Consider the following 57,671-nt stretch of genomic DNA (forward strand, 5'->3'; position numbering starts at 1 on the left):
AGGTATAAGACTGTCCGGCGATGGTATTCTTTGCTTTTAATTCAAAAGGCCCCGTTCCTGCTGTATCCTCCAGTGTACTGCCGTAAGGGTTGTTTCCGTTCTCAAACATTTTCGGCGACAGTAGGCCGAAGCTACTGGCGCTTAATTCCTGCAAAACAGCGTAATAAGGAGCATCATAGACAAAACGCACCGTACTTTCGTCCATCACCTGAACACTGGTAATCCGTGACACGGCACCATAATAGCCAAAATAGTCCCCGACAAACTCCTGCAATTTTTCTATATTCAGCTGAACTGTCTCTGCATTGAAGGGACTGCCGTCCGTAAAGCTTACGTCTTTTTTCAGGTGGAATGTCCATGTTGTTCCATCGTTCTGCCAGCTTTCAGCAAGACAAGGCTTCGCTTCTCCGTTTTCATAGCGTATCAGAGTTTCATAAACCAGAGGGGAATACCGGATAAAGCCTTGCCCGTCCATAATCCCGATGGGGTCGTAGCTTGCAAAAGCCACGGATTCACCAACCGTAATGCTCTTTTCCCTGTTTGCCTGTTTCTGACTTTGGCAGCCTGCGAAGCTAAACAACACCGCAAGCGACAATAAAATACTGACCATTCTTTTGTTCATTCTAATTCTCCTTAAATAAGTTTTGCATGAGTGTTCTGGAATGGGGGTGGGAGAAATCATTGGGGCCGGTGGTATTTTCGATCGTTTCTACAATCGTCCCACCCTGCATAACGGCCAGGGTAGCCGACATGAAAAAGGCGGCTTTCACATCATGCGTGATAAAAAGGTAAGAACAACCGATTTCCTTTTGGATGTTTTTGAGCAGTCGCAGAATTTTCAGCATTACCGTAGCGTCCAAGCCGGACACCGCCTCGTCCAGTAAAACGAATCTCGGCCGGATGGAAATGGCCCGGGCGATACAAACTCGTTTTTGCTGTCCCCCGGATAGTTCATGCGGATACTTGTCCAGTACAGAAGAGGACAGGCCTACTAATTCCAGCAGATATTTGACTTGACGCTCCATTTCCCGGCCCCCCGGATGCAGGTAATTCCGCATTGGTTCCAGCAGGCTTGCGCGAATCTTCCAACGGGGATTGAAACAGCCGGAATTGTCTTGAAAAACAGGCTGGATTTCTTGATAAAGCTCCTTTTTTCTGTATTGCCGGGCAAAAACGCTTTGCCCATTCCATGTAAGGCGGCCGGAATCCGGCCTTTCCAGTCCGAGAATCAGCCTTCCAAGCGTACTTTTTCCGCTGCCGCTTTCACCAACCAGGGATACGCTATCCCCATCACGCACCTGTAAAGACACGGATTTCAGTACACTTTCGTTGCGCCCCCGGACATCGGTTCCCCGGTAGCTTTTGCTGACGCGGTCAACGATTAGCATCGGCCTTCCTCCCATGTGAATCTGCTTGCTTCTATAAGCTGGCAGGTATATTCATGCTGAGGGTTTTCCAAGACACGTTTGACAGACCCGCTTTCCACAATTCGGCCTTGATACATAATTGCGATGTCTTCCGCCATTTTTTCCATCAGGTTCATATCGTGGGACACGAGCAGCATAGCGGGGCAATACTCGCGCATAACAAAAGATAAAAGATCCAGCACAGTTTCGCGGCTTTGGGTATCGAGAGCAGTTGTTGGCTCATCCGCGATAATCAAAATTGGATTCATGGAAATTGCTATTGCGGTCATGATCCTCTGGAGCATACCGCCGCTCAAGCTGCCGGGATAGCTGTTCATCATCCTGTCGGCATGAGAAAGACCTACCCGCTCAAGCATTTCAAGGCCCAGGCAGAGCGCGTCCCGTTTGCTGCATGGCAGGTGTGCGCGTATCGTTTCAGAAAAATGCGCGCTGATTTTCAGGCAGGGATCAAATGCAGCCATCGGATTTTGCATAATATATCCGATATCCTTTCCGTTAATTGCTCTGTGTTGGTCACCGGATAAATCCGTGAGTTCGCGCCCGCAAAACCGGATACTCCCGCTGAAAATTGAAGTCCTGTTTTCTAATAAACCCAATATCGCCTTGCAGATGGAACTTTTTCCACTTCCGCTTTCACCGGCCAAACCAAAAACTGCGCCCCGCCGTACAGAGAAGGTAATATCCTGTATTTTGGTTTCCTCTCCGGGATATGCAATATGTAAGCCTTTCACGCTAAGCACAATATCATTATTCATAGTCCGGCCCCTTTCGGTAAGGTGAAAGCTCAAAGCGCAGTCCTTCCCCCAAAAGGTTGAATGCGCAGACCGTAAACAGCACGCAAATTCCCGGATAGACAGCAAACTGTGGAGCTTGCAATAAAGTGCTTTTAGATTCAGCCAGCATCGCTCCCCACTCCGGTGTGCCAGGCGGCAATCCGATTCCTAAAAACGAAAAACCGGAAATCATCAGGATGGCGTCCCCGATTCCAATGGACAAAAGGACAATGAGGTTGGGCAAAATATTCGGCAGAATATGGTACAACATAATACCTGCGCTTGATGTGCCTCCTGTTTTCGCATACACCACATAACCTTTTCCAAGCTCTGTCTGTGCATAGCTCCGTAACATCCTCCCATACCACCCCCAATAGGAAAAAATGGAGATGAACAACAGATTGCTTATCCCATTTCCCATTACGCCCATAATCGCCAGAACAAGAACAGTAGGCGGCATTGCCATACTGATATCGCAGGACAGCAGAAAAAGACGATCCGCGACTCCTCCTTTATAAGCGGCAGTAAGACCGAGAGTAACGGCCAGTGGAACGACTGCGCCGATAATCAAGGCAGCCAGTCCGATGGAGTATCGAGTGCCATAGAGCAGCCTTGACAACACACATCGACCATAGGTGTCCGCGCCAAGCGGCATCTGAGTCGATGGCGCAGAAAAGCGGAGGGACATATCGATTTTTTCAGGGTCGTTTGGGGCCAGTATCCCAGCGAATGTCATCACAAAAACGATAAAAACCACCATAACAATACTGACCCCAAACCCAGGACTTTTTCTTTTAGCTCTCATCGGCAATCCCTCCGCAAACTCGGATTCAGCAGTGTACTGATGATCTCCGCTGAGAGATTACAAAGCACAAAAAACAGAGCCATTAAAACGATATAGCCGTTGATGACAGGAAAATCCCGGTTGAAGGCTGCAGTCAGCGCATATTGGCCGAGGCCCGGCGTGGAGAATATTGTTTCGACAATGGCTGTACCGGCAATCAAATAACCAATATTTTGGCCAAACATCGTTATGCAGGATGGCGCCGCATTGCGCAATAAATGCCGCACCATAATGTTTTTCTTGCTGATTCCCCTGGCTTTAGCATATTGGATGTATTCCTTTTCCCTGTTTTCCAGCAGAAGCGAACGCAAAATGCGGATTAAGGAACCGATCATCGGTAAGGCCAGAACAAATGCTGCAAAAATAATGCTAACAAGATTTCCGTGTCCGATCACGGGAAACAAGTGCAGCTTCATTCCAAAAAGCATCAGGAACAATAACCCCACAAAATAGCTGGGGATAGAAACACTGAGGAAAGACAATCCGCCGATGATTTTATCCGGTATTTTGCCTTCATCGTGCGAAGACAGAATGCCCAAAGGCACAGCCAATACAAGAATAAACACTGCTGCAGAACCAGCAATAAGCAGTGTTGTAGGTAAAGCCGTCTCCATCTCCTGCAATACGGGTTTTTTTGTAATGTAGGAACTGCCAAAATCCAGCCGCACTACCTGCCCCAACCATGACAGATACTGCTCTGGGACGGACCTGTGAAATCCCATTTCCTCACGATATTTCTCTATGCTTTGTTCACTGGCAGTCATGGAAATGTGCCGTGCATACGCTTCCGCAGGGTCGACCGGCGATATATTGGCAAGTAGGAAAGAAAGGAAAGAAATACAAAACAGTACAAGGAGAAGATAGCATGCTCTCTTGATAATAAATATTGCCGTAATATCACCTCTTCAAGATTGGGTTCAGCCAGCCCGGCAAATAAAAAATAAGTGCCGAACTTGACACTTATTTTACCAATACCGTATTCTGTTTCGCTGCTCCAATCAGGAGTTTTTATGCTCAAAAGCGCAAATCGCTGGGATTCATGCCATGTACCTTTCGGAAGGCTCTCGTAAAATGACTTACATTTAAATACCCCACCTCATAGGCAATCTGACTGATATTCATTTCCCTGTTTTCCAGTAAAGCCTTCGCGTTTGACATTTTCAAGCCCTGTGTAAATTCGTGAACGGTTTTCCCGAACAATTCCTTGAACCCCCGCTTCAGACGATATTCATTCAGGGCAACCATTCTTGCGAGCTCCGGTATGGTAGGCGGCTTCATATATTGCTCAGTGAGAATATCACGCGCATCAAACAGAGCGGCGCGGTCGGCCGAAAGATCAGTATTTTTTATGTTTTTCGTCAAGGGATCGATAACATATGCCTGCCATAATGAAGAGAGAATTAGTTTTGCTCCGCCCTCGTAAAAAGAGAGGCGCAAGGACGGATCAAGAGAATTATTTGCGAGCTGTCCGAAAAGATTGTATAACTGCACACCTGGAGTACGAGGCCTCATCAGGACATTGGCTAAATGCGATTTTTCGCCAAGCGGCTGAATCACACTCTCCTCCTTATAGGGCAGATTATTCCAAAAACGATTTTGTCCAAGCAAGGAAACGGCCAAAATTTCCTCCCCGGACGGAAACATCATCATGCCACGGCTGCTTTGCTTAATGTAGATTCCCATTTCGTTTTGCGAAAGCTGTGTATCAATAACCCCTGTCTCGTTGTATACAATCCGTCCCTTCAAACAGCAGGTCGTTTCAAATTTCGAATCGTAGTCCTCATAGTTCATCATCAAAGGCCGTTTCAATTTCATATGCATGATAGATAAGCCGATATCTTCATTTGGAAAAACATTGCGAATAAAGCCTTGGCCTATGTCCGCAGGGATGCGATATGTTTGCCCGCACTTTTCTTTAACGCATGAAAATCCAAACTGTTCCCGCAGGATTATGTCATAATCATCTATTTGTCGTAAAACCATTGCAGATTTCATGGCAGATTAACTTCTTTCAATAACACAGAATTTGTTAGTATTATCTAACTTAGAATATCATTTTGACCATCCTCAGTCAATCTTATCTTTGCCCTGCACTTGACTGGGAATTGATTTCACTTGTGTTTTTCAGGGGCTCTTGTCAGTGCTCCTCAGGGGTGTATATCCTGTTTTTTCTACAAGGTACTGTCCCTGATCAGATCGGATCCATTCTATAAACTTTTCCACGTTAGGATTCTTTGTTCCGGCAGTTACCGCATAAAACTCGGCGACATACGGATACGTTTCATTTGCGACATTCTCCCTTGTCGGAGCAACTCCGTTTACGGCTAATAGCTTAATTTTATTGTCATTTACCATTTCAGTGGCGAAAAATAAAAATGAGTAGCCGATAGCGTTATCGTAATTTTTATAGGATGAAACCCTTTGGACTATTTCACCCATGCCTGTTGCAACATTTTTTTGGGGAGGTGTTGTAAGAGGAATATCGCCCATAAATTTGATCAGCGCTGTTTGGCTGCCCGAATTTTCGGGGCGCTGAAAGGCTCTGATTTTGGTGTTTTGTCCGCCAAGGTCCCTCCAGTTTTTAATCTTCCCAGAATAAATTCCTTGAATGTCAGTTATGGAAAGAGCACTGACGGGATTTTGAGCGTTTACAAAGAACACAAACGCTTCACGGCCGATAGGAGTCAATTTCAATTCCACATTTGATTCTCTCGCCATTTGAAGCTGTTCCGCTGAAGGCCCAGCCACAAAGATGATGTCTGCTTCTCCTTCAATCAACCGCCCGTATGCATTGCGGGTGTTCGTACAGGCAACTATCTCATTGGCCATTTTAGCGAAAGCCACCCCATCTTTGCCCTTTTCATCATCAAGACCGTTAGACTCAGCGGTATTCTCTGCCGGATAAACAGCCTTTGCAAAGGCCGAGTACAGAGGATAAAGGGCGGTGGCCCCATCTATTCTGGGCGGATTGCCCGCTATTTTCAGCGACGATGGTTCAATTAACGGTACGGCCAGCGTGTCCTCCCGAAATGGATCATATAGCGATAGATCGACGCCTTGTTCATTGACTTCCTCAATGCTGTTGTCATATGCTTTATTGATTTCATACGCAGTAACGGTTAAAAGTACTGCGGAAACCGTCACCCCTAACGCGATTCGTCTTACTTTCGGCTTAAACAGTCCCCAAATCTGTATGATAACGAATAACCATATGACCACAGCACTAACGATAACCAATGCCTGGTAAAAAACATCTTTCCCGGTAAAGGCAACGATAAGCAGAACAATAAATCCGCCAAACAAAACTGTGGCAGAAGCGAGAACGCTAATTAATACTTTCCATGCTGAGTTCAAAAACACACCACCTGTTCAAAATACAAACGATGATCCGCCAAGTTTTTCATGACGAACGATTAATCATTATACTCATATCAATGATATATTATTTCATATCTTGAACGCTATCCACTGCCAGGAAAAGGAGAGGCCAAGCTCTCCTTTTCCCTATCACATCTTCATTCATTTAAGGCTTTCTAAATCGTCTTAAACACAAATTCATCTTTCTCATCAACATCCACCAGGATTTTAGCCCCGGCTAACGTATTCCCTTCCAGCAAAATCATGGCAATTCTATTCTGGATCCTCTGCTGAATCGCCCTTTTCAAAGGCCTTGCCCCATAAACCGGATCATAGCCTTCTTCAATCAATCTGTCGCGGGCCTTATCCGAAAGTTCCAGGTTAATGCCCCGTTCCCGCAGTCTGGCTTTGAGCTTTTCGAGCTGAATGTCAATAATCTGGGAAATGCTTTCTTTATCATGCGGGTCGAAAATGATGATTTCATCAACACGGTTAATAAATTCCGGACGAAAGTATTTGCTTAGCTCCGTATTCACAGTGCTGCGAAGCCGTTGAGGGTCCTTGATTGAGCCGCCCAATTCTCTGATGGCTGAGCTGGCAATATTGCTGGTCATAATGATGACTGAATTTTTGAAATTGACAACGCGTCCCTGTCCATCGGTCAGTCTGCCGTCATCAAGCAGCTGCAGAAGAATATTAAAGACTTCGTGATGAGCTTTTTCGATTTCATCCAGCAGGATGACACTATAGGGTTTACGGCGGACTGCTTCGGTCAGCTGGCCGCCCTCTTCATATCCGACATATCCGGGAGGGGCCCCGACCAGTCTGGATACCGCGTGTTTTTCCATATATTCGGACATATCTATTCGGATCAAAGCTTGCTCATCATCAAATAAGAATTCCGCCAGAGCTTTGGCCAGCTCTGTCTTCCCTACTCCGGTCGGACCAAGGAAGAGGAATGAGCCTAAAGGCCTGTTGGGATCATGAAGTCCTGTACGGGCCCGGCGGATGCCGTCTGAGACGGCTTTCACCGCCTGTTCCTGGCCAATCACCCTGCGATGCAGGTTTTCTTCCATCTGGAGCAGTTTGGCGGTTTCACTTTCCAAAAGCTTGGTCACTGGGATATTTGTCCACTTGGCAATGATTTCCGCAATGTCGCTGTCCGTAACCTCTTGCTTGAGCAATGGATTGTCTTTTTCATTCACTTGCTCCTGAATGGCGGTTAATTCTTTCTCCAGCTTCGGCAGAACACCGTATTGGAGTTCAGCCGCTCTGTTATAGTCATAACGAATCTGGGCCTGCTCCATTTCAAGTCGTATTCTGTCGATATCTTCTTTCAGTTTTTGAATTTTACCGATTTTCTCCCTTTCCCCGGAAAGCTTGACCTCGAGCAGATTGCGTTTTTCCTGGAGGTTGGCCAGTTCCTTTTCAATATTGTCCAGTCTCTCCTTGCTGGCCTGGTCTTTTTCTTTTTTGAGAGCCTCTTTTTCAATCTCCAGCTGCATCATCCGGCGCTTCAGGTCATCCAATTCCTGGGGTTCGCTGGTGATTTCCATGCGAAGCCTGGCAGCGGCCTCATCCATCAGGTCGATGGCTTTGTCCGGTAAAAACCGGTCACTGATATAGCGGTCGGAAAGCGTGCTGGCGGCAATAATCGCGCTGTCGGCAATTCTTACACCATGGTGAGTTTCGTATCTTTCCTTAAGCCCGCGAAGGATGGAGATCGTATCCTCGACACTGGGCGGTGATACGATTACTGTCTGAAAACGCCTCTCCAGGGCCGCGTCTTTTTCAATATGCTTACGGTATTCATCTAAAGTGGTTGCCCCGACCAGCCTCAGCTCTCCGCGGGCCAGCATAGGCTTCAGCATATTGCCGGCATCCATGGCCCCTTCGGCTGCCCCTGCTCCCACCACTGTATGCAGTTCATCAATGAACAAGATGACATTTTCCTTTTCCTGTACTTCTTTAAGCACCGCTTTAAGCCTTTCCTCAAACTCACCGCGGTATTTGGCCCCGGCGATCAAAGCGCCCATATCCAAGGAAATCACATCTTTGTTTTTGATCGATTCCGGAACATCGCCCCGGACAATTCTTTGAGCGAGGCCCTCCACAATAGCGGTTTTCCCTACTCCCGGTTCACCGATCAGAACAGGGTTGTTTTTGGTGCGGCGGGAGAGAATCTGAATGACCCTTCTGATCTCATCATCCCTGCCGATGACGGGATCAAGCTTGCCGCGCCGGGCCCAGGTGACCAGGTTGCGGCCGTACTGCTCCAAAGCGGCATACGTGCTTTCCGGGTTTTGACCGGTGACCCTCTGTGATCCCCTGATTTCTTTGAGGACACCCAGGAGAACCTCACGGGTAATTCCGGCTTTTTTAAGAATTTTTTCCGCGTCGCCCTGAGCCTTGGCTAAAATAGCTAAAAGAAGGTGTTCTGTGCTGACATATTCATCACCAAACGGTTCCATTTCATCATGGGCCGCCACAATGACTGTGCGTGTTCTTTGAGAATACATGATTTGCGCGGCGCTGCCGGTGATGCTGGGAAGCTTGTTTAGGCCGGCTTTTACCTCGGCGATAACAGACTGAGCAGAGATATTCAGCTTTTGCAGGATCTGCGGAACTACGCCTTCTTCCTGCTCCAGCAGGGCAAGGAGTAAGTGTTCAGGTTCAATCAGGCTGTTTTTTCTCTGCTCGGCCAGATTATTGGCCTGGATCATTGCCTCTTGTGATTTCTGGGTTAATCTGTTGGTATCAAACGCCATCGTAATTCCTCCTTTGCAAATCAAATCATCATTTCTTTTTTATTGATTGTGATACTTGGCATATAGTTCTCTCAACGCTTCGATTTCCCCTTCTGCCATTGTCTCAGGCAAAACTATGGCAATTTTAAGATATAAATCTCCATGGTTTTTGGGATCTTTGAGAATCGGCATTCCTTTACCCTTCAGCCTGATGCTTTTTCCGTTCTGAGTATTGGCGGGCAAATTGAATTTCACTTCACCATTAATCGTCTTTACTTTGATTTCTCCGCCCAGTACGGCTGTATAAAAATCAACCGGAACAGTCAGGCTCAAATCATCATTTTCTCTGATAAAGCTGGGATGCGGAGCAATCCGGATCTTTAGAAAAAGGTCTCCTCTTTGCCCTCCGTTGACGCCTTCCTTCCCCTGTCCTGCCAACCTGATTTTAGAGTTATCCCGGACGCCCGGAGGGACCTTGGCCTGAATCCTCCTGTTCGGACCGATATTGATCAGTCTGGTCGTGCCCTGAAAAGCTTCCTCCAATGAAATCTCTATCTCACCTTCCAGGTCGTTTCCTTTTCGTGAGCGGCGGCCCTGCTGTGCAGCCCCATAGGAGAAACCTTTTCCTCCCATACCGAAAATATTGGAGAAAAAGTCGGAATATCCCCCGTATTCTCCAAACAGGTCGGAAAAATCTTCCGGGGACATTGTTCTGCTGTACGTTCCGCTATTGGGAGCGGCCTGCCATGCTCCCCAGTCATAGCTGCCTCTGCCCCCCTGGTTCTGCCAGTGCTGGTAGTCCTGACGCAGCTCGTCGTACTTTTGCCGTTTGGCCGGATCACCTACAGCCTGATAAGCTTCATTGACTTCTTTGAATTTTTCTTCAGACTTCTTGTCTCCGGGATTTTTATCGGGATGATATTTTTTGGCCAGTTCTTTATACTTCTTTTTGATCTCTTTTATATCTGCTGTCGGAGCGACTCCTAAAACACTGTAATAATCTTTAAAATCCATAAAAATAACACCTCTTTTTAAGTAAAATCATTGTTAGATTAACCATTCATAGCAATAATAACCAACTGGCTGCCTCTATTATAAGACGAAAATTTTCAAAGGTCAATATTGGTCAAATAATATTTTGTTATTCACTGACATTAAGAGCGGTGCCGGTATTCGTGAATAAATTTCTTGGATTCAGATGAAGAAGCTCTCTTTCGTCAAAAACTTCATGGATTTATCTATATCGAAAAGTTCTTGACAATTTTTGAGTTTCTTTTTATATTTTAACTTTTTTGTAACCATTTTTAAGTCTTTTGTAAAGCTATTTGTAACAAAAATTGGTATCTTTATCTTAGGATGTCCTAATTTTTACTGAAGAAGGGGAATGATCGTGATGCTGAAAGAAAAAGAACAAAAACGGAATACATACATTCCCGGCTTGGATGGACTGCGGGCAATAGCTGTTTTGGCGGTGATTGCCTATCATTTGAACTTCAAATGGGCCTCGGGAGGGCTTTTGGGGGTCTGTTTGTTCTTTGTTTTATCAGGCTATCTGATTACCGATCTCCTGGTCAGCCAGTGGAATTTGTCGGCGCGGATCGATTTTAAGGATTTTTTCCAGCGGCGTGCTCGCCGGCTGCTGCCGGCCTTACTGGTCATGCTGGCAGGAACTGTGATTTGGACTGTCCTGCTGAATCCCGCCCGTTTAGATTCCCTCAAAGGGGATATTCTGGCCGCCGTTTTTTACCTGAATAATTGGTGGTTAATTTTTCACGATGTTTCCTACTTTGCCAGCTTCGGTCCTCCTTCCCCTCTGGGCCATTTGTGGTCTTTGGCTGTAGAAGGGCAATTCTACCTGGTTTGGCCGGTATTGTTAGGGCTGGGGCTGCGTTACCTGCCGCGCAGAGGCTGGCTGGTTGTCCTGACTTTGGCTGGGATTTTGGCTTCAGGTATAGCGATGGCCCTGCTTTATCAGCCCGGTACGGATCCCAGCCGGGTCTATTATGGTACGGATACAAGAGTTTCGGCCCTGCTGATCGGAGCAATACTGGCTCTTGCCCTGCCGCGGCAGAAATTATCCCTTACCCTGCCATCCAGAGACCGTTTGCTTCTGGATCTGGTTGGAGCAGCCGCGTTGATTGCTGTTCTGCTGATGATCTGGCAAACGAACGAATATGATTCTTTCCTTTATCGTGGCGGACTGCTGTTATTTTCCCTGATCTCAGCCGTCTTGATCGCCGTCCTCGCCCATCCTGCCGGCCGTCTGGCCAAACTGTTGGGGAAACAGCCCCTGCGGTGGCTTGGTGTTCGTTCTTACGCGATTTATTTATGGCATTATCCTGTTATTCTCTTAACAAGCCCTTCTGTAAATACCGGGGGGCTGGATATGATGCTGGTTTTGAAGCAATTGGCGGCCATAATCATTTTGGCTGAATTATCCTGGCAGCTGATTGAAAAGCCGGTCCGCTTTCGGGCTGAACAAAGGCAGCCCGGGAAATTTCCTGATCTGAAATACAGGCTGAGATCCTTGGGCCGCAGTATGCGCTTTGCCTTAGCGTTTTATTTTCTGGGGTTATCTGTTCTCACCATAGCAGGAGTAACGTGTTTAAAGACAAAGGACCTGGATACTGTCTTATCCATAATTGGTGTTTCTTCAGCCCCGGAAATCAAGACCGCAGAACAAATTGATTTTGCTTCTGCCTCATCGTCGATGGCTGTCCTCAATCTGCCGGCGGCAAAGCCTAAACCTGAGCCTGAAGCAGAGTCTGAGTCAAAACCCGAAGCGGCACAGCCTCCGGTCTCACCCCCAAAAACCGGCTCAGGCCAAGGTGTGATCATTATCGGCGATTCGGTAATAGCCGGTGCCAAATCCGCCCTGGAAGAACGCTTACCGGGCATTGAAATTGACGCCCAGATTGGACGCCAGATGGATGAAGCAGTAGGTTTAGTCAACAGGCTGAAAACACAAAGCTTATTAGGTGAACGGGTTATTATTGAGCTGGGGACCAACGGGCCGTTCAGCCAGGTGCAATTGAGAGACCTGCTGGATTCCTTGGGTCAGGTCAAGCAGATTATTCTGGTCAATACCCGTGTTCCGCGTCCCTGGCAAGATGAGGTCAATGAAACACTGGAACGAGCTGCCGTTTCCTATCCCGGGACTAAGCTTGTAGACTGGTATTTGGCGAGCACCGGTCATCATGAGTATTTTTACGAGGATGGTGTCCATCTTACTCCAAAAGGTATTGAAGTATATTGCCAGCTTTTGCAGAACGCCCTTACTCCCCTGTAAGTAATAATTGAAACAGAGGACTATCCTAAATCTCCCGAGTTGGTTTAAAATAAAAGAAGATATCAGCTTTGAATTACCGATGCGGAGTGATTGAATTGAACAGAAAAAAGATAAAAATCCTGGTCGTTGAAGATGAGGAATCGATCCGGCGTTTTATTACCCTTAACTTGAACGCGGCCGGCTATCTGGTGAGTGAAGCCGTTTCCGGAGAGGAGGCCCTCGACAAGCTTAAAATGCTTGATCCTGATATTGTCGTACTGGATATCATGCTGCCCGGTATCGACGGGTTTGAAGTTTGTCAGCATATTTGCGCCACTATGCCGGAAACCAGGGTCATTATGCTGACGGCCAGAGGACAGGATACGGATAAAATCCTGGGCTTGGAGCTCGGAGCAGACGATTATATTGTCAAACCGTTTAACCCTATAGAATTGACGGCCCGGATCAAAGCGGTTCTGCGGCGCAGGAACGGACCGAAAGAGACAAAGCAAGTCCTGAACTGCGGAAAATTGTGTTTGGATATCACGGCTAATAAATTATTCAAAGATGAACTTGAAATTGAATTAACACCCAATGAATTTGCCTTACTGAAATTTTTTATGGAAAACCAGGGAAAAGCCCTTAAACGGTATGAAATCTTAAATGCTGTCTGGGGTGAGAACTATTTCGGGGATACAAAAACCCTGGATGTCCATATCAGGCGGTTACGGGAAAAAATAGAGGATCACCCTTCCTATCCGGATTATATTAAAACCGTATGGGGTTCCGGATACAGATGGCAGCAGGAGTCTTAAATGAGAGGGATTAGAGCAAGACTGACCGTCAATTTCATGATCGTGATTATGATTACCGTAACAATCCTTGAGATCCTTCTTATTTATGCTGTCCGGCAAAATTACTATGCCAGCCTGAGGAGCAGCCTGACAAGCCAAATCAAAATCTCTGCGGACCTATATGCGAAGTATTTTTCAGATACGTCTCTCCAGGAAAACATTCTTTACAATGTGGACGCTTTTTGGAATCAAAGTAATGCCGAAGTGGAAATTGTCGATAAAGACGGCAAGATTGTTATGGATTCACTGGGGGTCATTCAACAGGATCTGGTGGCGGCTGATGATATCAGTGAAGCTTTGGAGGGAAGACTGGGCGAATGGATTGGAATGTTTAACGGTCAAAAGGTGATGAGTGTCGCCTATCCATTAAAATCCAATAATGAAATCGTAGGAGCATTACGCTTTATTGCCTCATTGAGTACTGTTGATCAGGATATCCAAAATACGGCGAAAATCTTTATCTCCATTGGCCTTCTGGTGATCTTCATTGCAGGCTTAATCAGCATTTTTTTAGCAAATACCATTATTGTGCCGCTAAAAGAAGTGACAAAAGCCGCTCAGGAAATTGCTGCGGGCAATTTTAAAGCAAGAAGCAGAAAAACCCATGAAGATGAAATCGGTAAGCTTTCCGATACCTTAAATTATATGGCTGATGAAATCGTGAAAAAAGAACAGTTAAAGAACGACTTTATTTCATCAGTTTCCCATGAGCTGCGAACCCCGCTCACTTCAATTATGGGTTGGGCGATTACTTTGCAAAATGAACAATTTCAACAAAAAGATATGCTCAAAGACGGCTTAAATATCATTGCCAAAGAAAGTGAACGCCTGACCCACATGGTTGAGGAATTATTGGATTTCTCCAAATTTGTTTCCGGTCGGATCAAGCTGCATAATGAGCCGATCCATATTGTTCATCTGATGGAACACATCCACAAACAATTGACCCCTCGCGCCGTGCGGGAAAATATTAATTTTTCTCTTTGCTGTCCGGAGGATCTGCCTTGTCTGGTTTCTGACATCAACCGTCTGAAACAACTGTTCATCAATATCCTGGATAATGCTTTCAATTTTACCCCTGCAGGCGGGAGCATTATGTTGAAAGCAGAGAACTTCGACAAAGAAATTCGCTTTACCATTTCGGACAGTGGTTGTGGAATAAGTACTGAGGAATTGCCTATGGTGAAAGAAAAGTTTTATAAGGGAAAAAGCTCCCGCTCCAAAAACGGCATTGGCCTGTCCATCTGTGAAGAAATCGTGGTTCTGATGAAGGGTCAATTAGAGATAAATAGTGAGCTTGATCAAGGAACAACTGTACGAATTACCTTACCCCAAGGGGAGGTTTTGAATGAGTAGGATTTTAAAGTTTTTGCTGATCACATTTTTGCTCTTTTTGCTTACCGGCTGTTCCGATCTTTCCTGGACAACAGCCGGTAAGATCATGCCTCCGGTTAATGAGGTCTGTCCTTTGGAAGGAAAGTGGGCGGTCCTTGAGGATCTGGACAACGGCAAACCCCTGCAAAAGGATGAGCAGCAAAAGATTGAGAATATCGCCCAATTTACCAGGGAATTCACTATGATTAAGGGTTCTTTATGGGAGCATCCCACTTATAAACTGAAAAAGGTCAATGCGGCGGATTATTTCAAGACAAAGTCCTTAAATTCAATCAACAGCCTGGTGCCGGTCCAAGAAGTTACCGTCATCACCGTCTCAACTTCCGATGGGAATTTTCTGGGGGAATTTATGAAAGTCAATGAGATCAAAATCATCGCTTTTGTGCAAAATCAGGCGTTTTTGATGGAGAAGATTTTGGATCAGGCGGATTCTTCTTTAGTTCCAATAAATCGTGATACTGTCCGGCTGAACAGTCGGGGTCAAACAGAAATTTCCGGTGTTTTGCTGGGACTGAGAACACCTCAAGACAAAGGTTTTACGTATCAAACACTATGGCTGGCAGCTGATAATAAGAAACTTCACCAGGTGTTGACTCTTGACAGTATCTTTTTTCCGCGCAACAGCGGCTTTTGGAAACTGGAAGCGGGCCAAAGTGAGACGACTCAAAATGAGGCTTTAAGCGCTTATGATGTTTCCAATAAACAAAAAGACCAAATTCAAACGGAGAATAGAATTGTGAACTATATCGGTAATGATTATGCTGTAATTGAAAGCAATGTTAAGGGGATCAGTCAATTACAGGTTTTACCGGTAGATAAGCTCTCCTCGCCGACAGGTCTTAAGGTCTCCGATTTTTTTGGCGACAGCGACTTAACCGCTTATCATAACGCCCGGGACAAGACACGCCGGGATATTCTTAAAAACGGGGTTGCCATAATCAACGAAAGCCATTTCGAGGAGAATTTCGGGCTGGCCCGTAAAAACGGACATTGGTATCTTCACGGGAGACTGAACTATCTGGATGGAATGCAACCCAAATTTTTAGATTTTAACGTAAATGTGATTCCCCCCAAAGAATTGATTTATTATGACACCTTGTGTTTAAACTGGCAAAGTATTAAAGACCGTATTCCCGACGCGGCAGATGCTTTCACTTCTCCGAGCCAGGATATTGCTCTTGTTTTGACCAAAAATACGCTCTATGTCTATGGTCTCAGTATGGGGCAGCTGGATAACGAACCTTTGATCAAAATCAAACTTCGGGAAGGGCAAACTGTGATTATGGCGGAATGGGCCACAGGCTCTTATGTTGACAATTGGGAAAAAGCCTTTCTTTCCAACGGGGCCCAGGTGTTTACCGGCGCAAACCCCGGATGACCTTTTCGGCTCCTCTCGGGGAAAAATTCATTCTTGATCATTGGTGACTTTCTTCATTTTTCTTTTTGCTCTGAATAAAGACACTGAATTATAGAGAATATCCTCACTGGAATCCCGATTCTTGTCCTGACTGCTTTCCCTTGCTCTGATCCGGTCTAAGACCTCTTCCTCATTGTGACACTCTCTCAGGCTGTGGTATTTCATCCTGATCCGCCCTGCCCCTCCTGTAATCCCGGCAAGCTCCAAGGGGTATTCCATTGAAGTTGAAGCCGGCACAAATCCCTTGATCATGATTTCAGTGCCCTGACTTTCCGTTGTGGTATATTCCCCATTCATTTTTAAAATATCGGCAAGTATCCTTCCGGCAAAATCGTTAGGGATGACAAGGTTAAATTCCATGATGGGTTCTAAGAGCAAAAGCTGATTATTCTCCAGGGCCTGTTGAATTGCCCTGATCGTTGCAATGCGAAAATCCCCGCCATGAGTATGCTCCAGGTGGTGTTTGCCGGCAATCAACCTGATCACCACATCCTGAACAGGCAAATGAGCAAGGGCTCCTCTTTTCAGGGCTTCCTCCACTGTCTTGCGGATCACTGTCTGGTACTGGAGAGGAAAATCATCCGGATTGACCAGAGACTGAAACTCATTGCCCCTGCCCCGTTCATTGGGAGATAGTTCAATCTCCACCTCCGCGTAATGTTTTTTCGGTTCGAAGTGACAGAACCCTTTGCTCTTGGCGGTTACTGTCTCATAATACATGACATAAGGTTTACCCAGTTTAATCTGCAAACCGAATCTTTCGGCAAAAATTTCTTCTAAGATTTCCATCTGGACGAGGCCCATCACTTTAATGGTGATTTCTTTCGCCGAACTGTCTATCTCAGCGGCCAGGACAGGATTTTCCGCTTCCAGTATTTCCAAGGCTTTGAGCAGGGCCGGATAATCCTCTTCCTGCTCCAATTCAATTTTAGTTAAAAGGATCGGTTTAAGCTCCGGGTTTTCGTTGGTGATTTCATTCTGGCCGATAACATCCCCGGCTTTTACGGTGCCCAGCCCGCTCAGGACTCCAAGATCACCAGCTTCCAAACGATCCGCGAGGATAAACTTAGGGCCGTTGTACAATCTGATCTGGTTAATTTTGCATACCTGATTTTCCTCCAGAATAACGGAGTCCTTAACCTGAATTTGTCCGGAAAGCACTTTGACATAAGCCAGGCGGCCCGCTTTGGGATCATGTCTGACCTTATATATCCTGGCCCGCAGGTCTTGCGCAGAGAGAGCCTCTCTGTCCGGCGGCTGAAATAAATCAACTGCGCAATCAAGCAGATTGACAACCCCGATACCTTTGGCAGCGGAGCCCAGCAAGACCGGATAAAGCTCTCTCTGTAAAAATAGTTTTTGAGCTGCCGCAAGCAATTCGTCCGCTGATACTTCTGTTCCGCTGAGGTACTTTTCCAGAATGGAATCATCCTTTTCGGCAAGGTGTTCCAAAATTGCGGAATCGCTCGTTTGTTGGAGCAGCAGGTCCTCGATCCCGGCCAAATCGCTTTCGCCATATTTAGCCTCCTGAACAAGAAGGGCATGGGGAGAGAGCCTTTGCCGGATTTCCGTGATCACTTTTTGATGATCTGAGCCGGTCCTGTCCATTTTATTCAGAAAGAAAATAACCGGAAGCTTTTTTTTACCGGCCAAATCCCAAATTTTTTCTGTGTTTTGCTGAATACCATCGACAGCTGAAATGAGAATGACCGCGATGTCCGCTACACTCAACGACATTTCCAACTCTGTGTAGAAATCTGTATGTCCGGGAGTATCCAGAATATTCAGCTTAATCCCCCGCCGGTGCACAAAAGCCTGTTCGGCAAAAACCGTTATCCCCCGCTTTTTTTCAATCTCTGTCCAATCTAAGCGCGAAGATCCTTTATTGACATCTCCGGCTTTCAGAAGAGTGCCGGTCTGAAACAAAATCTGTTCGGCCAGAGTGGTTTTTCCGGAATCAACATGAGCCGCTAAAGCAAGATTGATCATGTTCATGCTTCATCTCCATACGATTTTTTGGATATTTTATTGATGGTGCCTGTCTTTTCCAGGACAGCCATGCTCAAATTCAGGCAGAAATGAATGGCAACCACAACCCAGAACACCCCTGTCAGCCAGTAAGCGCAGCCCAGAACGAGACCAATCATCAATACCTGAATCAGGATATACGGTTTTGTGAGATAACGATAATGGGCCAACGCAAAAAGGACACTGGATAAAACCGGGCCGGTATAAGATTGGAGCACAACTCTGAACAATAATTCTTCAACGATTGCCCCAAAAAGAAAAACTGCCGCGAGTTCAGGATAAGAGAGGGATTCAAATAATCGTTCGTTGATTTCATCATTGAGCTTCTCTTGGGGAATCAGGACTGTAAAAATCAAGACTACGGTCAACAGCAAAAAAGTAAAGCCTGCTGTTTGAAGGATGGCGGAGAGAACTCCTTGGGAGGAAAACAGAACAAAATTTAACTTTGGCAAAGCCAGATATTTCAACAAAAGTAAGCCAACGATCAAAAGAATGACATTGGAAAGAAGAAGATTCAACAGTAAACCATTTCGGTTAATTCCTCGCATAATCAATCCTTCTCCAAATTTTCTGCCGCAATAATTTCCTGATGAATACAAAATTCATTTATCTATCCATATTGCATTTTCCCAGATTATTGCTTACTATAATATTGTGAATATCTTCTGGACAAAGAAGTCCTCGAATTGTTTTCGAGGGTTTTTTTAATTTAAAAAAGAGGTGGAAAATATGAAAAAAATTGAAGCTATTGTTCGTCCGGCAAAGCTGGAAGAAGTAAAAGAAGCTCTCGGAAAATTTGGTGTCAAGGGAATGACGGTTACCAGTGTTATCGGTTGTGGTCTTCAGCAAGGCAAGACAGAAGTTTATCGCGGCAGCACTTATACGATCAATCTGCTTCCCAAGGTTAAGCTGGAAATCATTGTCCCTGACGATTTGGTTGATAAAGTCATTGATATTATTGTGAAAAATGCTAAAACCGGTGAAATCGGCGATGGGAAAATTTTTGTCTACGATGTCCTGAACGCTGTGAGGATTCGTACGGAGGAATCCGGAGAAGACGCAGTCTAACGGTTATCAGAATAGCGTATCTGCTCCTGCCCGCACATATGAACATGATGTTTTTCCAGGATATCGATTATTTTATAATTGATATCCTCTTTTATTTGCAGATATTGTTCACCATCAGTGGTCAAAGTAAAGTAATTGATCAATACCTGTAACCCTATATTGGAAATCTCGTTAAAGGTGACGACAATGTTATCCTGATGAATCTGTATAGAACCGTGAAGAACTTCTTTAATCTCCGCGATAACTTGAACGATCTTTTCGCCCGGAGTGTCATAAAATAAATTCAATTTGAGCTGAACCTGCTTTTTGCCCATTTTGGATTGATTGATAATTGACGAATTGGCCAGGTTGGAATTCGGAATCGTAACAAGAGCCTGATCTGCTCTTCTTATTTTTGTACTCCGAAAGTTAATATCTTCAACGGTCCCTTCGATTCCGCCGTCAACAATCCAATCTCCGATTGTAAATGGTTTATCAAGGATGATCACGACTCCTCCAAAAATATTGGCAACGGCATCTTTGGCGGCCAGGGCAAAGGCCAATCCGCCCAGCCCCAGTCCGGCAATAAGTCCGTTGACATTGTAGCCCCATTCCTGAATGATGATGAGAAAGGCAAAAGCCCAGGTAATAAATTTTAAAATTTTCGAGACGAAGGGAATCAGCATCTTGTCAACGTTCAATTGCAGTTTCGAGGATAAACCGGCAAAGATAAACGAAGATTGGGACTCCAGATTATTCAGCCCCCAGGCAATCGTCAGTATGAGCAAGGAACGCAGAATCTGATCCAAGATTTGTTCAAAACCGGCGGAATAATCAAAATAAGGAAGTGCTTTTATGGCCAGATAGAGGACGAAAAAGATGAGGAATGCTAAAGCAGGGCTTCTAAATGCCAGAAGGATATGAAAGAAATCTTTATGGTTTTGTTTAATATTTTTCACCATTTTAATCTCCCTGTTGCTTATTATGGAGGTATCAGTTCCTGGCAGCCATTTGATAAAACAAAAATCAGCATAATGAATTGAAAGTAATCATGATTTGTGTGTGAATTTCCAATTATGGTTTTCATTGAATGTTTCAGCAACAATTACCTGAGTAGAAAAGAAATAATGGCAAATAATAAGTACGACTCCAAACAATAAATGTTAAAAAAGGAGGGAAAAAAAATGGCAGACAGAAGTAGTAACAAGCCCGTAGTGTCTGGTGCAAATTCAGCTTTAGAACAGCTGAAGTATGAAGTAGCCAATGAATTAGGCGCTACATTGGGACCAGACCGTTCCGCACGTGAAAACGGTTCTGTTGGCGGCGAAATGACCAAACGTTTGGTTTCTTTTGCAGAACAGAATTTGAAATCCAAACAGATCTAACCGGTTGACAAAATACAATCCGGCACTGGGTGTTCCAAATAACTTGGAATACCCAGTGTTATTTTATTCTTCCGATAAATAGCCTTTTTGAACACAACTTGCCAAAAGCTTTTGAACCAAAGACCATATTTCCTCTGAGCCATCTTTAATATGCCCGTTTTTTTCATAAACCTGAGGGCTTTTTATCTCAAACTTTTTCCAGGTATGTCCTTCCGTTGTACAATTCAGCATGATTGGCTGCAATCTGTCTATAGAATTGGCATATTTGGATTCATTTGTTATCCTGCTGTCAAATTCCAACCATAAGCTTTGATATTCCTCAGCCTGGTCGGATGGCAATAAAGAAAATATTTTTTCCGCAGCCTTCCTTTCTCTTATGGACTTATCTTTGTTGCCTTCAATATCATAGACATGCACATCACCGGCATAAATTTCCACAATGTCATGAATTAAAAGCATTTTTATGACTTTGAAAATATCCAAATCTTTATCATTGGCATATTCCCTAAGGATAAGGGCCATAACTGCCAGGTGCCACGAATGCTCGGCATCATTTTCTTCTCTGGAATTATCGCTGATTCTGGATTGACGGATAACGTTTTTGAGCTTATCTATTTCAAAAATAAACCTGACTTGCTGCGCAATTCTGTTTTTATCCATTTCTTCTTACCTTTCTTGCCTGGACAATGTTTTTAGCTGGGAAAAAGTATAGATGCCCAGAGCAAACCAAATCAAACCGAATGTCACCGTCTCAACCGCCCTGAATTCTTCATGGTAGAAGAATACGCCAATGAACAAGCTCAATGTCGGGGTCAGGTATTGAATAAACCCCATTGTGATTAAAGGGACCTTCTTGGCGCCATAAGCGAAAAGCATCAGCGGAATGGCCGTAATGACTCCGGTGCCCCAGAGGAAAAGCAATTCGGAATAGGTTAAACCGCCGTAAACCTTAACTCCATGAAAATGAAGAATAAGCAAATAACAAACCGCTGCCGGAAAAACAATCATTGTTTCCAGAGTCAGGCCTGTAACGACATCAAATTGCACTCTCTTTTTCAATAAACTATAAATACTGAAAGTAAAGGCCAGAACAAGAGAAATAACAGGCAGCTTGCCATACGAAACCGTGGAGACGACCACACCTGTCAACGCGAAAAATAAAGCTGTGGCCTGCTGAACGTTCATCTTTTCTTTCAAGACAATCCGCCCAAGAAGAATGGTCAGTAAGGGATTAATATAATAACCCAGGCTTGCCTCAATGATATGATCGGTATTGACTGCATAAATGTAGGTAAACCAATTTAAGGTGATCATCAATCCGCTTAAAAAAATGATGCCCTTTTTTTCATTTCTCAAAACATCCCGGAAATAGTTTAGACGTTTTTGTCCAACAAGAATCAGAAAGACAAAAACAAAAGAGCAGATTATTCTGTTGGCAAGAATCTGATCGGGAGAAATTCCGGTTAGCTGTTTCCAGTATACAGGCAATGATCCCCAAAGAATGACGGCCAGGAAAACTTGACCGATTCCATCAGCGAAGATATTTTTCCGCCCGGTCATATGGTCCCCGCTCAGGATTTTCCGGCTTTCGCCCAGCTGTCTCTAAGCCCCAAAGTCCGGTTGAAAACAAGCTGATCGGCCTGATGGTCTTTATTGTCCGCGCAAAAATAGCCTTGCCTTAAAAACTGGAATGTCATTCCCGGTTTAGCATCTGTTATGCTTGGTTCAACCTTGCACCCCGCAAGAACAACTTTGGACTGAGGATTGATTTGGGACAGAAAGTCATTGTCCTTAGCTTCATCTTCCCCAGTGGATGCTTCCAAATCTTCACCCTTCAGCAGATAGTCATATAATCTGATTTCAGCATCTTTGGCATGGGCACAGGAAACCCAGTGCAGGGTTCCTTTCACTTTTCTGCCGCTGGTCAATCCCCCGCTCTTGCTTTCCGGGTCATAGGTACAGTGGATTTCCAGGATTTCTCCGGAATCCCCTTTGACCAGGCCTGTACATTTGATGATATAGGCGTGTTTGAGCCTTACTTCCCGGTCCGGAGCCAGGCGGAAAAACTTGCCGGGAGGGTTCTCCATAAAATCTTCCCGTTCGATATAGATTTCCCTGGCAAAAGGAACAATCCGTGTTCCGGCCTGGGAGTCTTCCGGGTTATTCTCCGCTTCCAGGTATTCAACCCGGTCTTCAGGATAATTGGTAATTACGACCTTAACCGGATTTAAAACGGCCATTACCCGGGGGGCTTTCGTATTCAAATCTTCCCGCAGGCAATGTTCCAGCATCGAAATGTCAACAAGACTGTTGGCCCGGGCAACTCCGATCCGTTCACAAAAATCCCGGATAGCTTCCGGAGTATAGCCCCGCCGCCGTAAACCGGAGATGGTAGGCATCCTTGGATCATCCCAGGAATCAACGGTCCCTGTTTCAACAAGCTGACGCAAAACCCTTTTGCTCATCACCGTATTGGTCAGATTTAACCTGGCAAACTCATACTGACGGGGCTTTTGTTTGGATTCAATTAATTCCTTGATCAGCCAGTCATAAAGGGGACGGTGATCTTCAAATTCCATGGTGCAGATGGAATACGAGATATTTTCCAAGGCATCGGATAAAGGATGGGCAAAATCATACATGGGGTAAATACACCACTTGTCACCTGTCCGATGGTGTTCTTCATGCATGATCCGGTAAAGAATAGGATCTCTTAAGTTAAGATTTGGCGAAGCCATATCAATTTTAGCCCGTAAAACTTTAGCTCCGTTGGGATATTTGCCTTCCTTCATTTCCTCAAAAAGTGCCAGGTTCTCTTCCACTGTTCTGTCACGAAACGGACTGTTCTTGCCGGGGTGAGTAAGTGTGCCCCGGTATGCTCTGGTCTCTTCCGCCGAAAGGTCACAAACAAACGCCTTACCCTTTTTGATCAGCTTGAGGGCAAATTCATATAGCTTTTCAAAGTAATCGGAAGCATAATACACCCTGTCTTCCCAGTCAAAGCCCAGCCATTTGACATCTTCCTTAATGGAATCGACATATTCTGTTTCTTCTTTACTGGGGTTGGTGTCATCAAAGCGCAGGTTGCATAAGCCGTTAAATTCTTTAGCTAAACCAAAATTGAGGCATATGGACTTGGCATGGCCAATATGTAAATAGCCGTTGGGTTCAGGCGGAAATCTGGTATGGACTTCCTTACCCGGATGATTCTCCCTGTCTTCAATAATGATATTGCGTATAAAGTTGGAATTTGCAGTTGAAAACGAAGTATTAATACTCAATACCCCCCTAAAATGATCTCTGAACTATCATTATAATCTATCTTAAAATGAAATCATAATCATTTTATAGAATAAATCGTAACCAGAATATAATGTTTTCAGATTAAATGATTCAATTGAATAATTAATAAGTATACTCTATTCCCGCCTATTAATAAACAAAGCAGCCGTCTGGTTTCTGACCGCCTATTGCCGCCGTATTTTTTGCCAGCGGCATACCACGCTTTCAAGCATATCGAGAACAATAAACAACACGGTGCCCAAGGCGCCCATCACAATGATCCCTGCAAACATTTCATCCTGGGCGGAGCGGCTCCAGGCATCCATAATGAAATATCCCAAACCCTGACTGGTGGCGAAAGATTCGGCAAAAAAGAGAACTGCTATCGCTGTCCCCATACTTACCCGCAACGCGGTCAGAACATCAGGCAAGGATGCCGGGATCAGGACATGGCGGTAGATCTGAAACCTGTTCCCGCCAAGCGACCGGAGAGAATCGATCATTTCGAAGGGGACTTTTTTTACCGCGTCTCTGGTTGTCACAAGAATCTGAAAGAACACAATGAAGGTAATTAAAAATACTTTAGAGATATCCCCCAGACCCAGAAAAAATAAAATCAACGGTAAAAAAACAATTTTGGGGACAGGATAGATCAGATAGACTACCGGCGCCAGTATTTTATCAAGTTTTGCTTCAAAACCCATGATTAATCCTAAAGGAAAGCCGATCAATAATGATAATACTGTTGAGAGAATAACGCGGAATGCGCTCACCTGCAAATGGCTCCCTAAATCACGGCCCAGTAAGCGGAGCGTCGCGGCAAAAGCCTCCTGGGGCGGAGGAAGCATCGGGGAGTGAACTAGCAAGGCCAATACATGCCAGAAGAGAATGATTCCTGCCCCGGCTAAGATGTATCCTCTGGCCCGGACCAGTATTTTTGAGGTCATGATTCAGCTCCCCCTTCCAGAAGAGCCCTGATTTGATTCGTTGTTTTAAAAAAATCTTCCGTATTCCGGTAAGTTCTTGAACCCATTCCGAGATTGGCGATTTCATTCAGGATAAAGGTGGGCTGCTTGTTTGCCAGAACAATGATCCGGTTCCCTAAGAAAACGGCCTCCTCAATACTGTGGGTAACCAAAACAGTCGTGATATCCCCTTTTTTCCAGATATCCAATAATAAATTCTGGAGCCTTTCCCTGGTCAGAGCATCTAAAGAAGAAAGGGGTTCATCCATCAGCAGTAAATCCGGCCTAAGGGTTAGAATTCTGGCGAGGGCAACCCTTTGTCTCTGCCCGCCGCTTAACTGGGAGGGATAATGTTTTCGATACTGCGCCAGTCCCATTTCAGCCAGAATGCGCTCGATCGTTTCTCTGGCGGCAGGAAGAGCTTCATGCCTGATTTTCAGTCCTAATCTGATATTCTCTTCAACATTTAACCACGGGAATAGACCGTATTCCTGCAAAATAAATCCGGTCTGACGGCGGGGCCCGGCGACGTCAGCACCTTCAATCATTACCCGGCCTGCGGTGGGCCTTAACAGGCCGGCCAGCAGGTAAAGCAAAGTGCTTTTACCGCATCCCGAGGGGCCAATCAGAACAACGCTCTCTCCCCTGTTAATCCTGAGGTCAAATTGATCCAGGACACGAATTCTTTTTTTGTCTTGTTGATAGTCCAATGTACAATCGGCAATTTCGATCACTACTTATACCTACTCTGCCTTGTCTTTAACTTTTTTCAATAAATTCATCCGTAACTAAATCTTCATAAGAATATTTCTGGCTCAATAAGCCCTTCCCTACCATCCAGTCCATCACACTGTCATAATTTTCTCGAATCGGCAGCTGTAAAGCGGAGAACTTCGGTATCGCATAACTTTCCTGCAAAGGCTCCGGAACATTTGCCTTTTCAACGACTAAAGAACGATACTGTTCAGGGTTGGCTGTGAGCATTTGGCCCGCTTCGCCGTATATCTGCAAAAGCTGCTTGATTTCACTGGATTTGTCATTGAGACTGTCCGTTCTGAATAAAACGACGGTTTGAGAGATATTTTTGTATGTATCGTCTCGAATTAACCTGGCCCCTTGCTGCTCGGCTAAGGCAGCAAGCGGATCCGGCAGACAGGCCGCCTTAATCTGATCGGTCAGAAGCAAGTCCTTACGAACAGGCAGCTTAGGAATGGACAGCTTTTTGATTTGATCTTCAGTTAAGCCGGCATCGGCCAGCATCTGATCAGTGGCATAATCAATAATAGAATTTTCGGATACACCGATTTCCACCCCGGCTAAGTCTTTCAGATCCCGGTAATTGGACTTTGGAGAAGCAAGGAGGGCAAATCTTCCTTCTTGAGGGACCGCTCCGAGTCCGATTGATACCACCTTGATCTCTGTACCGCCTTTTTTTAGAAGGCCGACCGCAACAAGATCCGCAATCTCTCCGTCAATCTGGCCTGCCTGCAGGGCCGTATCCCTTTCCTGGGCACTGGCAAAAGGGATCAATTCAACATTAATCTGATCTTTTTGAAATAAATTTTCCTTTTCCGCAACATAGAAAGGTAAATAATCCTCAATTGGCATTACCCCGATCTTGACGGTTTGAGCTTGCTTCGGAGTGCTGCAGCCGGTTATTGCTGCAAAGGTCAGTGACAAAAAAAGCATCAGGAATAACGGCAGTTTCTTCATTGTAAGACTCCTTAATTAAAATATCTGTCAACTAATAATATTAGGATAATCAGGGAAATTAATCAATTCATATTAATCTGATTGCTTTGCAGATACTCGAGGATTTTGTCCTTTTCATCCTGCTCGGCATGAGAGGTTGACAGGATAGATCCATTTTTTATCCCATTCCATTTCAGATATAGACTTTGATTAAAGGTTTCTTTAATAATAGGATCTTCATAATAAAGATTAATCACAATGAAATAGGGGTCTAAATTCAGCGGCTTATTTTCTTTCTGCGGGCTTTCGGGGTTTTCCAGAAAAATCGTCAAAGTTGCCGAAGCATCCTGAGGGATATCATTAACCAGCTCATTTTTTTCCACCGAAAATGGTTCCCCTTTCAGATCATGAGGAAGGACAACCGACTTGCTTAAAAGTTTTGTTGCAGGATGTTTGCCGACATTGGTCAGCTTTGTATTAAATTCCAGCTTCTCCAGAAGAACGACTTGCGGAGATTCTTTGAAGGTAAAATACGGCCTGTTGGCTTCCCTTTGCTCTTTCCAGGCCGTTACCGTAATGTAAACGGTGATCAAAGCCGTAACTGCCAGAATAGCCGTTGCTATTGTTCCTATGATATTTGCGTAATTGGAAAAATTTTTATTTTCTTTTGTCATCTTTTCCTCCAAAAAATTTTTTATCATGGTCATTATTTGCAGGAAGGTTTTGAACTAAACCAGAAGTATTTGGTAAATTAATTATGGTTATACTAATAGGAGTGTTGAGGATGAATTTTGAATTCAGCAAATCTTTTTTTTCTAAACGCCACACAATCTTTAGCACAAAAGGAGTTGTTGCTACATCACAATATCTTGCCGCGCAAACAGGATTGGAGATGCTTAAAAAGGGCGGGAATGCTGTTGATGCGGCTATTGCCGCCGCTGCCTGCCTTGTCGTGACCGAACCTGTTTCCAACGGATTGGGCGGTGATGCTTTTGCTTTGGTTTGGTCAAAAGGGAAACTCCATGGATTAAACTCCAGCGGCCCTGCTCCAATGAATCTCCATCCTCAAAAGATCTTCGGATTGTCAGCCGGTACAATCCCGGCTTATGGCTGGCTTCCTGTTACCGTCCCGGGAATACCGGCTGCTTGGAATGAGCTTTCCCGTAAATTTGGCAGGCTGCCCTTTAATAAATTACTGGAGCCTGCCGCAATTTATGCAGAGGAAGGCTATCCGGTATCCCCCGTTGTCAGTAATTCCTGGGAGAAAATCGCCGCAAAATACAAGGCGGAATTGAAAGGCCCTTTATTTAAGGAATGGTTTAAAACCTTCACAAATAACGGTCAGCCTCCCCGGGCCGGAGAAATTTGGAGATCCCCTGAAATGGCCTGTTCCCTCCGCCAAATCGGTGAAACTTCAGCCGCGTCTTTCTACCATGGTGAGCTGGCTGAACGCCTGATTGATTTTTCCAGGAGTACCGGAGGTTATTTGCAGGCGGCCGATCTTCAACAATACTCGCCCCAATGGGTTGATCCTATTTGTACAGACTATAAAGGTTATACCATATGGGAACTGCCTCCGAACGGTCATGGCTTGATTGTCCTCTTAGCCCTGAATATCCTTAAAGGCTTTGATCTGGATTCATTATCTGAAGCTCAGGTTTACCATACGCAAGTTGAAGCCTTGAAGTTAGCTTTTGCTGATGCTCTGGAATTTGTCTCTGATCCGGAAAATATGCAGGCATCGGTCCCGGTCCTATTATCAAATACTTATGCCGCCAAAAGAAGAAACCTGATCGGCAGCACCGCCAGGGACCCTTTTCCGGGTGATCCGTACAGCGGAGGCACAGTATATTTAGCCACAGCAGATTCAGACGGAATGATGGTTTCCTTGATTCAAAGCAATTACCAGGGATTCGGCTCCGGTCTGGTGGTCCCAGGTACCGGAATTTCCCTTCAAAACCGTGGCTGCGGATTCAATCTGATCCCTGGGCATCCTAATTGCCTTCAACCCGGCAAACGTCCATACCATACCATCATCCCGGGTTTTATTACGAAAGGCCATGACCCTATTGGTCCCTTTGGCGTGATGGGTGCTTATATGCAGCCGCAGGGCCATCTCCAGATCATTTCCAATCTGCTGGACAAGGGCTTAAATCCTCAAGCAGCTTTGGATGCGCCCAGGTGGCAGTGGATTAAAAATAAATCCTTATGGCTGGAGGAATCATTTCCGCTTGAACTCTCATCTGATTTGGCGCAATCAGGTCATGAAATCACAAGAAGTCCGGATACGGCTTCCTTTGGGCGCGGTCAAATCATCTGGAAAAATGGTGAGGTTTATGCAGCCGGTATGGAATCCCGCGCTGACAGTGCCGTTGCCTGCTGGTAAATCCAATCATGATCTCCGATTGAAGTTAAAAGTTCATCCCTGCTTTTTTACCATGTTGTGTAATTTGGGAAAGGATTTGAATAATGAAAATCTTATTTTTGCCTTTATTTCAAATGCCAACAGGTCATCATTCCGTAGCAAATGCCGTGATAAGGTCTTTAGAAAATAGGCTGCCTGAATTTGAATATGAAATCGTAGACTTTTTCAGCTATGCCGACAAGTTATTGGAAAAAGCTTTTCGTCTTGCTTATCTGACCTGGATTGACCATTCTCCCCAAACTTATGTTTGGCTTTATAAAAATTTTATGTATCCATCCAAATCCAATCTGCACCATAATCTATGTGAGTACAAATTTTTAGCAAAAATGAAAAACCTGCTGGATACGCAGGCTCCTGATTTGGTTGTTTGCACCCAGGCCTTGCCGTCCTTTCTGATCAACCGTCTCAAAGAGTATGGCGAAAGTACGCCCCCGGTCATCAATATTTATACCGACTTTTTCATTAATAAACTTTGGGGGATAACGGGTATTGATTATCATTTTGTTCCCGATCAAATGATCAAGGAAGAGTTGTCTGGAAAATATGATCTTTCTCCCGCTAAAATATTCGTGACCGGTATTCCTGTTGAGGAGTGCTTTAACCCTCACAAGATCCAGAAAAGTACTCCTCCCTATCATATCATTATTTCAGGTGGCAATGCCGGACTGGGGGATATTGAGCACCTGATTCAAAATATTGACAATGATGAAGAATACTTGTTTGCCGTTCTATGCGGCAACAATCAGAAATTATATCAGGAAATCTTGGCTTTGGAGCAAGAAAATATTAAACCTTTAAGGTATATTTCCTGTCGGGAAACCATGCTTAATCTTTATCAAAATTCTGACGCGATCATTACCAAGCCGGGTGGAGTAACACTGAGTGAGGCTTTGAGAATGCGTTTACCGATCTTTGTCCACTCTGCACTTCCCGGCCAGGAACAGGTCAACTTTGAATACCTTGCTAAATTGGGCTTACTTGATCAAATAGATCAGAACAAGTCCATAATTGACCAGCTGGATCTTTTTTTTCAGGATCAAAAAAGGCAGCTCCTTTGGCGGACCAAGGTTGAGGAATATCTTCGACCGATTGAATTCACCGCCTGGCAGAAAATTATTGATCTCTTGGAAGACTCCTTTGCCGAAAATTCTTTGCTGAGAGAAAATACGTTTTCTTCAGGAGCAGTATTAAGCAGAAAGGCTAATGATGAATAATTTTCTATTTTTATTCCTTTACTTCTTCATTCCTATCCTGTTCTTTTATTTGATTATTCCGGAAATATGCTTGCATATTCTAGGCTGGGGTTCTTGGAAAAGACAGTATACATCCGGTGTTGCTTTAACCTTTGATGACGGGCCTGATCCCAATTTTACGCCGTTGATTCTCGATTCTTTAGCAAAGCTGGGAGTGAAGGCCACATTTTTTCTGGTCGCCGAAAAAGCTGAGAACCACCCTGCGCTTGTCAGGCGTATCGTTCAGGAAGGCCATACGATCGGCTGCCATTGTTATGCCCACAGACATGCCTGGACAATGGGGCCGATGACAACAATTCGCTATTGGAAAAAAGGTCTGGCTTCCATTAAACAGCTTAGCGGTCATGAACCGGAATATATCCGTCCTCCTTGGGGAGGAGTCAATCTTGCTTTTTATTTATGGTGTAAGCTGCGAGGCAAACAAATTGTTCATTGGTCTATCCAAGGTCATGATTGGCTGCATACACAGACTCCGGAGAAAATCTTGCATGAAATTTTGCCTAAAATTAAAGCGGGATCCATCATTCTTCTTCACGACAGCGGAGGAGATTTCGGGGCGCCGCAAAATACTGTAGAGCTTTTGCCGAAATTGGTTTCGGAAATTTATCAAAACCTGAAGCTCCCTCTGGTTGAGCTTGAAATCCCAAATTGGAGCTTATACAGGCGAATTTTTTTTCGACTATGGGAACAGTGGGAACGCTTTTATGTCTGGTATTTTCACATTCAGCGGATCGATCCCTGTAATCTGTTCCGGCTTTCTTTAGCACGATACAAAGGTCCCAACCTTTATGATCATAAAGGAAACTTATTGGCTGCCAAAGGAGACCTGATCGGGGAAATTCATCTTGACAGCCTTCAGCTTCAATTTCACGAACAGGATTATCGCAAGATTGGAGTCAAGACTCTCCAACTGGCCCGCAAATCTTTTCCTGTATTGACCAAATTTATCTTCAATTCGCCCGATTATAAGGATATTAAGGTATATCTGGGTGTGACAATGCTCAGCAAGGCCGTGAAAGGCTTTGGTTTTCATGTTCAGGACTATCATTCTATCTTTAGCAGAATGACCGCTTTATTTCAAAAAATAATCATTAAAATATACCATCCCGGAGGAGGGCGGGAGACTTCAAGTTTGGGGGACAAGCCTAAACTGGTCTGGATCACCAGGGATACCCTGGCTGAAAAATATTTATGATGGTATTTCTTGATTTTGACTATGGATTAATAGTAAAATTCAGAGAATAATCAGATAAAAAGTTATTGGAGGGGTATTATGTCCAATGAGGGTTTTTATGGTGAATATGGCGGAAGCTTTGTTCCCCCCGAATTAAAAAACGTCCTTCAGACGCTGGCCGATACATTTGAAAAATTTAAAGGCAATCCTGAATTCAATGAAGAGCTGGATTATTATCTCCGGGAATATGTCGGTCGTCCCAATCCTCTGTATTTGGCGGAAAAGCTTTCCCATCAGCTCGGCGGGGCAAAAATATACCTTAAACGTGAAGATTTGAACCATACCGGAGCCCATAAGATCAATAACACGATCGGTCAGGTTCTTTTAGCCAAACGGATGGGCTTGAAAAGGATCATTGCTGAAACCGGAGCCGGTCAGCATGGAGTTGCAACCGCAACTGCCTGTGCGCTTTTTGATCTGGACTGTATTATTTATATGGGTGAAGAAGATACCAAACGCCAGGCCTTAAATGTTTTCCGTATGGAACTTTTGGGGGCGAAGGTTGTTCCCGTGACCAGAGGAACAAAAACACTGAAGGATGCGGTAGATGCCGCTCTGGAAGATTTGGTCATGAATCATCAGGATACCTTTTATATGCTTGGTTCGGCTGTCGGCCCTCATCCTTATCCCGCTATTGTGAAGCATTTTCAGGCGGTGATCAGCCGTGAAGCCCGCCGGCAGGTTTTAGCCAAAGAAGGCCGCCTGCCTGATGCCGTTCTGGCTTGTGTCGGCGGCGGCAGTAATGCCATCGGTATTTTCGCCGATTTTATCCCGGATCAATCTGTCCGCCTGATTGGGGTTGAACCGGCCGGCTATGGCATTGAAACCGGAAAACACGCCGCTCCGATAAGCGCAGGTAAACCCGGAATTATTCATGGTTTCAAATGTTACCTGATGAGTGATGAACAAGGTGAGCCCCTCCCCACCCATTCTATTTCCGCGGGACTGGATTATCCCGGAGTCGGTCCTGAACATAGCTATCTGCACGATACCGGGCGCGCCGAATATGTCCATATTACGGATATGGAAGCCTTGGACGCTTTCCATACACTGTCTAAGGTGGAAGGGATCATTCCCGCGCTGGAAAGCTCCCACGCTGTTGCCTATGCCATGAAACTTGCTCCAACCATGAGCAAGGACTCCATTTTGATCGTTAACCTCTCGGGACGCGGGGATAAGGATGTGCAGCAGATTTTTGAAATGATGCGGGATAAGCAATGAGGAAAACTCTGAGCACTCTGAACAACGGCTGATTAGTCTGTATGAACCGAAGCTGGCTCAATATCATCTTCACATTTGTAAACCGGTTTCATATTATAAACTAAAAAGCTTGGTGATTGGCATAACTTTAACATTACGTTTAATACAAAATGAGAAAATCAGTGCCGTATTATTTACAGTGGGCTCATCCATGCTGATTGTTTCCGCTCATTTAGATACTATAATTGAAATCCGAAAGAACCAAGGAATCCAAATAAGGTTTGTTCCCAGCCCTTCTCAAATTACGGCTGTTTCCTTCTGGATATTATTGGTCGGCAGCTTAATCGGAGCTTTGACCGCAACAATAAGACTATCTCAGCTAAAAAGAAGAAGATTCTTAAGAGTAACCACCGAACCCCTGCTGCCAAGTTTCTGGATATTTGCCGGTTCGTGGCTCTTATTTATCGCAAATATTGCTCTGGTTATAGGAACTCAACAAAAGGCAGAAAGCGGAGAGGAAATAACCATCGTATAAAAACGTCTGATTAGGCGATTAGGTCCTTGCTGAGCTGTACTGAAACTTTAAAGTTTCAACACAGCTTTCTTTTGGTTGAAAAGATGAGTTAAACAGTTAAGGCAAATGCTTCCTCCCCCTTGAACTCAGCCTTTGAACAATGCTATATTAACTTAGGATCATTTCCTCAGGGAAAGGAGGGATTGGATGAATAGAAAAGCTGTAGTCATCAACACCAATGATAATGTCGCCACTGTAGTTGAAAATGCCGAAAGCGGTGATGACATTAACTTTTTTCACGCGCGGGAAATGAAAAACATTGTCCTGAAAGACAACGTTCCCTGCGGACATAAAATAGCGATTAAGCCTATTGTTAAAGGCCAGGATATTCTCAAATATGGTGAAAGCATCGGCAAAGCCCTGCAGGATATCAGGATTGGCGAACATGTTCATGTTCATAATATTGCCAGCAATCGGGGCCGCGGAGATTTGAATTGAAGCAGGAGGAAACAACAATGAATTTTAAAGGATATCAGCGTCCTGACGGTAAAGTTGGAATCAGAAATCATGTAGCGGTACTTCCTACTTCCGTCTGTGCTTCAGTGGTTGCCATGAATATCGCCGCTCAGGTACCGGGAACCATTGCCATCAATAATCAGCATGGCTGCTGCCAGGTTGGCGCCGATTTTGAACAAACGGTTCAGACTTTAATCGGTCTGGGTAAAAATCCTAATGTAGCCGCTGTTCTTGTGATCGGCCTTGGTTGTGAAGGTGTCCCCATCCGCACGGTTGCTGAAAAAATAGCTGAAACAGGTAAACCTGTGGAAACACTGATTATACAGGAAAATCAAGGCACACTGAACACCGCTTCCTTAGGGATAAAAGCAGCCAGTGCCCTGGTACGGGAAGCTTCCCGCCTTATTCCGGAAGAGTTCCCCGCCAGTGAATTATGTTTGGCAGTGGAATGCGGGGGTTCCGACTTTACTTCCGGGCTGGCCTCCAATCCGGCTTGCGGAATTGCTTCTGATCTGATCATCGGGGCCGGAGGAACTTCCATGCTTTCAGAAACGACCGAATTTATCGGAGCTGAGCATATTCTTGCCAAGCGGGCTCGAACTCCCCAAGTAGCGGACAAGCTGCTGAAGATTGTCCTGGATTGTGAAAACCGCGCGAAAGCCCAAAAGGTTGATTTGCGGGGAAGCCAGCCAACACCGGGAAATATTGAAGGCGGGATAAGCTCTATTGAGGAAAAGTCCCTTGGCTGTATCTATAAAGCAGGGTACACTGCCCCGATTGAAGATGTCTTGGACTATGGCCGGGAACCGTCAGGTAAGGGCTTGTACGTCATGGACACCCCCGGTCAGGATGTTGAATCCATGACCGGAATGGTTGCCGGGGGCGCAACGGTGATTATCTTTACGACCGGTCGCGGCACACCGACAGGCTGTCCAATATCCCCGGTCATTAAAATCACCGCTAATGCCGAGGCTTACCAAAATATGGCCGATAATATCGATATTGATGCCTCCTCCGTAATCAGAGGGGAAAAAACGATTGAAGATATGGGGCGGGAAATCTTCAACGAAATTTTAGAAGTTGCCCGCGGAAAAGTGACTAAGGCGGAAAGTCTTGGTCATAATGAGTTTGGGATCTTCAGGATTGCTTCGACATTTTGACTTTCACCTGTTGTTTGATCCCCAAATTTGATCAAGAGTCTTTTGTATTTTTACTAAACCAAGGGATTGATCGCACGACAGACAGTTACAACGACAAAGGTTGGACTGTCTGTCTTTTTTTTATCCCCTATAATTGCCGCCCTCAATAATTTTTGCCCATACATACATTTATGGTGAGAAAATTGCCCAGACTATTTCTTAACAATTCGCGATGATCTGCATAACTTATAAAGGACATCAATCATTGTCAAAATTACGAACGAGTCAGGAGGATTCACCCATGTGCGGAATTGCCGGCTGGATAGATTGGGAAAATGATTTGCGCTCCTCGGCACAGGTCATGGAAAAAATGGTGGATACGATGGTGCCAAGAGGACCGGATGCCCGAGGAATATGGCTTGATGAACATATTATTTTCGGTCATAGCCGCCTTGCCGTTGTCGACATTGAAGGCGGCAAACAACCGATGCTCAGAAAGAAACACGATTGCTCATATCTCATCACCTACAATGGTGAGCTCTATAATACTGAAGATATTCGCAAAGAGTTAAAAGAATGCGGCTATACTTTTCAGGGTCACTCAGATACAGAAGTTCTTCTGCTCTCTTACATAGAATGGGGTACTGACTGTGTGCAAAAATTAAACGGTATTTTTGCTTTTGGCATTTGGGACACGAAGAACCAGTCTTTATTTTTGGCCCGGGACAGAATCGGAGTTAAACCATTATTCTATACCGTTCAGGATGGGTCGTTGATCTTCGCCTCTGAACTTAAGGCTCTTCTTGCTCATCCCAAAGTTCCCGCCAAAATAGATCTGGAAGGATTGGCGGAAGTGTTTTTGATTGGGCCGGCCCGGACACCGGGATTTGGGGTTTTCAAAAACATTGCCGAAATCAGGCCCGGCTGGTCCGTATTCTATACCAGAGACGGCCTGACAACCCGTCAATACTGGCAGTTACAGGGAAGTCTCCATCAGGATGATTTCGATACAACAGTAGAGAAAGTCCGGACACTGGTTATTGATGCCGTAAAAAGACAGTTGGTTTCCGATGTTCCTATTGGAGCACTGCTTTCCGGAGGTTTGGATTCGAGTATCATTACTGCTATTGCCGCGGAATCGTTTCGGAAGGAAAATAAAGGCTGTCTTCCCACTTTTTCTATTGATTATGTCGGGAACAAAGAGCATTTTAAAGCGAATGCTTTTCAGCCCGATCCTGATGCGCCCTGGGTTGAAAAAATGGAAAAAGCTTTCCGCACCAATCATCGTTATTTTTATCTCGAAACCGATGATTTGGTCAAAGCCTTAGAGGACGCCGTGATGGCCAGGGACCTTCCGGGAATGGCTGATATAGACTCTTCCCTCCTGCTCTTCAGCCGGAAAATCAAGCACAATGTCACCGTCGGTTTATCCGGTGAATGTGCGGATGAAGTATTTGGAGGATATCCCTGGTTCCACAGACAGGAAGCGCTTCGCGCGGAAACATTCCCCTGGGCGATGTTCCCGGAAACAAGACTTCATGTAATGGCGGAAGAACTGATCGCCAAAATAAACCCTCAGGAATATATCAATGCCAGATATTCCGCAGCGCTCAAGGAAGTCCCGGCAGGACCGGATGAGCTGTCTCCCGCGGAAGATAACTTAAGAAAAATCGGTTATCTGACTTTAACCAGATTTATGCCGACGCTTCTGGACCGGAAAGACAGAATGACCATGGCTACCGGTTTGGAAGTCCGTGTGCCGTTCTGTGATCATCATATTGTTGACTATGTATGGAATATCCCCTGGCAGATCAAAAACTACAAAGGGCGGGAAAAAGGTCTTCTTAGGATGGCAGCCCAGGGAATTTTGCCTGAAGATGTGTTATGGAGACGCAAGAGCCCCTATCCAAAAACGCATCATCCGGGATTCCTGAAGGCCGTAAGCTCAAAATTACAGGATATCATTAATGATCCTTCTTCTCCTCTTTTGCCGTTCATTAATAAAAACCATGTCCTTGATCTTCTTGCCAACCCGATAAGCACGGCCAATAAACCCTGGTTCGGCCAGCTTATGGATACGCCCCGCGTTTTCGCCTACCTTATTCAAATGGATTTTTGGTTCAGACACTATGGGATCAGTGTGGAGACATAAAAAATAAAATGAAACGCCTAAAAATAATCTTTTTAGACCATCGGCAATTATATTACTGGTCAAACATTTAACTTTCTTCTGCTTCCCTTTTACTTTTGATAAAATCCACCAAAACAGGATCTTCTTCTTCTCCGATATTATTGATCAAATTTGTCAGACCAGGTAAGACCGTTTGCTCTTCGGAGGGGGCGGGTGTCTCTGCTGTCTCTACAAGCTCAAAACTTATCTGAGTTGCGGGTTTTTCGGAATACAAATCGTTAAGATTAAAATCCTCCAGATTAAAGCTGTTAAACTGCGGTATCGTACTGCCTGTTACCTGATTGCTGATTTCACTGTCCAAAATCTCAGTTTCCTGAATCAAGCTCTTTGGAATTCCCGCCTGGTCCTGACTGGCGGCCACCTCTTTTAATACACCGGCGTCCTGGGGAACTCCGGTTTCTTTCCTGATTTGCGGGATGAAAGCATTATTATTTTTAAGCAGGGTACTTCTGAGGGCATTTTTGACAGAGGCATTCCTTTCTTCGGGAGAGACCTGGCTGAGTACCCGCCAAAGATCAAAATCTTCATTTTCTGAGATATAAATGATTAATAAACCTGATGTTTTCATGTTTAATCAACATTTACTTTTCTGGTTAAATTATGAACAAGATTAGCGGCCATAATCCGAAACCCTGTGGCATTGCCGAATTGAGGGTCGTCAATTAAGACCTTGTTTTCAAGATTCAAATATTCAAAGACCATTTCCCCCACTTTGCCCGCTACAAGCACAGTGTGAATCCGGCCGGCCATTGGCTTGAGTGTTTTCATCACTTCACGGGAAATATCCGCTGCCAGTTGGGATAACATTTTTTTCATGACGGGATTTAGATCAATGGCCCCGTTATTCCATGGATATAGGCCTTTATTGACACGAAAAACCTTATCCAGTTCTTTGTCGTCAGTTTCAATTGGATTGGTATGATCATTCGTCATTTCCTTGAGCTTTTCCGCCACTCCGGCATAGGCCCATTGCAAGCCCTTTTCAATACTGAAGGAATTTGGGGGATCAAGCATGATTCCGTCATAGAAGGTTGCAATATCCGTAGTTCTGAATCCGGGATCAATGACCACAACGTAGCCGCCCAACAGCTTTGGATTGATGGGCTGGGCTTTTTCCGTAATGGTTTCTTTTATGTAGACGCCATAACTCTGCGGCAAAACTCTTGATCTCAGTATATTCATACTTCTGGTTTGACCCTTAAACGGTCCGGAAAGAAAGGTAACCGAGAAAGAACCTTTCAGTTCCGCCTCGTACTTATCCTTTAACGGTGCGTAAAATTTGACCGGTACCCCTGTTCCCAAATAAATGTTGGTCTTCGGATAAGGCTGGGCCAAAGCTAAGGCAACAATTAAAAGGGCCATGGCTTCTTCATCAGTTGATTTATCTTCATCCCAACAATAGTGGGCTTCTTTCGGATTCAGGCTTTCAGCCAGGCTGCCCATAAAATAATGTCTTTCCACTCCGGATGAATTATTGCGAACAATAACATCAAGAGAGGAAACCTGCTTTTCAATCTCTGTCCCTTTATCCGGTTCAGTTTTTCCCAAGGTAGAGAAAATCCTCTCGCTGCCATTGCAGATCACAGCCGGAAATAGAATCTTCGTGTCACCGATATCAAGCTTTATCGCTCCGAATCCTGGATCAGCTCCAGCAACCAGAATATCATTTTCAAACACTATCTTTCCTCCTTGTTCAACAAAGATCACTTTCTTATTTGAGAATCTAGCTATTTTACTCATTGTATACTATTATTTGACTCTTGGGAAGATTTTTAACCTGAGTCCTCTCTGTGTTTGTCTTCTCCTGATAGGGATTTGTTTAATGACCTCAATCTTTATCCTTGAGTGAAGAATATTCCTGCTTTTGAAGGAAAAAATAATATATGGTTTTGAGGAAAGGAGTAACAAAATATGATTATTGCCACGATTCGAACCATTATTCTCTATTTGGTTATCGTCATCATTATTCGGATAATGGGCAAAAAACAAATCGGACAGCTTCAACCATTTGAATTGGTAATTATTCTGATGATTTCAGAGCTGGCGGCTATTCCCAGTCAAAACATTGGGATCCCCTTGAGCGCTGGGCTGCTTCCTGTGATTGTTCTTCTGCTGCTGGGCATGACTTTTTCCTACATTACTTTGAAAAGCGAAAAAGCCAGGGCCTTGATCTGCGGTACTCCTACCATATTAATCGAAAAAGGAAAAATTATTGAAAAGGAGCTTGTCGACCTCAAATATAATCTCAGCGATCTTCTTGAACAATTGCGAGTGAATAACATTCCGAATATTGCTGATGTTGAATATGCTATTTTGGAAACAAACGGCCAGTTAAGTGTGATTCCCAAAACCGATAAACGCCCTTTGACTCCTGCGGATATGAACATACATCCTGCCTATGAAGGGCTTCCCTCTATCCTGATTATGGATGGGATTGTCCAAAAAAGGAACCTGGAAAGATCAAACGCCAATCTTACCTGGCTAAAAAATGAATTAAACAAAGCAAATCTTAAGGTCAATGATGTTCTGATTGCCAGTCTGGACAACCAAAATCATCTTTATTTCCAAGCAAAAAAATCCAACAGTTGAGAGGAGGAAAATCTATGCGATCTCTTCTGGCTATCTTTTTGGGCTTTGTCCTGCTGATCTCTTTGTCTGTTTTTACTTTCCATAAATTGGAGGAATCCTATTCCATCATCAAAACCGACTTGGATCAAGCCCAGGAATATATTGCCGCTGAAAAATGGCGGGAAGCAGAAAATCTTACCCGAAAAATTGACGCCTACTGGACAGAGACCAAGAAATGGTGGGCCATATTGCTTGATCACGAAGCTTTGGACGATATTGAAATATCGATCAAAAGGCTGGAAACCTTTATTGAGACCAAAGAAAAGCCTTCATCTTTAGCGGAATTGGAAACCCTTAAGGTTCTGGTCAAAAAAGTTCCGGAATCAGAATGCCTGCGCTTGAATAATATTCTATAAGATCAGATATTGAAAACAGATCTTGCGTATTCTATGATAAAAGCAAATATTTCGTCGTCTTGCTAAGAGACCAGATCATATGATCATTTATGATTAGGGGCACTGCTTTGGAAAAATATAAACCCTGGCAATTCATCAGTTTATTTTATAGAGAAATAACGGAGACAGGTTTGTTGAACCTTGGGGCACAGATCACATATTATGTTATCTTGGCCTTTTTTCCTTTTCTGATTTTTCTCCTCACTCTGACAAGCTATATTAATCTGGCTGATGTCAATATTTTGGATGATCTGTCTCATATCGTACCGCAGGAAAGCTATCAGATCATTGCCGACACCCTCAAGGAAATCATGAGCGTCCGCCGCAATACCACCCTGCTGTCTTTAGGTTTCCTGGCATCCCTGTGGTCGGCTTTAAACGGCATTCATGCCCTGATGACGGGAATGAACAGCGCCTACGGCAAAAAAGAGACCCGCTCTTTTTTGCTGCAAAAATTTACGTCCCTGAACTTTCTGATTGTCTTTTTTCTGGCCATCGTACTGTCTTTTCTCTTATTAGTCCTAGGCCGGGAATTGGAAGAATTTCTGCAAATATTGTTAGGCAACTTAAATATGATCACTTTCCTCTGGCAAAAGCTTCATATTGTTTTCCAGTTTGTGTTTCTAATCCTTACCTTCCTGTACCTGAACAAACTGGCCACAGGAAAAGCTTTCACTTATGGGCAATTATTGCCCGGTTCTCTTTTTGCCGCCATAGGGTGGGTTGTAATCTCCATGGGATTTTCCTTATATCTGAAGTATTTCAACAATTACTCACCGGCTTATGGCAGTATCGGCGGGATCATTATTCTGTTGCTTTGGCTTTACTGGAGCAGTGAGATGATTCTTTTCGGCTGTGTTTTGAATTCTGTCATCATGAAAGTAAAAAATCCGCAAGAACAAATCATGAAGAACTCCTAAAGCTTTGAAAAATCCAGTGTGGCAAAATAATCGTCTATGGTTTCCGCCCGCCTGATCAGTTGGATACTGCCGTCCTCTTTGAGCAGAAGCTCCTGGGAACGGAGTTTGCCGTTATAGTTAAAACCCATGGCATGACCATGCGCTCCGGCATCATGGATGATGATGAGATCACCGGGATCAAGCGGAGGCAGGCTTCTGTCAACCGCGAATTTATCGTTATTCTCACAGAGACTGCCTGTGACATCATAAGTCTGATCATAGGGCAGATCCTGTTTGCCGGGCACAGTGAGATGATGGTAGGAGCCATACAGTGCCGGCCGCATTAAATCAGCCATACAGGCGTCTAAGCCGATATAATTCTTATAAATTTCTTTTTTATGCAGAACCTTTGCAACCAGATATCCGTAAGGGCCGGTGATCATCCGCCCGCATTCCACCGCCAGTTTAAGCGGGTGCAGATGTTTGGCCGCAATCATATCGTCGTAAACCTTATGGATTTCCCGGCCAAGGTATTCCAGATCGACAGCGGTATCTTCCGGACGGTAAGGAATACCGATTCCACCGCCCAGATCTACAAATTCAATATTGATGTCCAGCTTTTCTTTGATTTCAGCCACCAATTGGAACATCATCCTGGCGGTTTCAATAAAGAAATCCGGATTAAGCTCATTGGAAATAATCATGGTGTGGATCCCGAATCTTTTCGCCCCTAAACTTCTGGCTTTCGCATAGCATTCGAAGAGCTGTTCTCTGGTTACCCCATACTTTGCTTCCTCGGGATTGCCGATAATGGCGTTGCCGCCAGAACGCAACGGACCGGGATTATAGCGAAAACAGATCATTTCAGGCATTCCGATATGCTGATGAATAAAATCAATATGGGAAATGTCATCAAGGTTGATCAGAGCTCCGAGCTCTTTGGCCTTCACGAATTCATTGGCCGGAGTATCATTGGAAGTAAAAACAATGTTTTCACCGGTGATCCCTGTTTTCTCCGCTAAAATAAGCTCAGACAGGGAACTGCAATCCGCACCGATTCCCTCTTCCGCCAAAATCTTCAGCAAATATGGATTAGGAGCTGCCTTGACTGCATAATACTCTTTAAATCCCGGGTTCCAGCTGAATGCTTTTAAAAATCTGCGGGCATTTTCCCTAATGGCTTTTTCATCATAAAGGTGAAAAGGGGTCCCGTAAATCTCAGCGATTTCTTTGATTCTCTCATTGGAAAAAGGCAGCTCTTTTTTCTTCATTAAATTTTCCTCCAAAAAAAATATTACGGGTATCTACCCGTAAACCTCAAAAAATATCGTTATTTTTTCCATAACTTACAAAGGTTTGCAGATAGCTCTCCATCCTGCCGGATGACAGGCATGAATTTCTTCAAGACATGCCCAGCGATAATTCCGCCGCAAATTACCGCTTCGGCGGTCATTCCTTTCAGTACCCCTCTCTGCCCGGCCGGCTAAGAGTACCTACTGATCATGGACCGCACCTCTATCCCGATGCTTTATTTTCATTATGATATCATACTTCAGGCAAATCGACAATATTAGAAAATATCATCCTGAATATCCGTTTCTTCTTCCCCGTCCTGTTCCTGATACAGAGATTCTATTTCAGGAAGATCCTGAATGGAGTTGAGGCCAAAATGGATCAGAAATTTGCCGGTGGTCCCATATAAGATGGGGCGTCCCGGTGAATCCTTACGGCCAACATCCTGGACCAGTTCTTTTTCCACCAGTGTCGCTAAGGCTCTGTCTGATTGCACACCCCGGATAAAATCAATTTCTCCTCTGGTCACAGGCTGCTTATAAGCCACGATGGATAATACCTCTAAAGCCGCGTTGGATAATCCTTGAGACGGCTGTTTATAAAGCACTTCAATGTATTTTGAGTAGGGAGATTTTGTTCCCATTTTATAACCCTGCTCAACCTGAATAATGGTCAAACCGCAGGCGGTATCTTCATAGCGGCTTCTCAGCAGCTCAATGATTTCCAGAACAGTTTCGGAGGAGATTTCCAGAATCTCCGACAATTTTTCAATGGTCAGCGGTTCCTTGGCTACAAATAACAGAGCTTCAATTGCAGCGGTTTCAGGCTCCTGAAACAACATCAGACCGACTCCTCCTCAATAAAATCCCAGGCTTTTTCCGTTGGAACAAGGAAGAAATCATTTGCCGTACCGCTTTGTTCAGAGCGGATGATCCCATCTTTCAGCAGCTCCAGCAAGGAAAGAAAGGCAATAATGATTTCTATCCTGGTATGTAAGCGTAATAATTGTTTAAAGCTGACACCTTTAGGATGGAGGATGATTCTCTTTAGAATATCCCTGATCATGAGCTCTAAGGGAACCTCTTCAATCTGAATAAATTGAATATCCTCACCCTGCTCAGCCTTCACAAGGATTTCCTGAAATGCTTTTACAATGCTGTCAAGTTCAATTCCTTCCAAGGGGTTCGGCAGTTTAAGAAAAGACATGATCTCTTCCTCACTGGGTTCCCGGAAATATTTCATTCCGGAAATGGTTTCTTTTTCCGCAAGAATGCCTGCGGCCAGTTTATAATCCCTGTACGCAACCAATCGTTCAATCAGGTTTTGTTTCATCTCCTCTTCTTCCAGAATGATCTCGTCATTCTTTTTTGATTTGGGCAAGAGAGAAGAAGATTTCAGAAACAACAATTGGGCCGCCAGAACAAGGAACTCTGAAGTCACATCCATATCCATTTTTTCCATCAGACGTACGGTTGCGATAAATTGATCGGCTATTGAGGCAATTGGGATATCATAGATATCGAGTTTATGCTGCTGGATAAGATGCAGCAGCAGATCAAGAGGACCCTGAAAAACCGGAAGCTCGATATAGGGTGAGGTTTTGCTTCCATTCATCTTATACTCCGATCAAGCCGCGTACTTCCCGCATGGTCTCTGAAGCAGCCTGACGGGCCTTGGCAGCACCTTCCTCAAGCACCTCGTCAACCCTGTCTTCCCAAAGCCGTCTTCTTTCCCTGAATGGTGCCAGCACGTTTTCAATGACTTCGGCAAGATAACGCTTGCACGCCACACAGCCAATCTTACCCTGCCGGCATTCTTCTTCAATTCCGGCCACATCAGGAGAATAAATTTTGTGAAATTGATGGACGATACAGACTTCCGGATGCCCGGGGTCATCTTTTCGTATCCTTTGAGGATCTGTGATCATCTGTTTCACTCTGGTATTAATCTCCTCTGGAGAAGCCGTCAGTGAAATCGCATTATTATAGCTTTTGCTCATTTTCCTCCCATCAACTCCGGGAAGCAGGGGTATTTTTCCGATCAGGGCCTGCGGCTCCGGAAACAGTTTTCCATAAAGATGGTTAAACCGGCGTCCGACCTCCCGGCACAATTCAATATGGGGAATTTGATCCTCGCCGACAGGGACGGCATCGGCCTTATACAATAAGATATCCGCAGCCTGCAGCAGAGGATAACCAAGGAATCCGTAGGTGTGAAGATCCTTACCGTCTTCAGCCAACTGATTAATCTGGTCTTTATAGGTTGGCACCCGTTCCAGCCAGGAAAGCGGGGTGAACATGGAAAAAAGCAGGTGCAATTCAGCATGTTCCTTTACGTGGGACTGGACAAATATGGCGCTTTTCACAGGGTCCAAGCCCACACTTAACCAATCAACAGCGATTTCCCGGATCAGATTCTTCATATCTAATTTATCCTGGTAGCCTGTTGTCAGGGCATGCCAGTCAACAATCGTGAAAAAACAGTTATACTCATCCTGCAGCCTGACCCAATTTTGAATTACACTCAAATGTCCGATATGTAAGGATCCTGTGGGCCGCATGCCGCTCAAAATTCTCTTTCCCATCACTTGGTACTCCCTTCGCTGTTTCGTTTAAGGATTTGCAGCAGATAATTTCTTTCTTCTTCAAAATCGGATATTTTTCCTGTCAGCCAGGCCAGATGGATGTCCTGAAGTATCCTGCCTATTTCCGGCCCTTCCGGAATGCCGGCCGCCAACAAGTCTGATCCCCTGATCGTCATCTTAAGGTTTTGCAGGGCTTGCTGATAGCTTTCAATCAGAGGCCGCAAATCCTCATGCTTTTTCAGGAGATCAACAATTCCTTCTTTCACCCCAAACAAAGCCGCATATCCTTCTTGCGGACAGTCGCCGGCAGCTCTGAGTTTACTGCGAACAGCAACATAGTCCAACGTATGTTTAAGCATACTCTTCGTGAATGCCAGTCTGTCCAAAACAGCTCTAATCTCATCATTTTCAAGGCTGATCAGAAGGCCAAGCCATTTTTTCTCTAGATCCCAGTCCTTAACCTCTTCCTCACTTTCGGCAAGGTTCCAGGCAAATTCCCGGCCAAACCAATTTTTCATCAGGCCGAACGCCGCCAATTCCCGAACCATTTTCTGATACGCTTGCTCCGGCAGGATCAACATCAGTTCTTCGGTGAACCTTTCTTTGCTGATCTTGAGCAGGACATTGGCCTGCAAGGCTGTATTGATTGCTTCTCTGGTGACTTTGGCGATCTTAAAGTGATAACGGCAGGCAAAACGGACTGCCCGAATCATTCTTGTCGGGTCCTCAATGAAACTCAAATTATGTAAAAACCTGATTTCACCCTGTTGCAGATCTCTTAATCCGCCATAAAAATCCACCACTTCACCAAAGCGGTTGGCATTCAGGCAAAGGGCCATGGCATTTACAGTGAAATCGCGCCGGAATAAATCTTCTTTAAGGTTAGATTCCTCAATCGTCGGCAAGGCTCCGGGAAAATCATATTCTTCCCACCGGCTGCCCGCAATATCAAGATGCGTCCCATCACGAAACGTAATCTTGACCGTTCCAAACTGATGATGTTGAACGACTTTATGCACCTCAACCACCTCGATCAGCTGATTGGCAAACGAATTGCTGTCTCCCTCCACAACTACATCAAGATCCTGTGATGATTTCCTTAAGAAGAGGTCCCGGACAAATCCTCCGACAAGGTAAGCTTGAATCCCCAGATGATCTGCCGTTTCTTTAATCTTATCCAACAGCAGTCCTATTTCAGGGGGCAGCTCTCTGATCAGGTCAAGAACGTCATCCCGCATGGCCTGACTTCTTTCCAGCACCAATCGTCCTGTTGTGGGCACGACACTGCCATAAACCAGCCGCAGGACATCTGATCTTGAAACAATACCGACAAGGAATCCTTCTTTTACCACTGGAATCCTGCCAACATCATGCTGAATCATGATTCTCTGTACTTCTTCCCAGCCTAAATCAGGCTGAACCGTAATGACTTCTTTCGTCATGAATCCTTTAACCGGAGCATGCTGCAAACCGTGCTTCAATGCCTTGTCCACATCTCTTCGCGAGATCACTCCGACCAGCCGGCCATGATCAACAACCGGAAAGCCTGTATGCCCATAACGCAGAAGCAGCTTTCCTACCTCTTCCATTACCGTGTCCGAAGAAACGGTCTTCACCGGAAAACTCATGATGTCCTGAACTAAATGAGGTTCACGAACAAATTCCGCAATTTGCTCTTTTAAGCTGAATAGGGCCTGTTCAATTCCTGTATCTTTAAGGACGGCGGAAGCAGCCTTGTCATGCCCCGCTCCGCCAAAACCCGACAATATTTTGTTGACCGGCAAGGCATCTCCCCGCGAACGGCCGACAAGATAAACTCTTTGTCCCATTTTCACGATTAAAAACCAGGTGTCCGGACGTTCAAGCTCTCCTATCCTATTCGCTAATACGGCAAGCCCTTCAAAGTATTCCCTGCATTCAGCATAAGAAATGAAGACCGGCATTCCCTGAATGGTTTCCGTCTGCCCGTTATCCAAAAGCACCTGTAAAAGTTTTGTTTGCTGCGGACTGAGCGGTCTTCTTAAATATTCGGAAATCACGCTTAATTGGGCGCCTTGCTCCAAAAGATAAGCTGCTGCCGTTAAATCTCTGGAGGTTGTATTTTCAAATAACAAGCTGCCTGTATCATCGTATATCCCCAAAGCCAGCAGAGTCGCCTCAAAGCCGGACAATCTTTTGCCAGCCTTGCTTATCTTTTCCACCAGCAAAGTGGTACAGGCGCCCACAGGCTCAATGCAAAGACCTGCATGCCGCTTGCCCGGATAGGGATGATGATCATAAATGATCAAATCACATTTCTCAAATAAGAGCAGCAAGTTTTTGCTTGATACTGCCCTTGCCAATTCAGAGGTATCCACCAAAATAATTTTGGTTACCTGGTGAGGGTCAATATCCTTCAATTTTTGATAAGAAAGCTGATCCTTCGCTAAGGCCAGGAAGTCCTGGACATATGAATTTGCTTTGCCGTCAATGATCATTTCTGCCTTGGGGTATATTTTTTGGGCTGCAACCATTGAGGCTAAGGCATCAAAATCAGGATATTGATGGGAGAGAATAATTTCCATTTGTATTTCTCCGCTAACAAAAGATTATACAAATTATAGCATTATGTCATGCTTTATACCATCTTCTCATTTAAGCCGCGCATGGCATTTTCAATATCGTCCGTAGTCAAGCCGTCTTTTTGCAGGCGATAGTCTATGGCCTCAATCCAAAAGGCGCATTTTGCCGAGATCTTTTTAAATTGCTTCATATTGCCCTTATCCGTTTTTGCCCTGGCATCAGCATTGCCCTGAATGATTAAACAGGTGTATCTGGCATCAAAACAGTTCTTTTGATCCATATCCTGAAAGGTTCCATTCAACTCTTTGATCACCTGCTCATAATAGCTTTTAAATTCTCCGAAAGGAATCTCTGTTTCCATTTGTAAATATTCTTTTAGTTTTGCCATAATTTCTTTCATTGAGTCCACTCTCCCGTTTCTCTGTTTTGTAGCATTATCTAAAAAAAAAAATATACTGGAACAAAAAGGAAGGAGATTATGATGAATGCCTTGTTTCGCAAACACTGTCCTTCAACTGTAGTTCCAGTTCATTATTATAGCACTATTCAGCCATATAATTACAGCACTATTTCTTCAACCTCTTATGATTTACCCCCGCAACACTTTCCTGCTCCGGTAAATCAATTTTCCGTCCCCCAACGTCAATTTGCTTTTCCACCCGGTCAGTTTGCGGCCCCCCCAGGTATCCCGGTCAGTTATACAAAGGCAAATCGCGGACTCAATATTATTATGGTATCCTCATTAATCCTGCTATCTTTGGACCTGATCTTTGTCCGTCCGTTAAAGCAGAAAAATTAATCAAAGACTTTTTTATTCTTTACGGGCTTCCGGCTGCCGGATTCTGTCTTTAGGTTTGAGAATGCTGGGCCTTTTGTTGGCGATAGGGACCGGTGAGCGGACCAGAATCGTCCCCAAGGCTTTGATATCTAAAGGAATCAGCGGCCATAAATACGGAATGCCAAATGACTTTGTCCGCCACAGCAAGAAAAACACCAATATTGTCCCAATCCCCAGTCCCCAAAAATTAAACAGTCCGACCATGATGATCAGGAACAGTCTGACCAGTCTATTGGCCATAGAAAGCTCATAGCTGGGAGTAGCAAATGTTCCGACCGCGGCAAACGCCAGGTACATAATCACCTCGGGATTAAACAGACCTACCTTGATGGCCACATCCCCCATCATAAAAACAGCGACAAGACCTAAAGCCGTAGCCAAGGGAGTCGGAGTATGGATGGCGGCCATTCTTAACATATCTATCCCGATATCTCCGATTATGACCTGAGGGAACAGGCCGATCTTGGCGATTTTTTCCACCCCGATAAACCGCAGCCATTCCGGTAAAGCTTGGGTATTCAGAGCCCCGGCCAACCATGCGGGCAGGAGAAATACAGAAAGAAATATCGCTAAAAATCTTATCCAACGTAAAAAAGCCCCAACTACCGGTTCTTGCCGGTATTCTTCCGCATGCTGGACATGATGCCACAGGGTCACAGGAGCGACAATCACACTGGGTGAAGTATCGACGATCACGATCACATTGCCTTCTAAAAGGTGCATAGCGGCAACATCCGGCCGCTCCGTATATCTGACCCGCGGAAAAGGGTTCCAGAATTTGCTTCCCAGAATAAATTCTTCCACAGTTTTTTCTGCCATGGGAATCCCGTCAATTTTGATATTCTGAATCTCCCTCTCAATTTCGGTTACCATATCGGCATTGGTGATATCTTCGATGTAAGCAATACAGACATCGGTTTTAGACCTGCTTCCCGCCTGAACAAGCTTCATTCTTAATTTGGGATCGCGCAGACGCCTGCGCAAAAGGATGGTATTGAAAAGCAAAGTTTCGGTGAAGCCATCCCGCGAACCCCTGGTTACTCGTTCAATATCAGGCTCTTCAGGCATTCTGCCCGGGAATGTCCTTAAATCAACAACAATAGCCTGGGTTTTTCCTTCAATCAAAATTGCCATTGCCCCGGATAAAAGAAAATAAACGATTTCATCCATGGTTTGGACTTCTGTAACCTGTAAATCATTGATTTTATTCTTAACCAGTTTTTCGAGGGCATTAACCGAAAGCTCCGCTCTTTCCAGCTCGACGAAGGTATTCATAATCAGGTTGATTGCCGGTCTGGAAATCATTCCGTTAATCGAATAAATCGCAATTTTTTTGCCGCCGATCACCATTTCCCTTAAGACAATGTCAAAACTGTCCGGATAACCGAGGAGATGATTTAATAAATCAATATTTTCCTGATAGTTTTTGGATATTTCGGCATTTGTTTCCGCTGAAGTTGTCAAAACCATCATCCTTTCGGATTAAATATTAGTGCGGTCAGATAACCAAATAAAACCGCTCCGGCTATACCTACCGCTGCTGCCTGGACTCCGCCGGAGATAGCTCCCAGAAAACCGTTTTCGTTCACTCCCTGCATCGCTCCATTAGCCAGCAAGTAACCAAACCCGGACAAAGGTATGGTTGCACCGGCCCCCCCCATCTTGACAAGGGGCTCATACCAGCCGAGAGCACCCAGAAGCACCCCCCCTGTCACAAAGATGACTAAAATATGGGCGGGTGTAATTTGAGGTTTTGTTAAATCCATCAGTAATTGACCGATCACGCAGATCAGTCCCCCCACAATGAAAGCCGGAATAATCATCGTAAACATTTTGCCGCCTCCTTTAAACCTCTATTGTAATGGCATGACCGATCCCCGGAATGGATTCACCCTGGAAGGAAGAAACCGGACTATGCAGGCTTCCGCTTCCGACCAAGAGAATTTTCCGCAAACTGCCGTTGTTCAGCCTTTTCAGCAGATCTCCCGCCAAGACCACGGCTGAACAGCCGCAACCGCTTCCTCCGGCATGGGTATCCTGTTCCAGGCTGTAAATCATCTTGCCGCAATCTCCAAAATTATTCCCAATCTTAATTCCGCTTTTGTCCAGCAGTTGCAATAAAAGCTCAAACCCTACCGAACCCAAATCCCCCGATAGAATTAAATCATAATAATCAGGCTGGCGGTTTAAATCATTAAAGTGGCTGATCAAGGTATCGGCGACGGCAGGAGCCATTGCCGCTCCCATATTATTGCTGTCTGTTTCCCCAAGATCAACAACCTTTCCAAGGGTTGCCGAGGTTACTTTCGGCCCGTTACCGGCATCAGAAAGCAAAACGGCGCCTGCACCTGTGACTGTCCATTGTCCCCACAGTGGTCGTTGAATCCCTTGCTCGGTCGGAAAACGGTACTGCCTTTCTGCCGTATCATGATGGCTTGAGGCTCCACACACAACTTTATTGGCAAAGCCGCCATCAATCAGCATTCCACCCAGAGCGGTTGTCAAAGCCATAGTCGAACAAGCGCCGTATACTCCGATAAAAGGCAGCGCAAGCTGCCTGGCCGTAAAGTTGGCGGAGATCATCTGATTGAGTAAATCTCCTGCCAGCATATAATGAATATCCTGATTTGTGAATTGCGCTTTTACGATTGTTTGACGAATCGCGGTTTCAATCATTTTTTGTTCGGTCTTTTCCCAGCTCTTTTCACCAGCATAAGTATCCTGAAGGATCTGATCAAAGCTTTGGGCCAAAGGTCCTTGGCCTTCTTTCGGTCCGACAATCGAGTATGCTGAAATGATGAACGGCGGATTCTGAAAAACAACTGTCTGGTTGCCGACTCTCTTTGTATTCATTGGTTTTCACCCCTTTTTATCTCATCTTAAAAGAAAATAGATGATGCCGATCACGATGGAAGCAGTAATCCCAAAGACCAGAATAGGTCCGGCAATGGTAAATAATTTGGCCCCCACCCCCATAACATACCCTTCTCTTTTATACTCCAAAGCCGGTGAGACCATGGAGTTGGCAAAGCCGGTCACAGGAACAATCGAACCTGCGCCTCCATATTTTCCGATATTGTCATAGACACCCAGTCCTGTCAGTAGAGCCCCCAGAAAAATCATTGTCGCCGTCCCGGCATTCTGGGCCGTTTTCAGGGGAAGATTAAGGTAGATCGTATAAAAATTAATAATGATTTGGGCGATCAGGCAGATGATTCCGCCGATTAAAAAAGCAAACAGGCTGTTTTTCAGGACTGTTGGCGCCGGTGTAGCCTTTGCCGTCATTTCTTTGTACTCTTCCGGTGTAATTTTGATCGACAACGTGTTTGAACTATTTGCCATGGTCAAACCTCCTTTAAATTTAAAATAAGACCTAAGATCATTAGGTTCATTAATCGTGATTATTCTGCTAAATATGGATTTCACTCCACATATTATTTCTTATTTTCTGTTAATTATTTAAATTATTCGCATTTTTCTTCAATAATTTTGCTCTAGGGATACAAAGGAAATTACTGTCAGGCGTCGAAGAGTATGGATATGTCTTTGCCGGCAAAATAGGAGGAGCGTGAACGAATAAATGGAAAAGAAAGTTGAACGTCAAACCATGTATTTATTCCTTGATGGCGAATTAGATCTCAATAATGCCCAAAGCCTGCGCAATGTGATCGATCGTGATATTGATAAAAAGGGGATAAAAACAGTCATTATAAATATGGAAAATGTCAAGTTTATCGATAGTTCAGGGTTGGGGATGATTTTAGGAAGGTACAAAAAGCTTCTGACCTTGGGAGGCAAATTAAAAATTGTCAATGCTCCGCCCCACGTCTATAAAATTATGGAAATGGCCGGGCTTCCAAAAATTATTCAGTTTGAAAAAGATGAAACTGCTTAAAAAGTAGAGAGGGGAAAAAAAATGAACAATAGGATGACTTTTACTTTCCAAAGTATTTCAGAGAATGTGACCATTGCCCGAATGCTGGCTTCTGCTCTTGGGGCTCAGCTGAATTTTCCTCTTAACGAACTTGAAGAACTGAAGGTAGCCGTTTCGGAAGCTGTTTCCAATGCAATTATTCATGGTTATCAGAACGCTCCCGCTGAATTTGTCACAATGGAAATAGAAACCACTTCCGAAAAAGTAATGATCCTTGTCAGCGATTCGGGTTGTGGAATTGCCGATATTGACCAGGCAATGCAGGCTTCCTATTCGACAGATCCGGAAAGAATGGGACTTGGTTTTGTCTTTATGAAGTCATTTATGGATGAATTGAATGTTGAATCCGAAGTTGGCAAAGGGACAAAGGTTAAACTGGTCAAGTACCTGGCATCTCACCGTTCTTCCTCGCATTGAGGGGGGAAAGAAAATGATTCATCGATTAACGGAAATGAATCTACCCAGATTTCCTCTGCTTAAAGAGCAAGAAATGACTGAATTGCTGCACAAAGCTCAAGCCGGGGATCATGATGCCCGGGAACAGCTGATCAATTGCAATCTGAAATTAATTTTTAATTTAATTCAAAGATTTACGCACCGGGGCTATGAGCTTGAGGATTTGTTTCAGATTGGCACCATTGGCCTGATCAAAGCAATAGACAAATTTGATTTTTCTTATGGGGTTAAATTTTCAACTTATGCCGTACCGATGATTATCGGCGAAATCAGGCGCTTTCTGCGTGATGATCATCCCATTAAAGTTCCCCGCTCTTATAAAGAGCTTGTTTATAAAATTCATCGTTCACGGGAAAAATTATCCCTTGAACTCAACCGTGAACCGACCGTAAATGAAATTGCCCAGGATCTCAATGTCGGCAGTGAGGAAATCGTCACCGCTCTGGACGCTGTACAGAGTCCTACCTCGATCAATGACACGCTCTATCAGGATGATTCCGATCCGATCTATATCCTTGACCAGATTCCGGTGGAAAAAGATCTTGTACCGGCCTGGTTTGAAGAAGTCGCACTCAAAGATGTGCTGAATAAACTGCCGGAACGGGAAAAGCAGGTACTGGTCATGCGGTTCTATGAAGATAAAACCCAAAGCGAAATTGCCAAAAGATTAAACCTGTCCCAGGTTCAAATTTCCAGAATAGAACGGGCGGCCCTTTTGCATCTTAAGCAAATGATGACCGATGACTGAAAATCTTATCAACGATGATCTTGCTTCTTTGCTAGGAGGCTTTTCCGAAATCATAAGTGTTTTGGAGAGATTTCTTCATTAAACCGAATAAGGAAGATTTAGCGACATCATCTTTTGCGACCAAATCAACTTCTATTTGGAGCTCATCTCCGTTATAGATGCTCATTTGCCCCAGCTTCTGACCTTTAACAACAGGGGCATGAATAGTTTGATCATAACTGATCTCCATCCTGTAATCCTTGTCTTTCCCCTTTTCTATGCTGATCCCTACGGCTTTATCCACGATAAGATCAACTTTTTCGGCAGTTCCTTTTTGAACTGTCGTTTCTCCTTGTTTTGATCCGGCTTCAGCAAATTTTTTATAAGAATAATTGGCGAATCCATAATTATAGAGCTTCATTGATTCGGCAAAATGTCCTCGTACTTCCGGGACTGCCATGACCACACAAATAAGCTTTAACCCGTTACGTTCAACAGTTGAGGCCAAGCAATATTTTGCTTCCTGGGTCCAGCCTGTTTTTAAGCCGCTTGTCCCTTCATACCACCAAAGCAGTTTATTGGTGTTATATAATTTAAATTTTCCGCCTCTTAAATCATACTCTTTGATTGAAGTCAATTTGGAAATGAGCGGATATTTTAAAGATTCTTTGGCAATAATAGCCAGATCATAGGCACTGGTATAATGTCCTTCCGCCGGAAGGCCATTATCATTAATAAAGTTGGTATCGACCAAACCCAATTTCTTTGCTTTTTCATTCATTTGATGCACAAACTCTTCTAAAGAGCCGTTAATATGTTCCGCCACAGCAACACAGGCATCATTTGCCGATCCGACTGCAATAGAAATCAGCATCTCTTCCAGAGACAGCTTCTCGCCCACTTCCAGGTATATCTGTGATCCGCCCATAGAACAAGCCCTTTCACTGGCCGTTACAGTATCCTTCAAATTCACTTTTCCCGATTCCAGCGCTTCGGCTGCAATCAGCAGGGTCATCAGCTTCGTGACACTGGCCGGGGCTAAGCGCTTATGGGCATCTTTTTCATATAGAACTTTGCCCGAGGAAGCATCAATAAGAATCGCACTGCCCGCCGATGTTTCAATATTCGCTGCCATAAGAGGCTCTACATCATACATGAAAAAGCAGGAAACGGCAATCACCAAAGAAATCAGGACAGAAATCATTTTTTTGAGCGTATGCATACCCAAACCTCCTTTTGTTCCAGTTGATGTTTTAGTATACCCTTTTAAAATTTCTTTTATAGAATTCTAAAATGTTTTTTCTTAATATTTCGACGGCACTTTTGGCTGTCCTATCCCGTGCCAAAAACAAGGATGGAAATAAGCAAAGGGCTTAAGGTAAATTTTATGCTTGAGCACACAGCCTCTGACGACTTTAAGTCCCTTTTCTTGGCACTGTTGATCGATTTCCTCCGTCCAGTTTTTTTCCTGAAACCAGATACAAAATGCCCCTGCCGCAGCTGTCTGTTCAACGATCTCAGGAGCAAGATCCAGGTGGACACACAAAACGACGACATCAACTGTCCCTCGCAGCTCCGCCAAAGAAGAATATCCTTTGCACCCTTCGATTCTGGCTAAGTCCTCAGCAACAGGATAAACCCGGCATCCGAACTCTTTAAATAAACGCCAGGCTTTCCAGGCGTGCTTATGCTTTAAAAACTTTTCTTTATTTGCGACCACGGCAAAGCTCATTTTGGTGTTAAGACCGTCTGCCAATTCAAATACATGTTTTTTTCTTTTCATCTTATCTTCACTCCTGTTTTCTTTCTACTAATGCATATGATTCATTTAATGCATATGATTCATTCCTGCAAAAAAGCTTTCAATCGTGAAAAAACGTTTGGCGATGGTTAGAGAACCATCGCCAAACGTTTTGATCTGTTTTTCATCAGATATCTTTAATCATATTTATGATATGGGCTTAAGCCCCCGGTATTTTCTATTGGACAACAATGGTATTTGCCATAGGCAGGACGGGCCTCTCCTGCCCCAGGACCAGTGCTTTTCTGAGTATGTCCATGCTGCTTTCAGCCTTTTGGGCATCGGATGTATAGATTTTCAATAAGGATTCCCCGGTCAAGACTTTTTCACCGGTTTTTTTCAGAATAACCAGACCTGCCCCGAAATCAATCGTGCTTTCTTTGGTCTCACGGCCCGCTCCCAGCATCATGGCCGCCCGTCCCACCAAGCCGGCATCAATATTCTGAATAAAAGCATCCTCCGGGGCCTGGTAGGTCTTTACATAGGGCGCTAAAAATAACTCCTTATTTTGAACTTTAAGCAGATCTCCTTTTTGGGCGGAAATCAACTGGCAGAATTTCTGCCAGGCGGCTCCGGAATCAAGGGCTTTTTGCAAGAGCCTTTTCCCTTCCCCGACACAATCTGTCTTGCCGGCGGCAATCAACATCCAGCTTCCGAGTAAAAGGCAAACCTCTAACAGATCAGCCGGCCCAGTTCCCTGTAAAGAATCCACTACTTCCAGAATCTCCAGGCTGTTGCCCACTGCATTCCCTAAAGGCTGGTTCATGTCACTGAGTATGGCTATGGTTTTCCGTTCCAGCTTGTTCCCGATATCCACCATGATTTCAGCCAGGGTCCTAGCCTGCTCGATATCCGGCATAAAGGCCCCTGATCCGTACTTGACATCCAAAACAATACCTTGTGCCCCGGCAGCAATTTTTTTGCTCATGACCGAGGAAGCAATCAGGGGAATAGAATTGACGGTTCCTGTAACATCTCTCAAGGCATAGAGTTTCTTATCGGCGGGAACAATATCCGCGGATTGCGCGGTGACAGCCAAACCAATATCAGCAACCTGTTTGAGAAAAGCTTCTTCGCTAAGTTCTGTGTGAAAACCCGGAATAGCCTCCAATTTGTCTATTGTTCCCCCGGTAAAACCAAGTCCCCGTCCGGACATTTTTGCGATCTTGACTCCACAGGCGGCCACTAAAGGAGCAACAATAAGTGTCGTCTTATCTCCTACTCCTCCTGTACTGTGTTTGTCGATACAGTGCAAACCGTATTTGCCCAGGTCTATCTGTTTACCGCTTTGAGCCATTGCCAGCGTAAGCTCGGCAGTTTCCTCAGCAAGCATACCCTGAAAATAGATTGCCATCAACCATGCCGAAATCTGATAATCCGGAATATCCCCACTGACATAGCCCCGGATAATGAATTGGATTTCCTCTTTGTTTAAGAGCTGACCATTGCGTTTCTTTTCAATCAAATCGACCATTCTCATCAAGAAGCAGCCCCTTTGACTAGCTTATTTTTCAAGCAAACAGATCTGATAACCAATCATTTCAGTGCTAATCATCAAGCTTTTTGATGATTAATGTTAATAAAGCAACAAAGGTTTTTTCAATCTTTTCCGTAGTCTCGATGACTTCCCGATGATTGAGCTTTTGTTTTAAGACACCCGCCGCCATATTCGTCACACAGGAAAGGCCCAAAACTCTCATTCCCCCATGATTGGCCACAATCACTTCAGGTACGGTCGACATTCCCACCAAATCGGCGCCTATCGTCCTCAAGTACCTGATTTCGGCCGGAGTTTCATAGCTTGGGCCGCTCAACCCCGCATAAATCCCCTGTTGGGGAGTGATTCCCAGTTCAGCCATGGCCTCTGATGCTGTTTTTCTCCATACCGGGTCGTAGGCTTCACTGAGATCCGGAAAACGAGGTCCCAGCTCAGGATAATTCTTTCCTCGCAAGGGATTCCTGCCGATAAGATTAATATGGTCTTCGATGATGATCAAATCTCCCGGCGCATAGGCCGTATTCACCCCGCCGGCAGCATTGGTCACGATCAGGCCCTTGATCCCTAAGGATTTCAGGACACGGACAGGAAAAGTGACCTCTTGCATGTCATAGCCTTCATAATAGTGAAAACGGCCCTGCAAAGCAATCAGGCTTCTTTCTCCGATTCTGCCCGCAACCAAACGACCGCAGTGCCCTTCTACTGTGGAAATCGGAAAATCGGGGATCTCTTCATAAGGAATAATGATTTTATCCTCAATCAATTCCGCAAAGCCTCCGAGACCGGACCCCAAAATGACACCGAATTGTGGGGAAAGTGAACCGAGCTTCTTTTTGATCTCGAGTGCGGCTTGATTGATCTGGTCAATCGGTTGAACTTGTGCATCCATCTTACCGGGCCTCCTTATCATCTCTGATTGAATCCATAAAGCTTTTGCCGGCTTGCGGCGGGGCAATCTCTAAGTACTCAGATATGGTTGCCCCGATATCGGCGAAGCTGGCTCGCAAGCCCAGGTCTACTCCGTTTTTGATTCTTTTCCCAAACACTAGCAAAGGGACATATTCCCTGGAATGGTCTGTACTGATCGTCGTGGGGTCACAGCC

Annotated in this window: 57 protein-coding genes and 1 riboswitch (2 of these 58 only partly in view); of the genes, 21 read left to right on the forward strand and 36 right to left on the reverse strand. The window is 44.7% G+C overall.

Annotation, left to right across the window (positions count from 1 at the left end; all coding sequences use genetic code 11):
* The 9 genes from SGLY_RS09025 to SGLY_RS09065 all read right to left on the reverse strand — a co-directional run.
* On the reverse strand, positions 1-622 hold the 5' portion of the coding sequence (locus SGLY_RS09025; protein ID WP_013624980.1) for an ABC transporter substrate-binding protein. It extends 995 nt beyond the left edge of the window; 622 of the gene's 1,617 nt are visible here — the first part of the coding sequence; it begins with the start codon at positions 620-622; the stop codon falls past the left edge of the window.
* A 1-nt stretch (position 623) separates the two neighbouring features.
* Entirely contained in the window at positions 624-1,388 is a 765-nt protein-coding gene (locus SGLY_RS09030) for an ABC transporter ATP-binding protein (RefSeq protein WP_013624981.1), read from the reverse strand.
* Positions 1,382-2,182, reverse strand: coding sequence for an ABC transporter ATP-binding protein (locus tag SGLY_RS09035; protein ID WP_013624982.1), 801 nt, complete (start codon positions 2,180-2,182; stop codon positions 1,382-1,384). The genes SGLY_RS09030 and SGLY_RS09035 overlap by 7 nt, the downstream gene beginning before the upstream one ends.
* Positions 2,175-3,005, reverse strand: a complete 831-nt coding sequence (locus tag SGLY_RS09040; RefSeq protein ID WP_013624983.1) for an ABC transporter permease — start codon at positions 3,003-3,005, stop codon at positions 2,175-2,177. Before SGLY_RS09040 ends, SGLY_RS09035 begins: the two co-directional genes overlap by 8 nt.
* Positions 3,002-3,940, reverse strand: a complete 939-nt coding sequence (locus SGLY_RS09045; RefSeq protein ID WP_013624984.1) for an ABC transporter permease — start codon at positions 3,938-3,940, stop codon at positions 3,002-3,004. The genes SGLY_RS09040 and SGLY_RS09045 overlap by 4 nt, the downstream gene beginning before the upstream one ends.
* A 118-nt stretch (positions 3,941-4,058) precedes the next feature.
* Positions 4,059-5,039, reverse strand: a complete 981-nt coding sequence (locus SGLY_RS09050) for a helix-turn-helix domain-containing protein (protein WP_013624985.1) — start codon at positions 5,037-5,039, stop codon at positions 4,059-4,061.
* 129 nt (positions 5,040-5,168) lie between these two features.
* Positions 5,169-6,398, reverse strand: a complete 1,230-nt coding sequence (locus SGLY_RS09055) for a PstS family phosphate ABC transporter substrate-binding protein (protein WP_013624986.1) — start codon at positions 6,396-6,398, stop codon at positions 5,169-5,171.
* A 179-nt stretch (positions 6,399-6,577) separates the two neighbouring features.
* The gene (clpB, locus tag SGLY_RS09060) at positions 6,578-9,169 is read right to left on the reverse strand and encodes an ATP-dependent chaperone ClpB (RefSeq protein WP_013624987.1); all 2,592 of its coding nucleotides are present in this window, start codon (positions 9,167-9,169) and stop codon (positions 6,578-6,580) included.
* A gap of 39 nt (positions 9,170-9,208) precedes the next feature.
* Positions 9,209-10,162, reverse strand: coding sequence for a DnaJ C-terminal domain-containing protein (locus SGLY_RS09065; protein WP_013624988.1), 954 nt, complete (start codon positions 10,160-10,162; stop codon positions 9,209-9,211).
* 379 nt (positions 10,163-10,541) lie between these two features.
* Between SGLY_RS09065 and SGLY_RS09070 the strand changes: the two genes are divergently transcribed.
* The 4 genes from SGLY_RS09070 (at position 10,542) to SGLY_RS09085 (ending at position 16,043) form a co-directional block, all read left to right on the forward strand.
* Positions 10,542-12,437, forward strand: a complete 1,896-nt coding sequence (locus tag SGLY_RS09070) for an acyltransferase family protein (protein WP_013624989.1) — start codon at positions 10,542-10,544, stop codon at positions 12,435-12,437.
* Positions 12,438-12,532: 95 nt separating this feature from the next.
* Positions 12,533-13,231 carry a response regulator transcription factor gene (locus SGLY_RS09075; protein WP_013624990.1) on the forward strand — a complete coding sequence of 233 codons (699 nt, stop codon included), beginning with the start codon at positions 12,533-12,535 and terminating at the stop codon, positions 13,229-13,231.
* Positions 13,232-14,626, forward strand: a complete 1,395-nt coding sequence (locus tag SGLY_RS09080; RefSeq protein WP_013624991.1) for a HAMP domain-containing sensor histidine kinase — start codon at positions 13,232-13,234, stop codon at positions 14,624-14,626.
* Complete coding sequence (locus SGLY_RS09085) at positions 14,619-16,043, forward strand: hypothetical protein (protein ID WP_013624992.1); 1,425 nt, start codon at positions 14,619-14,621, stop codon at positions 16,041-16,043. The genes SGLY_RS09080 and SGLY_RS09085 overlap by 8 nt, the downstream gene beginning before the upstream one ends.
* A gap of 27 nt (positions 16,044-16,070) precedes the next feature.
* Here the strand turns inward: SGLY_RS09085 and SGLY_RS09090 are convergent, their stop codons facing one another.
* Both SGLY_RS09090 and SGLY_RS09095 read right to left on the reverse strand, forming a co-directional pair.
* The gene (locus SGLY_RS09090) at positions 16,071-18,077 is read right to left on the reverse strand and encodes an elongation factor G (protein WP_013624993.1); all 2,007 of its coding nucleotides are present in this window, start codon (positions 18,075-18,077) and stop codon (positions 16,071-16,073) included.
* Positions 18,074-18,658, reverse strand: a complete 585-nt coding sequence (locus tag SGLY_RS09095; protein ID WP_013624994.1) for a CPBP family intramembrane glutamic endopeptidase — start codon at positions 18,656-18,658, stop codon at positions 18,074-18,076. The genes SGLY_RS09090 and SGLY_RS09095 overlap by 4 nt, the downstream gene beginning before the upstream one ends.
* A gap of 181 nt (positions 18,659-18,839) precedes the next feature.
* Here SGLY_RS09095 and SGLY_RS09100 point away from each other — a divergent pair, with 181 nt between their 5' ends.
* Positions 18,840-19,178: a P-II family nitrogen regulator gene (locus tag SGLY_RS09100; RefSeq protein WP_013624995.1), complete on the forward strand. Its 339-nt coding sequence runs from the start codon at positions 18,840-18,842 to the stop codon at positions 19,176-19,178.
* Here SGLY_RS09100 and SGLY_RS09105 read toward each other — a convergent pair.
* Positions 19,175-20,119 (reverse strand): mechanosensitive ion channel family protein, encoded by a 945-nt coding sequence (locus tag SGLY_RS09105; protein WP_013624996.1) that lies wholly within the window; start codon positions 20,117-20,119, stop codon positions 19,175-19,177. The two genes, SGLY_RS09100 and SGLY_RS09105, sit on opposite strands and share 4 nt — an antisense overlap.
* Before the next feature lie 222 nt (positions 20,120-20,341).
* Here SGLY_RS09105 and SGLY_RS09110 point away from each other — a divergent pair, with 222 nt between their 5' ends.
* Entirely contained in the window at positions 20,342-20,542 is a 201-nt protein-coding gene (locus SGLY_RS09110) for an alpha/beta-type small acid-soluble spore protein (RefSeq protein WP_013624997.1), read from the forward strand.
* 63 nt (positions 20,543-20,605) lie between these two features.
* Here SGLY_RS09110 and SGLY_RS09115 read toward each other — a convergent pair whose 3' ends face one another.
* The 7 genes from SGLY_RS09115 to SGLY_RS09145 all read right to left on the reverse strand — a co-directional run bounded on the left by SGLY_RS09115 (position 20,606) and on the right by SGLY_RS09145 (position 27,155).
* Positions 20,606-21,202, reverse strand: a complete 597-nt coding sequence (locus tag SGLY_RS09115; RefSeq protein ID WP_013624998.1) for an HD domain-containing protein — start codon at positions 21,200-21,202, stop codon at positions 20,606-20,608.
* A 6-nt stretch (positions 21,203-21,208) separates the two neighbouring features.
* Positions 21,209-22,102: an EamA family transporter RarD gene (gene rarD / locus SGLY_RS09120; RefSeq protein ID WP_013624999.1), complete on the reverse strand. Its 894-nt coding sequence runs from the start codon at positions 22,100-22,102 to the stop codon at positions 21,209-21,211.
* A gap of 11 nt (positions 22,103-22,113) precedes the next feature.
* Positions 22,114-23,823, reverse strand: coding sequence for a glutamine--tRNA ligase/YqeY domain fusion protein (locus tag SGLY_RS09125; RefSeq protein WP_013625000.1), 1,710 nt, complete (start codon positions 23,821-23,823; stop codon positions 22,114-22,116).
* Between the two features lie 186 nt (positions 23,824-24,009).
* Positions 24,010-24,771: an ABC transporter permease gene (locus SGLY_RS09130; protein WP_013625001.1), complete on the reverse strand. Its 762-nt coding sequence runs from the start codon at positions 24,769-24,771 to the stop codon at positions 24,010-24,012.
* Complete coding sequence (locus SGLY_RS09135) at positions 24,768-25,523, reverse strand: ABC transporter ATP-binding protein (RefSeq protein WP_013625002.1); 756 nt, start codon at positions 25,521-25,523, stop codon at positions 24,768-24,770. The genes SGLY_RS09130 and SGLY_RS09135 overlap by 4 nt, the downstream gene beginning before the upstream one ends.
* Positions 25,524-25,548: 25 nt before the next feature.
* Positions 25,549-26,502, reverse strand: coding sequence for an ABC transporter substrate-binding protein (locus SGLY_RS09140; protein WP_013625003.1), 954 nt, complete (start codon positions 26,500-26,502; stop codon positions 25,549-25,551).
* 62 nt (positions 26,503-26,564) lie between these two features.
* Positions 26,565-27,155, reverse strand: a complete 591-nt coding sequence (locus tag SGLY_RS09145; RefSeq protein ID WP_013625004.1) for a hypothetical protein — start codon at positions 27,153-27,155, stop codon at positions 26,565-26,567.
* A 110-nt stretch (positions 27,156-27,265) separates the two neighbouring features.
* Here SGLY_RS09145 and SGLY_RS09150 point away from each other — a divergent pair, with 110 nt between their 5' ends.
* From SGLY_RS09150 to asnB, 8 genes are all read left to right on the forward strand, one after another.
* Positions 27,266-28,867, forward strand: a complete 1,602-nt coding sequence (locus tag SGLY_RS09150; protein WP_013625005.1) for a gamma-glutamyltransferase family protein — start codon at positions 27,266-27,268, stop codon at positions 28,865-28,867.
* Positions 28,868-28,950: 83 nt separating this feature from the next.
* Positions 28,951-30,120: an MGDG synthase family glycosyltransferase gene (locus tag SGLY_RS09155; RefSeq protein WP_013625006.1), complete on the forward strand. Its 1,170-nt coding sequence runs from the start codon at positions 28,951-28,953 to the stop codon at positions 30,118-30,120.
* Positions 30,110-31,354, forward strand: coding sequence for a polysaccharide deacetylase family protein (locus SGLY_RS09160; RefSeq protein ID WP_242822940.1), 1,245 nt, complete (start codon positions 30,110-30,112; stop codon positions 31,352-31,354). Before SGLY_RS09155 ends, SGLY_RS09160 begins: the two co-directional genes overlap by 11 nt.
* 78 nt (positions 31,355-31,432) lie before the next feature.
* Complete coding sequence (gene trpB / locus SGLY_RS09165) at positions 31,433-32,614, forward strand: tryptophan synthase subunit beta (protein WP_013625008.1); 1,182 nt, start codon at positions 31,433-31,435, stop codon at positions 32,612-32,614.
* Positions 32,615-32,726: 112 nt separating this feature from the next.
* Entirely contained in the window at positions 32,727-33,128 is a 402-nt protein-coding gene (locus SGLY_RS09170; RefSeq protein ID WP_148228110.1) for a hypothetical protein, read from the forward strand.
* 186 nt (positions 33,129-33,314) lie between these two features.
* On the forward strand, positions 33,315-33,605 hold the full coding sequence (locus SGLY_RS09175) for a UxaA family hydrolase (RefSeq protein ID WP_013625009.1): 291 nt from the start codon (positions 33,315-33,317) through the stop codon (positions 33,603-33,605).
* A gap of 17 nt (positions 33,606-33,622) precedes the next feature.
* Complete coding sequence (locus tag SGLY_RS09180) at positions 33,623-34,783, forward strand: UxaA family hydrolase (RefSeq protein WP_013625010.1); 1,161 nt, start codon at positions 33,623-33,625, stop codon at positions 34,781-34,783.
* Between the two features lie 280 nt (positions 34,784-35,063).
* Positions 35,064-36,914 carry an asparagine synthase (glutamine-hydrolyzing) gene (gene asnB, locus SGLY_RS09185; RefSeq protein ID WP_013625011.1) on the forward strand — a complete coding sequence of 617 codons (1,851 nt, stop codon included), beginning with the start codon at positions 35,064-35,066 and terminating at the stop codon, positions 36,912-36,914.
* A gap of 67 nt (positions 36,915-36,981) precedes the next feature.
* Here the strand turns inward: asnB and SGLY_RS09190 are convergent, their stop codons facing one another.
* Positions 36,982-37,521: a hypothetical protein gene (locus tag SGLY_RS09190; RefSeq protein WP_013625012.1), complete on the reverse strand. Its 540-nt coding sequence runs from the start codon at positions 37,519-37,521 to the stop codon at positions 36,982-36,984.
* 2 nt (positions 37,522-37,523) lie between these two features.
* On the reverse strand, positions 37,524-38,630 hold the full coding sequence (locus SGLY_RS09195; protein WP_013625013.1) for a ParM/StbA family protein: 1,107 nt from the start codon (positions 38,628-38,630) through the stop codon (positions 37,524-37,526).
* 234 nt (positions 38,631-38,864) lie between these two features.
* Between SGLY_RS09195 and SGLY_RS09200 the strand changes: the two genes are divergently transcribed.
* From SGLY_RS09200 to SGLY_RS09210, 3 genes are all read left to right on the forward strand, one after another.
* On the forward strand, positions 38,865-39,542 hold the full coding sequence (locus SGLY_RS09200; RefSeq protein ID WP_013625014.1) for a DUF421 domain-containing protein: 678 nt from the start codon (positions 38,865-38,867) through the stop codon (positions 39,540-39,542).
* Positions 39,543-39,556: 14 nt separating this feature from the next.
* Positions 39,557-39,937 (forward strand): DUF4363 family protein, encoded by a 381-nt coding sequence (locus SGLY_RS09205; protein WP_013625015.1) that lies wholly within the window; start codon positions 39,557-39,559, stop codon positions 39,935-39,937.
* 89 nt (positions 39,938-40,026) lie between these two features.
* Positions 40,027-40,896 carry a YihY/virulence factor BrkB family protein gene (locus SGLY_RS09210; RefSeq protein WP_013625016.1) on the forward strand — a complete coding sequence of 290 codons (870 nt, stop codon included), beginning with the start codon at positions 40,027-40,029 and terminating at the stop codon, positions 40,894-40,896.
* Here the strand turns inward: SGLY_RS09210 and lysA are convergent.
* The 6 genes from lysA to SGLY_RS09240 all read right to left on the reverse strand — a co-directional run bounded on the left by lysA (position 40,893) and on the right by SGLY_RS09240 (position 47,714).
* Positions 40,893-42,146 (reverse strand): diaminopimelate decarboxylase, encoded by a 1,254-nt coding sequence (lysA, locus tag SGLY_RS09215; RefSeq protein ID WP_013625017.1) that lies wholly within the window; start codon positions 42,144-42,146, stop codon positions 40,893-40,895. The two genes, SGLY_RS09210 and lysA, sit on opposite strands and share 4 nt — an antisense overlap.
* 84 nt (positions 42,147-42,230) lie before the next feature.
* Positions 42,231-42,401: riboswitch (Lysine riboswitch) on the reverse strand.
* A 44-nt stretch (positions 42,402-42,445) separates the two neighbouring features.
* Positions 42,446-43,009 (reverse strand): SMC-Scp complex subunit ScpB, encoded by a 564-nt coding sequence (scpB, locus tag SGLY_RS09220; protein ID WP_013625018.1) that lies wholly within the window; start codon positions 43,007-43,009, stop codon positions 42,446-42,448.
* On the reverse strand, positions 43,009-43,782 hold the full coding sequence (locus SGLY_RS09225) for a segregation and condensation protein A (RefSeq protein ID WP_013625019.1): 774 nt from the start codon (positions 43,780-43,782) through the stop codon (positions 43,009-43,011). Before SGLY_RS09225 ends, scpB begins: the two co-directional genes overlap by 1 nt.
* Position 43,783: 1 nt before the next feature.
* Complete coding sequence (gene trpS, locus SGLY_RS09230; protein WP_013625020.1) at positions 43,784-44,752, reverse strand: tryptophan--tRNA ligase; 969 nt, start codon at positions 44,750-44,752, stop codon at positions 43,784-43,786.
* The gene (locus SGLY_RS09235; RefSeq protein ID WP_013625021.1) at positions 44,752-47,316 is read right to left on the reverse strand and encodes a CBS domain-containing protein; all 2,565 of its coding nucleotides are present in this window, start codon (positions 47,314-47,316) and stop codon (positions 44,752-44,754) included. The genes trpS and SGLY_RS09235 overlap by 1 nt, the downstream gene beginning before the upstream one ends.
* 53 nt (positions 47,317-47,369) lie before the next feature.
* Entirely contained in the window at positions 47,370-47,714 is a 345-nt protein-coding gene (locus SGLY_RS09240; protein ID WP_013625022.1) for a hypothetical protein, read from the reverse strand.
* 78 nt (positions 47,715-47,792) lie between these two features.
* Here SGLY_RS09240 and SGLY_RS09245 point away from each other — a divergent pair, with 78 nt between their 5' ends.
* On the forward strand, positions 47,793-48,113 hold the full coding sequence (locus tag SGLY_RS09245) for a hypothetical protein (protein WP_148228111.1): 321 nt from the start codon (positions 47,793-47,795) through the stop codon (positions 48,111-48,113).
* Positions 48,114-48,125: 12 nt separating this feature from the next.
* Here the strand turns inward: SGLY_RS09245 and SGLY_RS09250 are convergent, their stop codons facing one another.
* Genes SGLY_RS09250 through spoVAC form a run of 4 tightly spaced genes read right to left on the reverse strand, consistent with a single transcriptional unit; the run spans position 48,126 to position 51,494 of the window.
* On the reverse strand, positions 48,126-49,625 hold the full coding sequence (locus tag SGLY_RS09250) for a spore germination protein (RefSeq protein WP_013625024.1): 1,500 nt from the start codon (positions 49,623-49,625) through the stop codon (positions 48,126-48,128).
* On the reverse strand, positions 49,622-49,984 hold the full coding sequence (gene spoVAE, locus SGLY_RS09255) for a stage V sporulation protein AE (RefSeq protein WP_013625025.1): 363 nt from the start codon (positions 49,982-49,984) through the stop codon (positions 49,622-49,624). The genes SGLY_RS09250 and spoVAE overlap by 4 nt, the downstream gene beginning before the upstream one ends.
* A gap of 13 nt (positions 49,985-49,997) precedes the next feature.
* A complete protein-coding gene (gene spoVAD, locus SGLY_RS09260) occupies positions 49,998-51,005 on the reverse strand; it encodes a stage V sporulation protein AD (RefSeq protein ID WP_013625026.1) in 1,008 nt (335 codons plus the stop codon).
* A gap of 21 nt (positions 51,006-51,026) precedes the next feature.
* The gene (gene spoVAC, locus SGLY_RS09265; protein ID WP_013625027.1) at positions 51,027-51,494 is read right to left on the reverse strand and encodes a stage V sporulation protein AC; all 468 of its coding nucleotides are present in this window, start codon (positions 51,492-51,494) and stop codon (positions 51,027-51,029) included.
* A 238-nt stretch (positions 51,495-51,732) separates the two neighbouring features.
* Here spoVAC and SGLY_RS09270 point away from each other — a divergent pair, with 238 nt between their 5' ends.
* The 3 genes from SGLY_RS09270 to sigF are packed head-to-tail and all read left to right on the forward strand — an operon-like array spanning position 51,733 to position 53,290.
* On the forward strand, positions 51,733-52,047 hold the full coding sequence (locus tag SGLY_RS09270; protein ID WP_013625028.1) for an STAS domain-containing protein: 315 nt from the start codon (positions 51,733-51,735) through the stop codon (positions 52,045-52,047).
* A 21-nt stretch (positions 52,048-52,068) separates the two neighbouring features.
* Entirely contained in the window at positions 52,069-52,503 is a 435-nt protein-coding gene (gene spoIIAB, locus SGLY_RS09275) for an anti-sigma F factor (protein WP_013625029.1), read from the forward strand.
* A 13-nt stretch (positions 52,504-52,516) separates the two neighbouring features.
* On the forward strand, positions 52,517-53,290 hold the full coding sequence (gene sigF, locus SGLY_RS09280) for an RNA polymerase sporulation sigma factor SigF (RefSeq protein ID WP_013625030.1): 774 nt from the start codon (positions 52,517-52,519) through the stop codon (positions 53,288-53,290).
* Positions 53,291-53,321: 31 nt separating this feature from the next.
* Here sigF and SGLY_RS09285 read toward each other — a convergent pair whose 3' ends face one another.
* From SGLY_RS09285 to SGLY_RS09305, 5 genes are all read right to left on the reverse strand, one after another.
* Complete coding sequence (locus SGLY_RS09285) at positions 53,322-54,491, reverse strand: D-alanyl-D-alanine carboxypeptidase family protein (protein WP_013625031.1); 1,170 nt, start codon at positions 54,489-54,491, stop codon at positions 53,322-53,324.
* Between the two features lie 81 nt (positions 54,492-54,572).
* Positions 54,573-55,052, reverse strand: coding sequence for a CoA-binding protein (locus SGLY_RS09290; protein WP_013625032.1), 480 nt, complete (start codon positions 55,050-55,052; stop codon positions 54,573-54,575).
* A gap of 196 nt (positions 55,053-55,248) precedes the next feature.
* On the reverse strand, positions 55,249-56,550 hold the full coding sequence (locus SGLY_RS09295) for a thymidine phosphorylase (protein WP_013625033.1): 1,302 nt from the start codon (positions 56,548-56,550) through the stop codon (positions 55,249-55,251).
* A gap of 67 nt (positions 56,551-56,617) precedes the next feature.
* Positions 56,618-57,457, reverse strand: coding sequence for a purine-nucleoside phosphorylase (locus tag SGLY_RS09300; protein ID WP_013625034.1), 840 nt, complete (start codon positions 57,455-57,457; stop codon positions 56,618-56,620).
* A gap of 1 nt (position 57,458) precedes the next feature.
* On the reverse strand, positions 57,459-57,671 hold the 3' portion of the coding sequence (locus SGLY_RS09305) for a phosphopentomutase (protein WP_013625035.1). Its footprint extends 975 nt past the window's final position; the window shows 213 of its 1,188 coding nt (coding positions 976-1,188); its start codon lies off the right edge, out of view; it ends in the stop codon at positions 57,459-57,461.

This window comes from Syntrophobotulus glycolicus DSM 8271, from assembly GCF_000190635.1.
In the GTDB taxonomy this organism is placed as follows: Bacteria; Bacillota; Desulfitobacteriia; order Desulfitobacteriales; family Syntrophobotulaceae; genus Syntrophobotulus; species Syntrophobotulus glycolicus.

Coding starts and splice junctions, on each gene's coding strand:
- SGLY_RS09030 (WP_013624981.1), bottom strand. CDS start 1,388: ATGCTAATCGTTGACCGCGTCAGCAAAAGCTACCGGGGAACCGATGTC.
- SGLY_RS09035 (WP_013624982.1), bottom strand. CDS start 2,182: ATGAATAATGATATTGTGCTTAGCGTGAAAGGCTTACATATTGCATAT.
- SGLY_RS09040 (WP_013624983.1), bottom strand. CDS start 3,005: ATGAGAGCTAAAAGAAAAAGTCCTGGGTTTGGGGTCAGTATTGTTATG.
- SGLY_RS09050 (WP_013624985.1), bottom strand. CDS start 5,039: ATGAAATCTGCAATGGTTTTACGACAAATAGATGATTATGACATAATC.
- clpB (WP_013624987.1), bottom strand. CDS start 9,169: ATGGCGTTTGATACCAACAGATTAACCCAGAAATCACAAGAGGCAATG.
- SGLY_RS09065 (WP_013624988.1), bottom strand. CDS start 10,162: ATGGATTTTAAAGATTATTACAGTGTTTTAGGAGTCGCTCCGACAGCA.
- SGLY_RS09070 (WP_013624989.1), top strand. CDS start 10,542: ATGCTGAAAGAAAAAGAACAAAAACGGAATACATACATTCCCGGCTTG.
- SGLY_RS09080 (WP_013624991.1), top strand. CDS start 13,232: ATGAGAGGGATTAGAGCAAGACTGACCGTCAATTTCATGATCGTGATT.
- SGLY_RS09085 (WP_013624992.1), top strand. CDS start 14,619: ATGAGTAGGATTTTAAAGTTTTTGCTGATCACATTTTTGCTCTTTTTG.
- SGLY_RS09090 (WP_013624993.1), bottom strand. CDS start 18,077: ATGAACATGATCAATCTTGCTTTAGCGGCTCATGTTGATTCCGGAAAA.
- SGLY_RS09095 (WP_013624994.1), bottom strand. CDS start 18,658: ATGCGAGGAATTAACCGAAATGGTTTACTGTTGAATCTTCTTCTTTCC.
- SGLY_RS09100 (WP_013624995.1), top strand. CDS start 18,840: ATGAAAAAAATTGAAGCTATTGTTCGTCCGGCAAAGCTGGAAGAAGTA.
- SGLY_RS09105 (WP_013624996.1), bottom strand. CDS start 20,119: ATGGTGAAAAATATTAAACAAAACCATAAAGATTTCTTTCATATCCTT.
- SGLY_RS09110 (WP_013624997.1), top strand. CDS start 20,342: ATGGCAGACAGAAGTAGTAACAAGCCCGTAGTGTCTGGTGCAAATTCA.
- SGLY_RS09115 (WP_013624998.1), bottom strand. CDS start 21,202: ATGGATAAAAACAGAATTGCGCAGCAAGTCAGGTTTATTTTTGAAATA.
- rarD (WP_013624999.1), bottom strand. CDS start 22,102: ATGACCGGGCGGAAAAATATCTTCGCTGATGGAATCGGTCAAGTTTTC.
- SGLY_RS09130 (WP_013625001.1), bottom strand. CDS start 24,771: ATGACCTCAAAAATACTGGTCCGGGCCAGAGGATACATCTTAGCCGGG.
- SGLY_RS09140 (WP_013625003.1), bottom strand. CDS start 26,502: ATGAAGAAACTGCCGTTATTCCTGATGCTTTTTTTGTCACTGACCTTT.
- SGLY_RS09145 (WP_013625004.1), bottom strand. CDS start 27,155: ATGACAAAAGAAAATAAAAATTTTTCCAATTACGCAAATATCATAGGA.
- SGLY_RS09150 (WP_013625005.1), top strand. CDS start 27,266: ATGAATTTTGAATTCAGCAAATCTTTTTTTTCTAAACGCCACACAATC.
- SGLY_RS09155 (WP_013625006.1), top strand. CDS start 28,951: ATGAAAATCTTATTTTTGCCTTTATTTCAAATGCCAACAGGTCATCAT.
- SGLY_RS09160 (WP_242822940.1), top strand. CDS start 30,110: ATGATGAATAATTTTCTATTTTTATTCCTTTACTTCTTCATTCCTATC.
- trpB (WP_013625008.1), top strand. CDS start 31,433: ATGTCCAATGAGGGTTTTTATGGTGAATATGGCGGAAGCTTTGTTCCC.
- SGLY_RS09175 (WP_013625009.1), top strand. CDS start 33,315: ATGAATAGAAAAGCTGTAGTCATCAACACCAATGATAATGTCGCCACT.
- SGLY_RS09180 (WP_013625010.1), top strand. CDS start 33,623: ATGAATTTTAAAGGATATCAGCGTCCTGACGGTAAAGTTGGAATCAGA.
- asnB (WP_013625011.1), top strand. CDS start 35,064: ATGTGCGGAATTGCCGGCTGGATAGATTGGGAAAATGATTTGCGCTCC.
- SGLY_RS09190 (WP_013625012.1), bottom strand. CDS start 37,521: ATGAAAACATCAGGTTTATTAATCATTTATATCTCAGAAAATGAAGAT.
- SGLY_RS09200 (WP_013625014.1), top strand. CDS start 38,865: ATGATTATTGCCACGATTCGAACCATTATTCTCTATTTGGTTATCGTC.
- SGLY_RS09205 (WP_013625015.1), top strand. CDS start 39,557: ATGCGATCTCTTCTGGCTATCTTTTTGGGCTTTGTCCTGCTGATCTCT.
- SGLY_RS09210 (WP_013625016.1), top strand. CDS start 40,027: ATGATTAGGGGCACTGCTTTGGAAAAATATAAACCCTGGCAATTCATC.
- lysA (WP_013625017.1), bottom strand. CDS start 42,146: ATGAAGAAAAAAGAGCTGCCTTTTTCCAATGAGAGAATCAAAGAAATC.
- scpB (WP_013625018.1), bottom strand. CDS start 43,009: ATGTTGTTTCAGGAGCCTGAAACCGCTGCAATTGAAGCTCTGTTATTT.
- SGLY_RS09225 (WP_013625019.1), bottom strand. CDS start 43,782: ATGAATGGAAGCAAAACCTCACCCTATATCGAGCTTCCGGTTTTTCAG.
- trpS (WP_013625020.1), bottom strand. CDS start 44,752: ATGGGAAAGAGAATTTTGAGCGGCATGCGGCCCACAGGATCCTTACAT.
- SGLY_RS09235 (WP_013625021.1), bottom strand. CDS start 47,316: ATGGAAATTATTCTCTCCCATCAATATCCTGATTTTGATGCCTTAGCC.
- SGLY_RS09240 (WP_013625022.1), bottom strand. CDS start 47,714: ATGAAAGAAATTATGGCAAAACTAAAAGAATATTTACAAATGGAAACA.
- SGLY_RS09245 (WP_148228111.1), top strand. CDS start 47,793: ATGATGAATGCCTTGTTTCGCAAACACTGTCCTTCAACTGTAGTTCCA.
- SGLY_RS09250 (WP_013625024.1), bottom strand. CDS start 49,625: ATGATGGTTTTGACAACTTCAGCGGAAACAAATGCCGAAATATCCAAA.
- spoVAE (WP_013625025.1), bottom strand. CDS start 49,984: ATGTTTACGATGATTATTCCGGCTTTCATTGTGGGGGGACTGATCTGC.
- spoVAD (WP_013625026.1), bottom strand. CDS start 51,005: ATGAATACAAAGAGAGTCGGCAACCAGACAGTTGTTTTTCAGAATCCG.
- spoVAC (WP_013625027.1), bottom strand. CDS start 51,494: ATGGCAAATAGTTCAAACACGTTGTCGATCAAAATTACACCGGAAGAG.
- SGLY_RS09270 (WP_013625028.1), top strand. CDS start 51,733: ATGGAAAAGAAAGTTGAACGTCAAACCATGTATTTATTCCTTGATGGC.
- spoIIAB (WP_013625029.1), top strand. CDS start 52,069: ATGAACAATAGGATGACTTTTACTTTCCAAAGTATTTCAGAGAATGTG.
- sigF (WP_013625030.1), top strand. CDS start 52,517: ATGATTCATCGATTAACGGAAATGAATCTACCCAGATTTCCTCTGCTT.
- SGLY_RS09285 (WP_013625031.1), bottom strand. CDS start 54,491: ATGCATACGCTCAAAAAAATGATTTCTGTCCTGATTTCTTTGGTGATT.
- SGLY_RS09290 (WP_013625032.1), bottom strand. CDS start 55,052: ATGAAAAGAAAAAAACATGTATTTGAATTGGCAGACGGTCTTAACACC.
- SGLY_RS09295 (WP_013625033.1), bottom strand. CDS start 56,550: ATGAGAATGGTCGATTTGATTGAAAAGAAACGCAATGGTCAGCTCTTA.
- SGLY_RS09300 (WP_013625034.1), bottom strand. CDS start 57,457: ATGGATGCACAAGTTCAACCGATTGACCAGATCAATCAAGCCGCACTC.